The organism is Streptomonospora alba (assembly GCF_000826685.1).
In the GTDB taxonomy this organism is placed as follows: domain Bacteria; phylum Actinomycetota; class Actinomycetes; order Streptosporangiales; family Streptosporangiaceae; genus Streptomonospora; species Streptomonospora alba.
Genome location: NZ_JROO01000003.1, coordinates 115344 through 167296 on the forward strand (window position 1 = coordinate 115344; position 51953 = coordinate 167296).

Here is a 51953-nt window from a genome sequence, read left to right on the forward strand (position 1 = left end):
GGTGGGGCGCCGCCCGTCGAGGACGGCGCCGGTGCGCAGCCACCAGGCGGTGTAGGAGGGCACGTCGACGACCTGCCCGCGCTCGCCCAGCACGCGCGCCGGCGCGGTGACGGTCTCGCGCAGCCGCTGCCCCGACAGCAGCTCCAAGGCTCGGGGCCAGCGGTCCTCGCGGACGAACTCGAGGTCGGCGACCGCGGTGAACTCGGTGACGACGGGCGGCAGGTCGGGGTCGCCCATCCGCTCGGCGACCTCCTCGGCCCATTCGTCCAGGCCGTCGAGCCCTTCCAGCCGGGTTCCGCTGCGCGCCTCCTCCAGGGCGGCGCCCAGGGTGAGGTCGGTGGTACGCACCAGCGTGAACGAGTCGAGCACGCCGACCGCGGCGAGGGCGGGCTCGCCGTAGCGCTCGACGAGGTCGGCGGCGACGACTCCGAACGGGGCGTCGTCGACGAAGATCTCGCGCAGCGGGCTGGTGGGCAGGAGCAGCTCTCCGGCCACGGAGTAGCCGCCCTCGTCGTCGCGCAGCGCCAGCTCGGCCAGCCACGGCGCGTCGTCCACCGTGGTCTCCGCCAGGGTCACCAGGTCCAGGACCGGGCCCGAGACGGTCTCGGGGGCGTCGGCGTCCAGCGAGTTCTCCACCGCCGCGCGGGTCTGGGCGTCGGCCAGGACCGCAGAAGACCCTGCCTCGACGGCGCCCAGCCGCTCCAGCAGCGGGTCGGCGGCCTCGGGGTGCACGATGCGCAGTCCCAGCGGGGCCAGCTGAGCGGCCTCGGCGGCGCCGAAGCTGTCAGCGGCGGGCAGGAGCAGCCCCCGCGGGCCGCGCACCAGTCGGCCGTCGGCCAGCGGCACCGGCAGCGCGCCGAGTTCACCGAGGTCGACGCCGTTCTGCCCGGCCGCGCGCAGGGCGGCGTAGAGCCGCGTCCACCAGGCGGGCTCGCGGTCGAGATCGCCGAGCAGGTCGGCCAGCTCGGCCAGGCCCAGCCGGCGCACCCGCAGCTGGGCCAGCGCCGGGTGGTAGGGGTTCAGATCGCCCGGCAAAGCCGTGGCGACCACCTCGGAGAGCACGGAGACGACCTCGGGCCCGCCGTCGAGCACGACCGCGTCGCGCGGGCGCACCGGGTCGCCGCCGAAGGTGCGCAGGAACGGGGTGTCCGGCAGCGTCTTGGCGGTGGCGGAGCGGAAGCGGCCGTCGAACTCGCCGCTGCCCATCGGCGACTGGGGCACGAGTTCCAGTGCGGCGCGGGCGTCGAGGCGGCAGAGCAGGTCGCAGTAGGCCTCGGCGGCCTCGGCGACGAGCGCCTCGGCTGCCGGGCCGGCGGCGACGCGGCGGCGGTCGGGGCCCAGCGGAAAGGCGCCGATGAGCAGTGCCGGCAGCGCGAGGGTGTCGTCGGTGGGGGTGGGCGCGTGCACCACCGCGGCGACGTCTTCGGGCAGCCGCGCGACGCCGCCCTCGGGGGTGACGGGCACGGCCCAGGTCAGCGTCCAGTCCAGGCGGCCGCGCTCCTCGCTGGGCCGGTCGGCCAGCACGGCGGGGTCGAATCTGCCGGTGCGTGAGACGGTGCGCCAGCGCACCGTGTGGGCGTCGGAGGCGCGGTCCTCGGGGGCCTCCTGCGCGGCCTCTCCGGCCGCATGCGGCGCCCGGTGCTCGACACGGGTGAGGACGTCCCCGCCGGGGCCGGGCTCTCGGGTGAGGATCCGCTCACCGGCGTCGGTGCACACCCGGATCTCGGCGAGGTCCTCAAGCGCCAGCAGCAGGGCCGGGGTGGTGGCCTCCAGCAGCTCCCGGAGCCGGTCGGCCGCCTCGGCGTCGCGCAGCACGAGGCCGACTTCGGTGTCGTAGCCCGCCGCGGGCTCGGCGTCGGCGGCGAACGGCAACCGCAGCAGCGGCAGGTGGCCGCCGCGCCGCGCCGACTCCTCGGCGAGCCCGGGGGCGCGCCCGTCGGCGGTCGCCGCCTCAAGCTCGGAGCGGGCGAGGTCGCGGCTCCAGCGCACTGCGCCCGTCGCGGAAGCCGCGGTGATGTCGTCGCTGAAGGCGGCTACGGCGGAGAAGCCCACGCCGAAGCGGCCCGTGGATCCGGGGGCGCCCTCGTCGCGTTTGGCCGAGGCGCGCAGAGTGGACAGCGATTCCACCCCCGCGGCCGTCAGGGGCGCTCCGGTGTTGGCTGCGCTGAAGCTGCGGCCGCGCAGTTCCAGGCGCAGCCGCCCGGGTGTGCCCGCGCGCCGCGCCGCGTCGGCGGCGTTCTGCGCCAGTTCGACGACGGCGCGGTCGCGGTAGGCGCCGAGCGCGTAGTCCTCCTCGGCGTTGGCGTCCTCGCGGAACCGGGCGGGGGCGTCGGCCCAGCCGTCGAGGACACGCCGCCGCTGCTCGGCGGTGCCGAACGGGTCGGTGTGTGACAGGGCCATGGGAGCTCCTCCCGCATCGGTGCTGAACTACCGTACGCGAACCGCGGCACGATTCTCAGCCGGACAGCGCCGGGGCCGCGCCGGGCCCGGGCGGAGGCGCCGGGCCGCGGATAGCGCATGATCGCGGTCCGTCTACCCGCGGGGAAGAGGACGAAAGCCCCGGAGCGCCGATGGGGCCCCGCCGGGACGGCTCTGTGGTCGGAACTACTGGGAGGGCGCGGGCGGGGCGCCCTCGGAGGCCTGGACGAGCACGAATCCCCGGCCTTCGAATGCGAGCTGGAAGGCTTCGCCGCTGCCGCGCCCGATCAGCGCGCCGGCCTTGGCGGTGCGGCGGACGCCGGTCTTCAGGCTGGAGGCCCAGGCCACGGCGGACTGGGTGTCGACGAAGGTGGGCTGGTCGACGTTGAGCAGCACCGGCGTGCCGTGGCAGGTGACGGCGATGCGCCCGTGGCCGGTGAACACGGTGTTGAACAGGCCTCCGGCGGCCAGCCCGGCACCCTCCACGGCCTTGACATCCCAGTCCAGGCCCGATTCGAAGGCCAGCACGTTCTCGCCGTTGACGGTGAGGGAGTCGCCTTCGAGATCGACGATGTGGACGTCCCAGGCCTCGCGGGCGAAGAACACGTCGCCCCGGCCCGAGACGGTCATCAGCGGCACGCCCTCACCGGTTACGGCTTTCTTGAAGAACTTGCCGATCCCGCCCGAGCCCTTGTAGGCGAAGTCGATCTCGCCCTGGTAGGCCACCATCGACCCTTGGCGCGCGTAGACGTCGCCGTCGAGTCCGACCTTGAGCATCTTGGGATTCTGCAGCGCCATTCCGCCGTGCGGGGACTCCTGGACCTGTTCGAACAGCTGGCTGCGCATGGCGGCCCCTTTCACGTTCCGGTTCAGGCCGGGCTCTACCCGGCCCGGCTGTGCGACGCGACGATTTCGGCGCGGCGGCGGCCGTTCAGCCGCACTACTGGGACGCCGCCGCGCCGCACACGGTTCCGGCCGCGGATACCGGGTCGGCTGTCGGCGTCAGCCGTCGGCGGAGACCAACTCCAGTTCGCTGGTGTCGTCGAAGACGATGTGGTCGTACCCCAGTTCGTCGACGACGGGGCGCAGCGGGGCCTCGGCGGGGGCCGCCCGCTGAGAGGCCTCGGAGTGCGCGCCGCACCCGTGGTCGAGGGAGACGACTCGGCCGTCGTCGGGGGCGTACTCGTTCGCGCAGACACCGAACATCTGGCGGAACTCCCCGGCCAGCGGGGTCAGGAATCCGCAGGTGGCGCACGGGGCCGGCGCCGCGGAGGCGATGGCGCTGCGCGGGCCGGACTCGCCGTCGTACCAGCGCTGGGCGGCGGACTCGCGCCCGGCTTCGGAGAGCACCCGCGGGCGGCCGAGGCCGAGTTCCCAGACCATCTGCCGGTCGAGGCCCTCCTCCTCCAGCTCGTCGTCGGGAACCTGGGCGTAGCCGGGCTTGAGCCGATCGTCGTCGTCGGCGCTGGGCAGCAGGTCGCCCACGCCGAGGTCGCCGGGGCGCAGGCGCTCCTTCCAGGGCACCCACTCCGGCGCCAGCAGCGCGTCGGATCCGGGCAGTAGGACGGCCTCGTTGACCGTCACCTTCTTGGCACGCGCGGCGCGGACCACGGTGACGGCGTAGCGCCACCCCGAGTAAGCGGGGTCGAGGCATGCGAACAGGTGGGTGACGACGCGGTCACCCTCGACATAGGCGGAGAGGTGTTCACCGACCCACTCCGGGCGGCCGATCTCGACGGCCCCGGAGCGGGCGACGTCGACCGCTTCGATGCATGCCTTGTCTGGTGCGGGAGAACGGCGGCTAGGGCTCACATTTCCATTTTCGCTGATAACGGGCACCAACACGACCACGATACCGATCGATAGTCGACCGTTACGCCGGATGGGGCCCGGTCGGGCGCGCACCGCCCGCGAATGTGGCGGGGGTCACGCCGCTCCGTGCGCCCGCCACCGCGTCGGCCTAGGGGGGCAGGCGGAGACCGGCGAGGGCGGTCCGCGCTCCGCGGCGGCCGGCGGTCAGGCCTCCAGGTCGTCGGCGACCTTGCGCAGCACCTGCGCGATCTTGCCGGCCTCGCGGCGCTCGGGATGTTTGCCTCGGCGATAGGTTTCGGACACTCCGTCGAGGAGTTTGATGAGGTCCTCAACGATGACGACCATCTCGTCCGGCCTCTTGCGCTGGGCCTTCACCACCGACGGGGGCGTGTCCAGCAGCTTGACCTGGAGCGCCTGTGCACCCTTGCGCCCTTCGACGACGCCGAACTCGACGCGCTGCCCTGAACGCAGCGACTCCGTTCCGCTGGGCAGCGCCGAGGAATGCACGAAGACCTCACCGCCGTCGTCGCGGGTGAGAAAGCCGAAACCTTTTTCGCTGTCGTACCACTTGACCTTGCCGGTGGGCACGTGTGACCTCACGCTCTCGCCGTCGAAGTTCGTCGAAGGCACAGGGAGCCGCCGTCCGGCGCCTCCCGACCTTCCTCGGGGCCCTTTCAGGCTAGTGCTCTGCTTCGCCGCCCGTCGCCCTCCACCGCTCCCGCAGAGGAGAGCTTCGCATCGTCACTTTTCCCAGTAACCCGGCGGCTTACCGCACGAAAGGCCGAAACGCCCGTTTCGAGTGCAGAGCGGCCGACCGTAACCGGCCAGTACGCACCGTCGGCATGGAAGAGGGGCCCGGATGCGGCTCTCCGGGCCCCTCTGTCGGAGGCGCTCGCCGATGCCGCTGGTTGCGGAGTTGTGGGACGGGACCCGGCGGCACCGGATACACACCACCGACCTGTGACGGCGCAATGCCGCTCAGTGTCCCTCGGCCGCACGCGACCGAGTTCGGACACACCTGCATTTTCACCCGCCGCTCCGATCTCGACGCGCCGGAAAACGCAGGTCAACGCGGAAATTCCGGAGACTTGGCATGCAGCTGACCCCAGGGGGCCGCCGCTTGCCCGGGATTGGCGCGGCCGGCCGACGGGGATCACAGCCTGGTCAGTCGCAGCGCCAGGAACAGCCCGGTTCCCAGACCGGCCAAGCGCAGGCCCACCACTCCGGTGTCCGTCAGCGACTCCCAGATGATCTGGTCGACGTGGATGTGCTCGACACCGCTCTCCCACAGCGCCATGCCCACGAGCGTGGCCAGGATCGGCGCACCGAGGCCGATCGCCTTGTCCAGCCCCGTCCACACCCGGCTCAGCGCGACGACCGCCGCGCCGATCAGCCAGGCCCCGGCCAGCACGCCGAACGCGCCCGCGGCCAGGTAGAGCCCGACGCCGAGGGCCTCACCGGGGTGTCGCCGCAGCGCCGCCGGAAGGGCGGACAGCGTGTCGCCGCGCGGAGACCGCCCTGCGGCGCCGGCGGCCGGACGGCTGCGCGTGCGAGCGCCGCCGTTGGAGCCGGAGCGCCAGGGCGGAGGTTCGCGAACCGGGCGGTTGTCCGGGGTGGAGACGACGCGCTCGCGCTCTTCGGCGGCGCCCTGCGCGGTCCCGTCCTCGGTATCGCCTGACGCGAGAGGGGCGACGTCGGGGTCGGGGTCGACTCCGTCGGATCTGTCGTTGATTTCGGCTGCGAGTTCGTGAGCCACCAGGTCGGCCGGACGCCCGAAACCACGCAGGATTCGGCGCACGTCTTCGGGGGTCTCCGCGCCTCCCGTGGCGCATGCGCGCTCGACCCGCGAGCGCACGTCGGCGAGGTAGGCGGCGCGGCGCCGGGCGGGCACGGCCCCGTACGCGGCGTCGGCGACTCGCGACAGGTAGTGCAGTACCAGCTGGGCGGCCTGCTCGGTCATAACACCAATACTGCCGCAAGATCACCGGCAGCCCCACGGGATTTCAGCTGCCACCGACCGGGCGCGCTGAATTGCGGACCACAGGGAAATCCGAAAACCGCTACCGAAAGTGCCGACGTTATCACTCTTCGGCATGTATGAATGAGGGCACCCCGGTGTTCCCCGCACTACACGACCGGTGCCGAGCGACATCCGACCGGCTACCCGACCGAAATACAGGAGGCAGCATGCCCACCCGCATTCTCGCCCTGGCCGGCGCCGCCTTGGCCGCGGCCGCCCTCGCCTCGCCCGCCCCCGCCGCCGCGCAGCCGACCGCCACGGCCCCCGGCGCGGACGCCGGCCGACTGGAGGTCTACGCCGCCCCCGGCGTCGGCTACCACGAGATGCGCGTCGCCGACGGCTGCCACACCTACGAGCGCAGCCGCTCGATCACCTTCGCCGACGCCGAGCCCATCGCCACCTACCACTTCTACTCCGGTCCCGACTGCACCGGCCACGTGGTCGGCGCCGGGCGTGACGACAGCCAGTGGATGCCCGCGCTCGACGGCGTCGAGTCCGTGCGTATCGACTTCGATTGACAGCGGCCCCCGGGTCGGGGACCGCCATCGCATAGCGTTGAAAGCGATGATCGACGACGCGGATGCGGGGCGCGACACGGGCGGGCGTCCTCCCACTTTCACCGCATGGCTGCGGAACAGGACCGACGCGCAACTCGCTGCGCTCTTCGCGCTGCGGCCCGACCTGGTCACCCCCGTCCCCGCCGACATCGCCGCCCTGGCCTCGCGCGCCACAGCGCGCCCTGCGGTCCTGCGTGTGCTGGACCGGCTGGACCGGTTCGGGCTGCAGGTGCTGGAGGGCCTGGTCGCCCTGGGCGACGAGCGCCTCGGCGGTGCCGCCGGGGTCGAACGCGGCCGACTCGCCGCGGCTCTGGGGGCCGGAACCGACAGACTCGACGAAGCGGTCTCGGGCCTGCTGGCCGGCGCGCTGGTGTGGGAGGACGGCCCCCGGCTGCGGCCGGTGAGCATCCTCGGCGACATCCTGCGCACTCCGGCCGGGCTGGGGCAGCCGCTACGGGCCGTGCTGGCCGAGCGCCCCGCCGATGCCCTCGATCGCGTCGCCGGGGCGCTCGGGCTGGGCACCGGCCGCTCCGCCGGCGGCGGCCCGGCCGAGTCCATCGCCGCCGCCCTGGGGGATGCCGCAGGAGTGGACAAGGCGCTCGACCTGGCCGGTCCGGAGGCGCGGCCGGTGCTCGACCGGCTGATGTGGGGTCCGCCGCAGGGCACGGTCCAGGGCGCCTCCGACCGCGGCGGCGCCCTGAGCGCGGCCGCCTCGCCCATCGACCGGCTGCTGTCGCTGGGCCTGCTCGTGCCCACCGCCGCCGACACCGTCGTGCTGCCGCGCGAGATCGCCCTGCATCTGCGCGGCGGTGCGCTGTTCCAGCAGGTGGAGGCCGATCCGCCGCGGCTCACCGGTGCGCAGCCCAGCGCCGGGACCGTGGTCCGTACGGCCGCCGGGCAGGCCTTCACGGCCATGCGCTCGGTCGCCGAGCTGCTGGAGCGCTGGGCCGAGGAACCGCCCGGGGTGCTGCGCAGCGGCGGCCTTGGCGCACGGGACCTGCGGCGCACGGCCCGCGAACTGGACACCGACGAGACGACCGCGGCGCTGTTCGTCGAAACCGCCCGCGCCGCGGGCCTGCTGGCCGCCGACGACGAGGTCGGCGGCGAGTGGCTGCCCACCCCCGAGTTCGATCTGTGGCGGGAGGCCCCGGGCGAGCGCCGGTGGCTGCGGCTGGTCGAGGCGTGGCTGCGCTCGCCTCGCGTGGCTTCCCTCTGCGGCACCAAGGACTCGCGCGGCCGCTCCCGCCCGGTGCTGGGCGAGGGTCTCGACCGGCGCTCGGCGCCGGAGGTGCGTCTGGACGTGCTGGGGGTGCTGGCCGGCGCGCCCGAGGACCTCGCGCCAGACGAGGAGTCGGTGGCGGCCCGGCTCGCCTGGCTGCGCCCGCGCCGTCAGGGCCCGGCCTATGCCGAGCTGGTCTCCGCCGCGCTGAACGAGGCCGCGCTGCTGGGCCTGACCGGACGCGGCGCGCCTGCCCCGCACACCCGCGCCCTGGTCGAAGAGCTGGACGCCGAGGACGTCCCGCTGGCCGAGCGCGACACGACCTCCGCCGGCGAGCGGCTCGCGGCCGAACTGCCCGAACCGCTGGAGACGGTCCTGGTGCAGGGCGACCTCACCGCCGTGGCACCCGGTCCGCTGGTGCCGCAGCTGGCCCGTGAGCTGGCGCTGGCCGCCGACGTGGAGTCGACCGGCGGCGCGACCGTCTACCGCTTCACCGAGTCCTCGATCCGGCGGGCCCTGGACGCCGGGCGCGGGGCCGACGACCTGATCGCGCTGCTTGAACGGCACTCCTCGACCGAGCTGCCCCAGCCGCTGCGCTACCTCGTCAACGACGTCGCGCGCCGGCACGGGCGACTGCGCATCGGCACCGCCTCCTGCTACCTGCGCTGCGACGAGCCGACCGTGCTGGACGAGCTGTCCGGCGACCGGCGCGCGGCCGACCTCCAGCTGTTCCGGCTGGCGCCCACCGTGGTCGCCAGCCGCTCCACGCGGCCGGTGCTCATGGGCCGCCTGGAGGAGCTGGGCTACCACCCGGTGGCCGAGTCCGCCGACGGCACGGTGCAGCTCACCGGCACTGCCGCACGACGCGCGGCGCCCGCCTCCGCCGCCTCGGCCAGTCGCGACCTCGACGAGCCCACGGCCCCGAACGCGCAACTGCGCCTGGCCGCGGTGCGGGCGGTGCGGGCGGGCGACGAAGCCGCCACCACCGCGCGCCGCCCCGTCGACGCCCCCGACGGCGCTCCGCCGCGCTCGCCGACCAACGCGACTCTGACCGCGCTGTCGGAGGCCGCCACCCAGGGCCGACGCGTGTGGATCGGCTACCTCGACCCCGAGGGCCGCGCCAGCAGCCGCATCGTCGAGCCCGCCAGGGTGGAGGGCGGCTTCCTGACCGCCTACGACGCCACCCGCGCCGCCGTCCACCGCTTCGCCGTGCACCGCATCACCGGTATAGCGGATCTGGACGCGTCCTGATGGGGATCGCGGCGCCCGCGGTCCGGGCCACGGACCCGCGCACCGCACTATCGTTCTGCTAGGGCGGCCGCCGCGATCGCGGACGGGCCGGCGGCGGCCCCGACAGCTGTCGGCCCGCGGACCCGGCCGGCGTCGGCCAGAGGAGGATGTCTACCCCCATGAGCAACCAGTCGCTGCCGCCCGGCGCGTCCTCACCGAGCGACGAGCCGCCCCGGAAACGCGATGCCCTCCCCCGCGAGCGCGTCCGGGAGGAGGCCGCGCCGGAGTCGGCGCCCGAACGCGACGGCATCGATCGGGCCGACGGACCGGACCGCGGCGGGCCTGCTCCGCCCCCGGGAGCCAGCAGCCCCACGATGGCGCTGATCCTGCACGCCATGACGTTCGTGTGCTGCTTCAACTGGATCTTCGGGGTGATCGGCATCGTCTTCGCCGTGCGCGCCGGCCACAAGCGCGACCAGGGCAGGTACGTCGAAGCCGAGACACTGACCCGCTACTCGTGGTACTGCCTGGGCGCGGCCGCGGTGATGTTCCTCGTCATGCTCGTGTCGACGCTGTGGCTGTTCACCCAGGCGGGATCGCTGGTCGAAGGCGTGGTTCCCCAGTACTAGGTCGGCGGCCCCGGCGAGGGCGCGGGCCGCGGCCGTCCACAGGGGGCCGCTGGTCCTTGGCGCGGGGCCGACTACCCGCATTAGGCTGGTGAGCAGGAGCGGGCCGCGCCCCGACCGCCCCGCGGGAACCGGCCGGCCGACGGGTAGGGGCGTCCTCGCCGGGCCGAGCACGAAAGGCGCAAGCCGATGAGCGACTTCTGGGCCGACCGGACCGACTCCTTCTGGGACGCCGAGCCGGCCGCTCTCGGCCCCGCCGACCCGCACCGCACACGCCAGGGCGGCCACGCCGCACAGGACCCGTTCGCACCGGCTCCGCCGCCCGTCTCGTGGCACCACGACGGCGGCACGGGCCGGGCGGGTCCCGACGGCCAGGCACCGTCGGGCCCCGGCGCCCAAGCCGCCCCCGGGCCGCGCTTCCCGCCGCCCTCGGAGCCGCCCGCCCGCGTCGGCAGCGCCGTCGCCGCTCTGGTGTGCGCGCTGCTCACGCTGCTGTGCCCGCTGCTGTTCTTCGTCCTGGGCTTTCCGGTCCTGACCCTGCTGATCAACGTGCCCGCCATCGCCTTCGGCATCGTGGCCCTCACCCGCCTGCACGAACCCATGGAGGTCGAGCGCTACATCCGCTACACCTGGGCGTGCATCCTCGTCTACCTGGCGCTGATGGTGGTGATCCTGACCGCGGCGATCATGGTCGTCCTCTCCTTCTACTAGCGCTCCGCCGACCCGCCTCGACCGCCGCGCTCCGGGATCGGGAATGCCGTCCGCGGGCTCCGACGGGCCCGCCGACCCCGTTCCTCCGCAGCTCGGCCGATCCGCACCACCCCTCTTGCGCTGCGCGTAGTGTTGGTCGGTGGCGCCTACGGGCATATCGCCGACCGAACCGGCGTTGCACGCCGTGGCGCGCCCCGGGGCGACCGCCGCCGAGACTCCTGCTGCGAGGTACGTGTGTCCTGCCTGATCGTCCAGTCCGACAAGACTCTGCTGCTCGAGGTCGACCACGAGCTGGCCGACGAGTGCCGCCGCACCATCGCACCGTTCGCCGAGCTGGAGCGCGCGCCCGAGCATGTGCACACCTACCGCGTCACGCCGCTGGCGCTGTGGAACGCGCGCGCGGCCGGCCACGACGCCGAGCAGGTCGTCGACGCGTTCATCACCTACTCGCGCTTTCCCGTCCCGCACTCGCTGCTGGTCGACATCGCCGAGACGATGGACCGCTACGGTCGGCTGCGCCTGCACTCCGACCCCACCCACGGGCTGGTGCTGCACGCGCTGGACACGGCCGTGCTGGAGGAGGTCGTCCGCGCCAAGAAGATCAAGGGCATGCTCGGCGAGCGGATCGACGAGGAGTCCGTCGCCGTCCACCCCAGCGAGCGCGGCAACCTCAAGCAGGCGCTGCTGAAGCTGGGCTGGCCGGCCGAGGACTACGCGGGCTACGTCGACGGCGAGGCGCACGCCATCGAGCTGGCCGAGGAGGACTGGGAGCTGCGCGGCTACCAGCGCGACGCGGCCGAGAACTTCTACTCCGGCGGCTCGGGAGTGGTGGTGCTGCCCTGCGGCGCAGGCAAGACCATCGTCGGCGCGGCGGCGATGTCGATGGCCCGGTCGACCACGCTGATCCTGGTCACCAACACGGTCGCGGTGCACCAGTGGCGGACCGAGCTTCTGCACCGCACCAATCTCACCGAGGACGAGATCGGCGAGTACTCGGGCACCCGCAAGGACATCCGCCCCGTCACCATCGCCACCTACCAGGTCATGGCGGCGCGCAAGAAGGGCGTGCACAGCCATCTGGAGCTGTTCGAGGCCCGCGACTGGGGCCTGATCATCTACGACGAGGTGCACCTGCTGCCCGCCCCGATCTTCCGCATGACCGCCGACCTGCAGGCGCGGCGCCGACTGGGGCTGACCGCCACCCTGGTGCGCGAGGACGGCCGCGAGGGCGACGTGTTCTCCCTGATCGGCCCCAAGCGCTACGACGCACCGTGGAAGCAGATGGAGAACCAGGGCTGGATCGCCCCGGCCGACTGCGTGGAGGTGCGGGTCAACCTCACCGAGTCCGAGCGGCTGGCCTACGCCACGGCCGATCCCGAGGACCGCTACCGCTTCTGCGCCTCCTCGGCGTCCAAGACGGAGGTGGTGCGTGAGCTGGTGCGCCGCCACGAGGGCGAGCAGACGCTGATCATCGGCACCTACATCGACCAGCTCGACGAGCTGGGCGAGTCGCTGGGGGCGCCGGTGATCAAGGGCGACACCCGGGTCAAGGAGCGCGAGCGCCTGTTCGAGGAGTTCCGCTCCGGCGAGCTGCACACACTGGTGGTCTCCAAGGTCGCCAACTTCTCCATCGACCTGCCCGAGGCGGGTGTGGCCATCCAGGTCTCGGGCTCGTTCGGCTCCCGCCAGGAGGAGGCCCAGCGGCTCGGCCGACTGCTGCGCCCCAAGACCGACTCCCGCAGCGCCCGGTTCTACGCGGTGACCGCCCGCGACACCGTCGACCAGGACTTCGCCGCCCACCGGCAGCGCTTCCTCGCCGAGCAGGGCTACGCCTACCGCATCGCCGACGCCGGCGACGTGCTCGCGGGCGACGAGCTCTAGCCGGGACGCGCGTGGCCCTCGGCCGCCCCGTGCTACAAGGGCGGCAGGGCGCCCAGCACGATGGTGAACCCGGCCAGGCACCAGGCGATCAAGGAGTAGCCGAGGGTCTGAGTGCGCAAGGAGGGGTTCCGGCGCAGCGCGGGCGTGGCGAACGCGGCGACCATGAGCACCAGCGCCAGCATGGCCGGAAGCAGCGACGCGATCGCGAACAGCCCTTCCTGTTCGGCGCAGGACGCGTAGCCGGCACTGCCCGGTTCGCCGCAGAACACGTTGTCTCCCGGTACCAAGATGTACGGATGAACATGCGGAGCGCCCGCCGCGCCCCCGAAAACGGCCCCCACCGCCGCTGCGGGCGATCGAGGCGCTGCCGCCGGACGCACTGTACGACCGTATCGCGGTCCGCGGCGGCCGCGCGCCGCGGCAGGGCCGCCGGCGGCGAACCGCTGAGACAGCCCCGCGCGCCCGCGGAGTCGTAACGGCGGGCGACACCTCCTTTACACGGCCGCACTCAGCGTCCAATGATGGGGCAACACTACTCGGAGGTGCCCCCATGACCGATCTCGCCGACTCCGCCGCGCTCGCCTCGCCCCCCGAACAGCGCCAGGGCTTCCACTCGCTGCGCGCCCGCGGCCTCAACTGGGACTCCTTCCCGCTTCGGCTGTTCGCCAAGGGCAACGCCAAGTTCTGGAATCCGGCCGACATCGACATGAGCCGCGACGCCGAGGACTGGGCCGGGCTGCCGGACGAGGCGAAGGCGCGCATCAAGCGGCTGTGCGCGCTGTTCGTCGCCGGCGAGGAGGCGGTCACCGAGGACATCCAGCCGTTCATCCGCGCCATGGCCGCCGAGGGCCGACTGGGCGACGAGATGTACCTGACGCAGTTCGCCTTCGAGGAGGCCAAGCACGTCCAGGTGTTCCGGATGTGGCTGGACGCCGTCGGCATCACCGACGATCTGCACTCCTACGTCGAGAACAATCCCGGCTACCGCGCCCTGTTCTACTCCGAGCTGCCCGCCGCTCTGAACGCGCTCGCCGACGACCCCAGTCCGAGCAACCAGGTGCGCGCCTCGGTCACCTACAACCACGTCGTCGAGGGATCGCTGGCCCTGACCGGTTACCACTCCTGGAACCACCTCTGCACCGCGCGCGGGATCTTCCCCGGAATGCGGGAGATCATCAAGCGCATCGGCGACGACGAGCGCCGGCACATGGCCTGGGGAACCTTCACCTGCCGCCGCCACGTGGCCGCCGACGCCCGCAACTGGGACGTGGTCTCCGAGCGGCTCAACGAACTCCTTCCCCACGTGACCTCGGTCGTCCAGAGCGGCAACGAGCCCGAGCCCAGCGAGGAGGAGAAGCAGTACGCGCTCTCCCAGAAGGAGCTCACCGAATACGCGACCGATCGCGCCCTGCGCCGCCTCGGCGCCATCGAGACCGCCCGCGGCATGCCGGTGGAGCGCATCGACGTCGACGCATCTCCCGAGGAGCTCGAAGAACGCTTCGGCGCCGAAGACCGCGCCCACATGGACAGGATCGCCTAGCTCCGCATACGCCGGCGTTCGCGCCCGCACGGAGGCCCTTGTGCCGCACGGTGGGGGCGCGTTCTCCTACGGGACCGCCACCACCGCCGGCGCGTCCCCTGGCTGCGCTTAGCGCTTGCCTTCCATCAGGACCAGGTCGATGGTGATGCCCGAGGCGATGACCAGGGTCTTGAGGGGGTCGGGGAGGGCGGGATAGCGCGGCCAGACGACGTAGGTGTCGGCGGCGGTGAAGAACTCGCCGACGTCGGGCACGCGCCGGTCGACCCGGGCGATCTCGTGCTCGTAGGCGTCGGTGATCTGGAACTCGAACCCCAGGAGGTTTCCGGAGATCGTGCCCAGGTGCCGCTTCCACGGGTCCAGCAGCCGGAAGCCTGCCTTGAAGAACGTGAAGTCCTGGTCGATGTAGCCGATCGGTCGGCCGTCGGGGTAGGCGACGGTGGTCGTGGCCGTGAACATCGCCCACGACTTCTCGATGTACAGCTGCGGCCGCCGCCAGGCGTCGTTGATCATCACCTTGCGGGCGAACCCGGCGGTGTTGCCCGCGAACAGCCGCAGCGCCTGCATGCCGCCGTCGAGTCCCACCTCGTGCACGTGGGCGATGTGGCGGCCGTGGCCGTCGTAGCAGTGGTATTCGGACTCGTCGACGAAGAAGCGCTTGGGCTGCTTCACGACGATCGGCGCGGTGTTGAACAGATCCTGCACGAACGTTTCAGACGTCCGCGGACACTCGGAGGTTCCCGCCGCTTCGCCCGGTACCGCCGGCCCGCACCCGCGCTGCCGCCGGGGCGCCGGTAAGCCTCGGTCTAGTCGGCGAATGCGTCGCCGACCCTGGATTCGGGGCCGGATACGCCGAGCGCCTTCGGGCCGTAGGAGCCGGTGCCGGCCACGCCCTCGCCGGTGAACCGCAGCGTCCACACGGCACCCTGCCCCTCGTTCTCCCCGGGAGCGCCGACGGCGAGGTCGGCCCGGTCGCAGGATCCCCGATTCAGGCGATTTCAGACGTGACCGCAGGGAGGCTACACCCGGCCCGGGCAAACCGCAGGGTGGAGCGGTGCCGGTCCCTCGCTCGCTGCGGGCGCCCTAGAGTCGGGGCATGGCATCACCACGGACGGAGGCCGCCGACGAACCCGTCGTCGACGCGCTCGCCTGGGTGCACGTCAGCGGCCGGCGGCTGCTGTGCGTGCGCACGCGCGGCCGCAGCCTCTACTACCTGCCCGGCGGCAAACGCGAACCCGGCGAAAGCGACGAGGCCGCCGTGGCCCGGGAGGCCCGCGAGGAGGTGGGTGTGGCCCTGCGGCCGGGCACCTTCGCGCCGTTCACCGTGGTGGACGAGGTCGCCGACGGCTACAGGGAAGGCACGCGCGTGCGCCTGGCCTGCTATACCGCCCAGCACACGGGAGAGCCCGCCGCGGCGGCGGAGATCGCGGATCTGGCCTGGCTCGGCAGCGCCGACCGGGACCGCTGCGCGCCCGCTGTGCGCCGCGTCCTCGACGAGCTGCGCCGGCGCGGCTCGATCGACTGAACGCGGCCGTCGGGTCAGAGCGCCCGTGCCAGGCGGGCATAGGAGTCCAGCATCTCCGCGCGGTCGTAGGTGCTCAGCGTCACGAGGACCTCGTCGGCTCCGGTCCGGTCGACCAGTGCGCCCAGGTCGCCGGCCACCCGGTCCCCGGTGCCGTAGACGTGGCCGCTCAACGCCTCCTCGAACCGGGACCGCTCGCGGTCGCTCATGGTACGGGCGAGGATCTCCTCAGCCGGCCGCAGCGGCGGGAAGACGGCGTGGGTGCGTGCGTAGGCGTACGACCACGCCTCAGGGACGAGCAGCCGGTGCGCGTCCTCGGCCGTACCGGCCACCGCGACGGTCGTCGAGACGACGACGTAGGGGCGCTGGGCCCACGGGGAGGGGCGGAACGCGTCGCGGTAGCGGCGGATCAGCTCTGCCATGCGGTCCTCACCGGCGACCGGGGCGATCACCAGCGGCAGCCCGAGGTCGGCGGCGATCGCGGCTCCTTCGCCGGTGGCCAGCAGGAACGGCGCCGCCGCGCTCCGCTCCCCCGGGACGGCGCGGACACCGGGGTGATCGGACTGCTCGCCGCTGACGAACCCGAGCAGCCGCGCCAACCGGCCGGGGAAGTCGTCGGCGGCCTCCTTGCCGCGGCCCAGGGCCCGCCGGATACCGGAGGTGAAGGCGACGGAGCGCCCCAGCCCCATGTCGATGCGCCCCGGATACAGCGCGTCGAGCACACCGAACTGCTCGGCGACGACCAGCGGCTGGTGGTTGGGCAGCATCACCCCGCCGGTACCGACCCTGATGCGGGAGGTCGCCGCGGCGACGCCCGCGGCCAGCACCGCGGGGGCCGACCCCGCGACGCCGGGCACGCTGTGGTGCTCTGCCACCCAGAAGCGGTGGTAACCCAGTTCCTCGATCCGGCGGGCGAAGTCCACGGTGTCGCGCAGCGCCTCGGCCGGGCTCTGCTCCCCGCGGACGCTGGAGCGGTCCAGGACGGACAGTCGCAACGATGAAGGGCTCACCCCCATGCCAACACCACACGATGTGCGGCATTCCGGGGCCCTTTTCGGCCCGGCACCGGGTGCGGTGCCGGGCCTGCCGCGGATGCGTGGAGGCGCCGGTCAGCGCCCGCACCGGTGTGGACACCCGCCGACGGCGCGGGCGCCGGTGCGCTACCGGTCGGCGGCCGCGCGGTGGTCGGCGGCCGCGCCGTCGTCGGCGGCGCCGCCCGTGCGCACGGCGCGCTCGGCGTCGCCGCCGCCGAGGAGTCCGGCGAGCGCGGCGTCGAGGCTGAACCGTCCCGGGCCGTGCGCCAGGATCAGCAGGCTGACGGCGGCCAGGACCATCACGTACTCGAAGCCGCCGTTCTGCTGCATGAGCCCGCTGCCGGTGTGCACGAACACCCAGGCGCCGATCATGATCACGGTCAGCGCCGCAGCGCCCGCCCGGGTGGCGACGCCCAGGACGAGCAGCGCGCCGCCGACGAGCTCGCCATAGGCCAAGAAGGGACCGCTCAGCTCCGGCAGCGGGATGCCCAGCTCGCGGTTGCTCGACACGACGGCGGCGACGCCCTCGCCGGAGACCTTGTCCCAGCCGTGGGCGATGAACACGGCGCCGACGCAGAGCCGCACCAGCAGGACCACCGCGTCGGTCAGGACGGCGTCCGAGCGGACCAGGTATTTCATCGGTTCTCCTTTGTTGGGGGACTGCCGTCCATTTGAACAGGGCGGCCCGCTCCACGGGAAATACCGATTGCGATGGCCCGGCTACCCTAAAGGTATGCAGGAGTTCGACTTACGGGAATTGCGCTACTTCCTGGCGGCGGCCGAGGAGCTGAATCTCTCCCGCGCGGCCGAGCGCCTGGGTATCTCCCAGCCGCCCCTTTCGCGGGCCATCCGGCGGATGGAGCGGCGCCTGGGTGCGCCGCTGTTCCATCGCCGCCACAACACCATTCGGCTGACTCCCGCGGGCGACACGCTGCGCAGCGAGGCGCACAAGGTGCTGGAGGCCGCCGCCGCGGCTTCGCGGCGCACCCGCAGGGCGGGCGCGGCGGCGCCGGCGCTCACCGTCACCGCGGCGCCGGGCCGCAGCACCGAGTGCTTGCGGCGGATCGCCGAGGCCTACGCGGCCCTGCCGGGGGCGGCGCGCACCGACATCGCGGTCACCGGATACCGCACCCAGGCCGCGGCGCTGCGCAGCGGAGAAGCCGACCTCGCGATGCTCAGCACACCTTTCGACCCGGCAGAGCTGTGCGTTCAACCGCTGTGCGCGGAGGAGCGGGTCGCCGCGGTGCCCGTCGGCCACCGGCTGGCCGGGCGCAGCGGGCTGCGCTGCGCCGACCTCGTCGGAGAGCCCTTCCCGTCCTGGCCCGGCGACACCGAGGCGAGTCGGCGGTACTGGTCGGGCCAAGACCGGTCGGGCTCCGCCGGCGGCACCGGCGCTGCGGTCCAGGGGCCGCTCGTCCACGACCTTTCCCAGCTCATCGAGGTGGTCGGCCTGGGACAGGCGCTCGCCCTGGTGCCGCGCCACGTCGCCCGGGCCAACCCCCGCCCCGATGTCGTGTACATACCGGTGGCCGACGCCAGCCCCTACCGCACGGTCCTCGCCTGGCCGGAAGGCCCGGCCGAGCCGACCGTGGAGCTGTTCGTGCGTACGGCGGCGGACCTCTTCGCCGCCGACCCGCCGCCCACCGCTGTGACCGGAGCGACCTAGCCGCAAGCGGGTTCCGGCGCGACGGGAATGCGACTCCTGTATTCGGACCGGGCGGCCGACGAATGGAGAGGCGCACTCCGAAAGTTGCGGAAACCGCGAACACTGATTACCCGACTCCGAACCGAACCGCATTCCACCACTCGACACTGAACCGGTTCATAACCTGACCTGGGATTTCGAGGCACCGAGCCGATCGCCTACCCCGCTTGCCGAAGCCGGGAATTCACCGGCGCCGCGCCCGTGCCCGGCGCGAGCGGTGATCGTCTACTCGGCGCAGATACCGATCACGGATACACGGGCACCGGAGCGCGTGCCGGATCTCCGCTGCGGCTCAGCCCGGCACCCCCCGCAGGGCACCGGGGCGGCGGCCGGTGAGACTGCTCAGCGCCGCGGAGGCGGCCTCGTCCGCGGGCAGGTAGGCGATCAGGCGCAGGACGTCGGTGTCGGAGAGATCCAGCGTCTCGTAGGACAGCCGCAACTCCCCCGCCTCGGGGTGGGCGAACCGGCGCAGCCCGGTGCGCACCGGAAGTGTCGAGGGCGCCTCCCAGCGCCGGGCGAACTCGGCCCCGCCGGTGATCGACAACTCCTCGGCGAAGTGTGCCACGACGGGGTCGGCGGGCATCGTCGCGAGCCGGAGGTCGGCGACCAGTTCGTCCGCGACCTGTTCCCACTCGGGGAAGGCGGCCGCCGCGCGGGGATCGGTGAACACGAAGCGGACCAGGTTCGGCGGATCGCCGTCGAGCAGGCCGAGCGGAGCGGCTACGCGGTCGAATCCGCCGGTGGTGGCGAGTACATCGCCCACGCGGTCGACCAGCACCGCGGGAGCGGGATCGAGCCGGTCGAGCAGCGCGTGCACCGTGGCCCGCACCGACGGCGCGGACGGCCGCGAGCCGGGACACAGGGAGCCGCCGCCCTCCTTGGTGAGGCGGTGCAGGTGCAGCCGTTCCGCAGCGGACAGGTGCAGAGCGTCGGCGAGTGCGCCGAGCACCTGGGCCGAGGGGCGGCGATCGCGTCCCTGCTCCAACCGGGTCACGTACTCGACGCTGACGCCGGCCAGCGTGGCGACCTCGGAGCGGCGGAGTCCGGGGGTGCGGCGCCTGCCGCCGGCCGGAAGCCCGGCCTGGGCGGGGGCGACCGCCTCACGGCGCGTCCGCAGGAACTCCCCCAGATCATTGTCGCCCATGGCCGCAGTCTATGCCGCCCAGCATGGCCCTGCCGCTACCAGTCTGACTGCGGCCTCCCTCCGGCACCGGGCGGGCGGCCACAGTGGATGGCGCCGCACCGCATCCCCGGCGGCATCGCCGATGGCAGAATCCGGAGCGAAGCCCACGATGAGCCCGTTCACCGATACCGAGATCGACTACCTGACCAGTCAGCCCCTGGGCCGGTTGGCCACGGTGGACACCCGCGGCCGACCACAGGTCAAACCGGTCGGCGTCTTCTACGACCCCGAGAACGCGGGACTGGTCGTGGGAGGAGTCGACATGGCGGCGAGCAAGAAGTTCCGCGACGCCGCGGCCGACCCCGCGGTCGCCGTCGTCGTCGACGACCTGGCCTCCCTGGACCCGTGGAGCCCGCGCGGCATCGAGATCCGCGGGCGCGCCGAGACCCGTACCGAAGGCGGCGAGGAGACGGGGAGGCGCCTGGGCGCCGGCTTCCCGTTCAGCCCCGCGTGGATCCTCATCCGCCCTCGCCGGATCGTCTCCTGGGGCATCGGCGCCGACTCCTTCGAGTCGAGCGCCCGCACCGTCGCATGACCGCACCGCGTTCCACGGCACGACCACCCGGCGGGCGCCGCCGACCGAAAGGACCCCATGCGCTACCGACTGCTCGGCCGGACCGGGCTGCGCGTCTCCGAGCTCTACCTGGGCGCGATGAGCTTCACCGCTGAGGACGGCGGCGAAGGCACCACTCCCGGCGAGGCCCGGAAGATGCTCGACGCCTACTCCGAGGCCGGAGGCAACGTCGTCGACACCGCATCGGCCTACGGTGAGAGCGAGGAGGTCCTCGGCGGCCTGCTGGAGGGCCGCCGCGACCGGTACGTCCTGGCGTCCAAGTACACGATCTCCCGCGACGGCACCGACCCCAACGCCGCCGGCGGCCACCGCAAGAACCTCGTCCTGTCGCTGGAACGCAGCCTGCGGCGGCTGCGCACCGACTACATCGACCTGTACTGGGTGCACGTGCGCGATCGGCACACTCCGGTGGAGGAGACGATGCGGGCCCTCGACGACGCCGTCCGCGCCGGCAAGATCCTGTACGTGGGGATCTCCAACACGCCCGCGTGGGTCGTCAGCCGCGCCAACACACTCGCCGAGTGGCGCGGCTGGACTCCGTTCGCGGGCATCCAGGTGCCCTACAGCCTGCTGCAGCGCGACGTCGAGCGGGAGCTGCTGCCCATGGCCGAGGAGACGGGGCTGAGCGTGGCCGCCTACCAGCCGCTGGCAGGCGGCGTGCTCTCCGGCAAGTACACCCGCCCCGGCGACGCCCCGCCGGGGAGCCGGATCGCCCCGGACTCTGTGACCCCGCGCGACCACGCGACCGCGCAGGCCGTCGTCGAGGTCGCCGCCGAGCTGGGCGCCGCACCCTCGCAGGTGGCCCTCGCCTGGCTCCGTCAGCGTTCCCCCGCGGTCCACCCCGTCGTCGGCGCGCGCGACACCGCCCAGCTTCGACAGAACCTGGGCGCGGTCGACGTGGTACTGCCCGGAGAAGCGCTGGGGCGCCTTTCCGCGGCGGCGGAGTTCTCGCCCGGCTATCCGAACGAGACGATCGAGCAGTCCGAGGCGAGCACCTGGGTGTTCGGAAGCGCCTTCACCGGGGTGGACGGCCGCGGCTGATCCGGGGCAGATGATCCGGCGCGGTCCGCCGGTCAGAGCATGGGTGGCAGTGCGGGCAGGACGGCCGCAGGCTCGTCGACAGGAGTGCCGCCGCGGTGGACGGTGAGGCGGGAACCGTCGGCGCGGCCGGAGAGCCAGGCCAGGAGATCGCTCGCCGACCCCTGCGCGGTCACCGCCGGACCGGCGGCGGCGCCGATGCGGGACTCCTCGCCACTCGCGGTGTCGCGCAGCAGGACGGGCGGCAGCTCCTCGTCGGCGGCGAAGCGTGCGGCCAGCTTCTCCACTTCTTCGGCGACGAAGGGCTGCGGCCACTCGGCCGGCGTGTAGGCGAGACCGAGGTCGACGTGGTGGTACTCCACCTCGGCCAGCCGCATCCACGGGATCCGCGCGGCAGGGAAGACGCGGCCGCTGGGGTGCTTGATCTCGAACGACCACGCCTTTTTGGACATGCCGCGCACAGCCTCGGCCAGACGCTCGGCGCTCGCCTCCACGTCGGCCGCCTGCTCCTCGGGCGGACGGCCGGAACCGGCCTCGATGTCGCGCTCACGGGCCTCGGCGCCGGGGTACATGTCGGCCTGGCGCCCCTCCCGCGCTCCCTCCAGCAGCCGCACGAGCGCGTCGGCGTTGCGGGCGACGTGGGCCAACACGTGGCCGCGCGTCCATCCCGGCAGCAGCGAGGGCTCGCCGATCTGATCGGGACGCATGTTCGAGACGGTGCGCAGCAGGCGGCCGGTGGCATCCTCGGCTGCGCCGAACACCACCGAGTGATCGTCGGGCCGGATACGGGGAACAGTCATCGTGGGCCTCCTGTGCTTGTCCGCGCCGGTCTGCGCACCGTCTCCGCGGCTCGGCCGCTCCCGGCCGCGCCGGGGGACCGCATCAGCGCACCGCGGAGGCGCAAGCGACGCTACCACCGCGGACCCGACCGCAGCGGCGTATCAGGCGCGGTGCGGACATCCGGGCGCCCTGGAGCCCTGCGCACGTCCCCGGACATGCGAATCGGGCGGCCCCCGGCGTGGGGACCGCCCGATCGTCGCAGGTGGGCTGAGTTCGCGTACCGGACTCGCCGACCTCTCAGCGAGAGGTCTTAGAAGTCCATGCCGCCCATGCCGCCGGCGTCGGCACCGGCGCCCTGTGCGTTCTTCTCCGGCTTCTCGGCGATGACCGCCTCGGTGGTCAGGAAGAGGCCGGCGATGGAGCCCGCGTTCTGCAGCGCGGAGCGGGTCACCTTGGTCGGGTCGATGACGCCGTCCTTGAACAGGTCGGTGTACTCGCCCGTGGCGGCGTTCAGGCCGAAGCCCGGCTCCAGGTTGCGCACCTTCTCCGCGACGACCCCGCCCTCAAGGCCGGCGTTGATCGCGATCTGCTTCAGCGGCTCGCCGATGGCGCGGCGGACGATGTCGGCGCCGATGGCCTCGTCGCCCTGCAGGTCCAGCTTCTCGAAGACCGGGACGCCGGCCTGCAGCAGGGCCACACCACCGCCGGGCAGGATGCCCTCCTCGACGGCGGCCTTGGCGTTGCGCACCGCGTCCTCGATGCGGTGCTTGCGCTCCTTGAGCTCCACCTCGGTGGCGGCACCGGCCTTGATGACCGCGACGCCGCCGGCCAGGCGCGCCAGGCGCTCCTGCAGCTTCTCACGGTCGTAGTCGGAGTCGCTGCGCTCCATCTCGTTGCGGATCTCGCTGACCCGGCCGGAGATGGAGGTGGCGTCGCCGGCGCCGTCGACGATGGTGGTCTCGTCCTTGGTGACGACCACCTTGCGGGCACGGCCGAGCATGTCCAGCTCGGTGTTCTCCAGCTTCAGGCCCACCTCTTCGGTGATGACCTGGCCGCCGGTCAGGACGGCGATGTCCTCCAGCTGGGCCTTGCGGCGGTCGCCGAAGCCCGGGGCCTTGACGGCGACGGACTTGAAGTTGCCGCGGATCTTGTTGACGACGAGCGTCTGCAGCGCGCCGCCCTCGAGGTCCTCGGCGATGACCATCAGCGGACGGCCGGCCTGCAGGACCTTCTCGACGACCGGAAGGAACTCGTTGTTGTTGGAGATCTTCTGGTTGGCGATGAGGATGTAGGGGTCCTCAAGCTCCGTCTCCATGCGCTCCAGGTCGGTAGCGAAGTAGGGCGAGACGTAGCCCTTGTCGAAGCGCATGCCCTCGGCGAGCTCCAGCTCCAGCCCGAAGGTCTGCCCCTCCTCGACGGTGATGACGCCTTCCTTGCCGACCTTGTCCATGGCCTCGGCGATGGTGTCGCCGATCTGGGCGTCGCCGGCGGAGATCGAGGCGGTAGAGCCGATCTGCTCCTTGGTCTCGACCTCCTTGGACAGGTTGGCCAGCTCCTCGCTCAGGCGAGTGACGGCGCTGTCGATGCCGCGCTTGAGGCCGATCGGGTTGGCGCCGGCCGCGACGTTGCGCAGGCCCTCGCGCACCATGGCCTGCGCGAGCACGGTGGCGGTGGTCGTGCCGTCACCGGCGACGTCGTCGGTCTTCTTGGCGACCTCCTTGACGAGCTCGGCGCCGATCTTCTCCCAGCTGTCCTCGAGCTCGATCTCCTTGGCGATGGAGACGCCGTCGTTGGTGATCGTGGGGGCGCCCCACTTCTTCTCCAGTACGACGTTGCGGCCCTTCGGACCGAGCGTCACCTTCACCGCGTCTGCGAGCTGGTTCATACCGCGCTCAAGACCGCGGCGGGCCTCTTCATCGAACGCGATCAGTTTGGCTGCCATAGACTTCTTGTCCTCCCGAGACCGGGCTGATACGCGAAGGTACGAGCCGACGCCCGCGACGGACGGCCGCGGCGGTTCCGACAACCCCTCTGCCGGAGGCCGCGACCTCATCAACTCGAACCAGGAGTTAGCACTCCGACTATCAGAGTGCCAGCTGGACCTATTATTAGCACTCCGCCTATGCGAGTGCAAACGCCCTCGCCAAAGTTCGTCGCAGGGCTACCCGCAGGTCAACGACGCCTTACCGGTGGGGATCGGAGCCGTGAAAAAGCGACGCCCGCGTCCGCCGGAGGCACCGGCGGGCGCGGGCGGAGCGTGCGGATGCGAAGGCGCGGTCTGCGCTCAGCAGCCCCCGGCGACGGCGGGGATGATCGAGACCTGCGTGCCCGACGCGGTCGGGGTGTCCAGACCCTGCGCGAAGCGCACGTCCTCGTCACCGACGTAGACGTTGACGAAGCGGCGGATCTTGCCGGAGTCGTCGACGATGCGCGCCCGGATGCCCGGGTACTTGGCTTCCAGGTCGGACAGGACGGCCTGCACGGTGTCGCCTTCGGCGGTGACGTCGGCCTCGTCCTTCGTGTAGGTGCGCAGGATGGTCGGGACTCGGACGCTGACGCTCATGATCTGCGGATACTCCTTGACTCGCTCGCTGGCCGGCGGTTGGCGGGAACGGGGGGCAGGGTCGTGTGCGGGGCCTAGAGCAGCCCCGCCTCCTTGAACACGTCCAGGGAGGGCTTGATGGTCGCGGTGACTCCCGACTCGACGGCGTTGAGGGTCTTCAGTCCGTCGCCGGTGTTGAGGACCACGGTCTCGGCCTCGGGGTCGAGCGTCCCCTCGTCCAGCAGCTTGCGCAGCACGCCGGTGGTCACGCCGCCGGCGGTCTCGGCGAAGACCCCCTCGGTGCGGGCCAGCAGACCGATGGAGTCGACCACCGCGGCGTCGTCGACGTGGGCGACGGCGCCGCCGGTGCGGCGGCAGACGTCGATGACGTAGGGCCCGTCGGCGGGGTTGCCGATGGCAAGCGACTTGGCGATGGTGTCGGGCTTGACGGGCTGGACGACGTCGTGGCCCTGCTCATAGGCGGCGGCGACCGGCGAGCAGCCCGTGGCCTGGGCGCCGAACACCTTGTAGGGGCGGTCCTCGACCAGGCCGAGCCGGATCAGCTCGCGGAAGCCCTTGTCGATCTTGGTGAGCTGGGAGCCCGAGGCGATGGGAACGATGATCTGCTCGGGCAGGCGCCAGCCCAGCTGCTCGGCGATCTCATAGGCCAGCGTCTTGGAGCCCTCGGCGTAGTAGGGGCGCAGGTTGACGTTGACGAAACCCCAGTCCTCGCCGGCGGGGTCCCCGATCAGCTCCGAGCAGAAGCGGTTCACGTCGTCGTAGTTGCCGTCGATGGCCACCACCTGGCCGCCGTAGACGGCCGCCATGACGATCTTGCCCTCTTCCAGGCCAGCCGGGATGAACACGCACGAGCGGAACCCGGCGCGGGCCGAGGCGGCGCCCACCGCGCCGGCCAGGTTGCCGGTGGAGGAGCAGGAGAGCGTGCGGAATCCGAAGGTGCGCGCGGCCTCGACGGCCATGGCCACCACCCGGTCCTTGAAGGAGTGGGTGGGGTTGGCGGAGTCGTCCTTGACGTGCAGCGAGCGCATCCCCAGCTCGGCGGCCAGCCGGTCGGCACCCACCAGCGGCGTCAGACCGGGGTCCATGTTGGGCAGCTCGGCGACGTTGTCGGGCACCGGCAGCAGGCCGGCGTAGCGCCAGATGTTGTTCGGGCCGCGCTCGATCTCCTCGCGGGTGACGGCGCCGAACTCGTAGGCGACCTCGAGCGGGCCGAAACAGAACTCGCAAGCGAAGCGGGGCGCGAGGTCGTAGCGCTCGCCGCATTCCCTGCAGGACAGCGCGGCGGCGGGGCCGAAGGCGCGGGTGGAGGTCGTTTCCGTTTCCGTGGCGGCTATCGCCATGCGAGGCGTCTCCCCTCATCTTCCCTGGCGAACCGATCTGGTTCCAGGCCGGAGTTGGCACCTGCCTCGGCCGCCTCGCAGGATCGCGAGTCGCGCAAACCGAGATGGTTGCCGGGGCTTCGTAGGGCCGGTCCCTCCACCCCTCTGGATGAGCAATATGAAGTTGTGGCGGATCCGCACAAGGGCCCGGGGGGCGCAGCGGATTCCGAACGCAACTCTAACTCACCCTTCGCCGGTTTATCCATGGAGGGTGACGCGGGTAACACGCCTAGGGCCGCCGTACGGGGGTAGCGGTGCCCTTACCTGCGGCACCGCACGGCCGCACCCGCCGGCCCCGCCGCGCCCGCCGACCGGGCCGGGAACCGGCTGGTTTGCGCGCACCGCCCGCAGGCGAGACCTATGACACCTTCACGCAGCGGGCCCTGTTGTCAGCGGCATCGGTGTAGTGCAATGAAACGTCGGCGCAATCCGCGGTTACAGGTGAGAGGTGGGCGTTCAGGTGGACAAGGCACAGATCCTCGTCGCTTCCAACAGGGGACCGGTGTCCTTCTCGTTCGGCGAAGACGGCTCCCTGGACTACCGGCGCGGCGGGGGCGGGCTGGTCTCGGGACTGAGCTCGGTCGCGTCCTCGACCGACACGATGTGGGTGTGCGCCGCCCTCTCCGACGCCGACCGCGCGGCCGCGGCCCGCGCCCCCGAGGCGCGGCTGGACCTGGCGGGCTACGAGCTCGACATGCGCGTGCGGATGCTCGACATCCCGCCCGACACCTTCACCGACGCCTACACCCGCGTGGCCAACTCGACGCTGTGGTTCGTGCACCACATGCTCTACGACACCCCCAACAAGCCGCGGTTCGACGCCGCCTTCCGCTCCCAGTGGGAAGGCTTCCGCTCTTACAACGCCGCGTTCGCCGAGGCGCTGCTGACCGGCTCGGCCGACAACGCGCGCGTTGCCGTACAGGACTACCACCTGGCACTGGTGCCCCGCCTGCTCCGCCAGCGCCGACCCGACCTGCGCATCGCCCACTTCTCGCACACGCCGTGGGCGCCGCCGGAGTACTTCCGCATGCTGCCCGCGGACATCCGCCGGGAGCTCCTGGAGGGCATGCTCGGCGCCGACCACCTGGGCTTCCTCAGCCGCCGCTGGGCCGACGCGTTCCTGCGCTGCTGCGAGACGTTCCTGCGCGTGGACGTCGACTGGGAGCAGCGCACCGTGGAGTTCGGCGGGCGGCTGATCCACCTGGGCGTGCACTCGCTGGGGGCCGACGCCGAGAGCCTGCGGGAGCGGGCCGCGGCCGAGGACGTCGAGCAGTGGCGCACGCGGCTGCGCGAGCGGGTAGGCGAGGCCAAGCTCGTCGTGCGGGTCGACCGCACCGAGCTGTCCAAGAACATCGTGCGCGGTCTGGAGGCCTTCCGCGAACTGCTGCACGAGCACCCCGAGTGGCACGGCCGCGTCACCCACCTGGCCTTCGCCTACCCCAGCCGCGGCGACGTGCCGGAGTACCGCGAGTACACCGAGCAGGTGCAGCGGGTGGCCAAGGAGATCAACCAGGAGTTCGCCACCGCCGACTGGAGTCCGCTGATCCTGGAGGTCCAGGACGACTTCGCGCGCTCGCTGGCCGCCTACCGCATGGCCGACGTGCTGCTGATCAACCCGATCCGCGACGGCATGAACCTGGTCGCCAAGGAGGCGCCGACGCTGTCCGACGACGGGTGCGCGCTGGTGCTCTCCAGCGAGGCGGGTGCGGCCGACGAGCTCGGCGAGGACGCGATCCTGGTCAACCCCTACGACGTCAGCGAAACCGCGCGTGCGCTGCGCACCGCCCTGGAGATGCCCGACGACGAGCGTCGCGCACGCTGCGAGCGGCTGGTGGAGAGCGCCACGGCGCTACCGCCCAAGCGCTGGTTCGAGGCGCAGCTTCGTGCGCTGAAGTAGTGCGGACCGGGCGGGCCCGGTCCTCGTGTGCGGATGCGCGCGCGTCCCGGCCCGCCGGGCCGGCTCACTCCGCCGGGGCGGCCGTCGACGCGCGGGCGCGGGCCTCGCGGGCACGGGCGAGGATCTCGTCGACGGTGTCGGCTTTGGCGTCGGCGTAGGCCTGCACGCTCTCCCACCTGCGCTGCACCAGCTCCGTCTTGACCTGCGCGTAGTGCTCGCGGTCGGCCGGGTCGGCGCGCAGCCGGTCGCGGAACAGCAGCAGCCGCTCGGCCTCGGCCGCCCCGGGACCGTAAACGTGCACGTTGGTGTTGACGTCGGGGCCGCGCAGTAGGCGGTGGCCCTCGGCTTCGGGCTCGCGATGCGCCACCGCGTAGCCCGCACGCTCCAGCGGGGGCACGTAGGCCTCCTCCTCGCCCGGGTCGGGCACAGTGAGCAGCACGTCGACGCAGGGCTTGGCGCACAGGCCGGGGACCGCGGTGGAGCCCACGTGCTCCACCGAGACGGCCGTGGCGCCCAGGGCCTCGCGGATGCGGTCGGCCTCGCGCTGGAACAGATAGGGCCACTTGGGGTCGGCTTCGACGATCACGACCCTGCCGTCGATGAAATGAGGCGGCGGCGCCAACGCGCCTGAGGCCGGTGCGGCGCCGCCTCCCCGACGCGAGGGCAACGGGGCGGGCGCGTCGGTCGGGCGTGCGTCGGGCGATCGATCAGCGGATTCCTTGGGGGACATTCCGCCAGGCTTCTATGCCCACTCGCGTCCGTCAAGGCGTCTATCAGGGAAAACACCGTTCACCCTGTGCCTGCGGGCGTTCACTCGTAGCGGCTTTCCCTCCGTCGCGGGCGATCCGGAAGCGGCGGGTGCCGCCCTCAGCGCCTGCGGCGCCCGCCGCGCCGGTGCCCCGATCCCGCACGCCGCGTGGCGCCGGAGCGGGCGCCGGCCCCCACGGGATCACCGGAACGGTCCGGCTCGGGCTCGCGGGAGGGAAGGTCGTAGGGGTTGGCGCTGGCGCGGCGCCAGAGCAGCACGCCGGCGGCACAGCCCAGTGCGGCCAGCAGGACGCCGCCGGCCCACATCGCCCATCCCGGCAGCGCCGAGTCCTCCTCGGCGGCCTGGTCGGCCAGGTCTTCGTTGAACAGCGGCTTGCCCTCGGCGGCGCTCGCGGCCTCCTCCACGGCGGCGGGAACGTCGAGCATGCCCGCGCCGTACCCGGCGGCCTGCTCGCCGTCGGCGGTGGGCCGGGCCGCCGATGCGAGGATGTCGACGACCTCCTCGGGACGCAGCTGCGGATACTCGGCGCGCACCAGCGCGGCGGCGCCGGCCGCGAACGCCGCCGCCGGCGCTGTGCCGTCGACCGCGGCGTAGCCGCCGCCGGCGGCCGGGGCGCGGATCCCCGCGCCCGGCGCGACCAGGGCGACGCCGGATCCGGGCGAGTCGGCCGTGAGCGCGGTGTCCTCGTCGACGGCGCCGACGGCCAGCGCGCCGTCGTAGGCGCCCGGGTAGGCGAAGCCGTCCTCGCCGGCGGGGGCCACGACCACGGCGTTGTTCCGGATCGCGTAGCGGACCGCGTTCTGCACGCCCTCGTCGGGATCGGCGCTCGCGGCGCCCGCGGGAAGAACGAGCACCTGGGCGCCTTCGTCGGCGGCGTGGCGGATGCCGTCACCGAGAGCGTCGGCCACCGCCTGCTCCTCGGCTTCGCCCGGTTCGCCGGTGCCCGCGAGCACCCGCACCGAGAGCACGTCGGCGCCGGGCGCCACTCCGACGACACCGCCGGTGTACTCCTGGCCGTGCCCTCGCCCGGCGATGATCCCGGCCAGCGGGGTGGCGGTCCGGCCGGGGTCCGAGCCGCCGTCCTCGGTGAAGTCCTCGCCCTCGGCGACACCCCCGTCCAGGTCGGGGTGGGAGGCGTCCACGCCGCTGTCGAGCAGGGCCACGGTCACTCCGCCGCCATCGGCATCGGCGGCCTCGGCGGCGCCCACCGCCTCCATGCCCCACTGCTCGGGCCGGAGCTCCTGGCCGGGCTGCTCGTCGGCCGCCGCGGGTGCAGCGGCGCCCAGAGGGGCCAGCAGCGCGGCAGCGCATGCGGCCGCCGTGGCGGAGCGCGCAGCGGCCCGGTTACCGCGGATCATGGAAAACTCGACCCCCAACTCCTGGTGCCGTCTGTGCCCTGTCCCGGTCCGTACGGTCGGCGCCATTGTTCCACGTCTGCACGGTTCGGTCCGCCTGCGGCGGGCGGGGCGCACGTGGCCGCGCACGCCGTGCCCGTCGCAGGTCAGCACCCGGATAGGACGAGGACAGGGAACTCTAACCCCTGGGCCCCATCTGTGTGTTCGCCTCTTCAGGCCAGGCGACGAGTCGCTACCATGAGTGCGCCAATCCGGACGAGGAGGCGCCCAATGTCAGATCCAGGGCTATTCGATCAGCAACCCTCCGCTCATCCCGGCGCATCGGCCAAGTCCGCTGCATCCGGCGAGGAGCGCGAGCTGGCCGAGAGGGAGCAGCGCATCCTGGCCTTCGAACGCCAGTGGTGGAAGTTGGAGGGCTCCAAGGAGCAGGCCATCCGCGAGGAGTTCGGGTTCTCTCCCACGCGCTACTACCAGCTGCTCAACGGGCTGGTGGACCGTCCCGAGGCCCTCGCCTTCGACCCCATGACCGTCAAGCGGCTCCGGCGGCTGCGCGCCGACCGCCGCCGCCAGCGCACCGCCCGGCAATTGGGCATCCAGCTGTAGCGACGCACGGCGGCGCAGTGCCGGCGCCGCACCATCTGAGGGCATACTCCGGCTGAGGGCGTGCTGCAGCACAGCCCCTCCCCCGCCCGCAATCCATCCGAACGGGAACGAGACGACCGCACATGCCATTGCCCGAACCCGGCTCCGAAGCGGGGGCGGCCGCGCTGGACCGAATCGTCCGGCGCCCCGCCGACGCCGTCCTGTCCTTCGACTTCGACGGCACGCTGGCACCGATCGTCTCCGACCCGAGCGACGCCCGCGCCTATCCGGGCGTCACCGCCGAACTCTCCCGCCTGGCCCCGCTGGTCGGGCGCCTGGTGATCATCACCGGGCGGCCGGCCGCGGTGGCGGTGGAGTACGGCGGGCTCGCGGACGTCGCGAACATCCTGGTGCTGGGCCACTACGGCTTCGAACGCTGGGAGTACGGCGGTGTCACCGCCCCGGACCCGCCCGCCGGGGTCGGCCTGGTCCGCGAGGAGCTGCCCGAGCTGCTGCGGCGCTCGGGGGCCCATGACGGCACGCGGATCGAGGACAAGGGGCGTTCTCTGGCCGTGCACACCCGCGGCGCCGCCGATCCCGACGCGGCCCTGGAGACCCTGCGCATCCCGCTGGCCGCGCTGGCCCAGCGCGCCGGGCTCACCGTCGAGCCCGGGCGCCGCGTCATCGAACTCCGGCCGGCGGGCATGGACAAGGGGTCGGCCCTGGCGGGCGTCGTAGCCGACGCCGCCGAGGGCGCAGCGGTGCTGTACGCCGGCGACGACCTCGGCGACCTCGCCGCTTTCGAGACCGTGGAGCGCCTGCGCGACCGGGGGGTTCCCGGCGTCACCGTGTGCAGCGGATCCGACGAGGTCACCGAGCTCGCCGCCCGCGCCGACCTGGTCGTCGACGGCCCGCAAGGGGTCGCCGAACTGCTCACGTCACTGCGCGAGGCGATCGCCGCACAGGTGTAGCGGCCGCTTGCCGAAAGCGGCGGGCGGAACGAGTCGCCGACGCCGAGCGCACCGGGCCCACGGCGGCGCGTCCGCGGCCGATCGTCTTCCACGAGCCGGTCCCGCGTCTCGGCGCCGAAGGTGCGCCGGTGGTCACGCTCGGGGTGGGCGCCACCACACGCGGACGATCGGCGCTCGCCGGCGGAGCGCGGGCGGGAACGAGCCCTGCTCCCGGCCCGTGAGCCGCGGCGGGACGAGTACCGGCGGGAGGGCTGCGCGGGTCAGGCCTGCGCCGGAACGGGCGTCTGCTGGTAGAGGGCGAGCCGCCAGGCGCCGTCGCGGCGGGTGTAGACGCTGGACATGAGCGCGACGAACTCCGAGTCCGCACTGCCGCGGTGAGCGCGCGCCCTGTAGACCAGCGCCGCTTCGTCGGGGCCGACGGCGACCAGGCGTACGTCGTCGATCTCGTAACCGCTCCACGTCGGGGCCTCGTTCAGCGACGCGACCACCGTCGCGCGGTCGAACGCCTGGCCGTGGGCGAGGACCATCAGGCCGTCCGCGGTCATCAGCGAACCGTAGAAGTCCGCCCCGGTGCCATCACACAGGGAGCGCCAGCCCCGGTGTTCGAGTTCGAGCAGTTCGCCCTGCAGGTCGTCCCGGGCTTGGGCTTCCGTCGTCATGCCGTCCTCCTGATCGCCGCCGGAGTGCGTTTCGCCTCTGTCGGATCGAGGGACTCGATCGCCACACGGCTGAGTGAACCGTGGGGAGTTCCGGCACGCAAGGACGTACCCGCGGGGGCGGGCGAACCGCCGGCGGCACCGGGCACAGCCGCCGCACCTCCCCTCACCCCGCCCACGGTTCCTCGGCGGCCGACGGTTTCCCGCACGCGGACGACCGGAGACGCCGGGCGGACAATCGTCAATGAAAAGTTGACGATCACCGTTCGTCAACTTAAGGTTGACGCATGGAATCACAGAGTCCTACTCAGCCCGACTACCCGGTGCGACTCGACGACCTGATCGCGGCCATCAAGCAGACGCGCCCCGATACCCTCGACCAGCTCTCCGACGCCGTCGTCGCCGGGGAGCACCTCGGCGAGATCGCCGACCACCTGATCGGCCACTTCGTGGACCAGGCGCGCCGCTCCGGTGCGTCCTGGACCGAGATCGGCCGGAGCATGGGCGTATCCAAGCAGGCGGCGCAGAAGCGCTTCGTCACCAAGCCCGACGAGACCCCCGACCTCGATCCCAGCCAGGGATTCAGCCGGTTCACCGAGCGGGCGCGCAACACCCTGATGGCGGCGCAGAACGAGGCCCATGCCGCTCACAACGCGGAGATCGGCCCGGCGCACCTGGTGCTGGGGCTGCTCAGCGAGCCCGAAGCCATCGCGGCGAAGGCCGTACTCGCCCAGGATGTGTCCCTGGAGGCCGTTCGGCACACCGCCACCGCCGCCCTTCCTCCGGCGGCCGACGAGGTCCCCGACCTCGTCCCCTACGACGCCGGCGCACGCAAGGCGCTGGAACTGACGTTCCGCGAGGCCCTGCGCCTGGGGCACAACTACATCGGCACCGAGCACATGCTGCTCGCTCTGCTGGAGTTCGAGGACGGCACCGGCGTGCTCAGCGACCTCGGAATCGACAAGGCCGCCGCCGAGGCCATGATCACCGAAGCCGTCGCCGCTGCGGCCCGAGTCGCAGCGGAGCAGGACGGCGACGCCCGGAAGTAGCGGCGCCCGCGATTCCTCACAGCCGTGCCGCCGCCGCGTCCGGGCGCAGGTGGGTCAGCAGTTCGCGCAGCCGCGGTCGGTCCCGGGGATCGGTTCCGTCGCCGATCGGATACCACAGCGACGGCGCGAACCGCGCACCGAGCCGGACCGGCTCGACGGGGGCCGACTGCGCATGGGCCGAACCGACCGTGCGTACCGCGTCGGTGCCCATACCCACCCCGACGGGCACGAGCGGGCCGAGCGGGTGGGGTGCGCGGGTGAGGTCCTTACTGCCGCGCCGCCGGTACACGTTGACGGTCTGCAGATTCCCGCCGGCGGCCAGCTCCTCGACCAGGCCTGTGACACCCTCCAGGTCGGGGGCGGTGCCCATCGGGTGCGCCACTGTGAGCGAGACCGACTCCGCCACGCCCTCCTCGACCCGGTTCACGCTCAGCGTGCCGGAGAACGGGCGCGCGGCGCCGGGCGGTGCGGCGAACAGGAACCGCGAGCCGTTCGGAGCACGGCGCCGGGCCAGAGCCGTGACGTCGTCGCGGTTCCAGACCATCGTGAGGGGCTCGGCGGTTCCCCACAGAGCGGGGGCGGTTCCGCAGAAGGTGTCGGTGAGCAGCTCGGCCTCGGCACCCAGGCGCAGGTCGGCGTCGGCGGTGTGCAGAATCCTGAGGTCCAGGAGCAGGTGGTCGACCGCGTCCTCGGCGTCCTCCACCGGACGGGGGTAGTGCGGGTGCGGCCCTGCCGGGTCGGCCCGGGAGTCGGCGCGGACGAAGCCCGCCTGCTCGTGCCAGACCAGCGGCAGGCCGATGTGGCCGTCGTAGTGGCCGCCGTCGGGAGCGCGCACCACCCAGCGGGCCATGGGGCTCTCCAGCAGCGCCGACAGCTCGCACGTCAGGCGGGTATCGGCGGGTGTGACCAGCTGGAGGCCGCGGCCCGCCCGGCCGTGCCTGGCGACGGCGTCGGCGAGCCAGGTGGACAGGCCGACGACAGGGCGGTCCTGGACGGCGATCGCGACGTGGTCGGTGGCGCGGGTGATCGCGGGGTGGTCGGTCGCACCGATTAGCAGCGGGTCGTCGCGCTGCAACCGCGGCTCGGGCTCCCAGACGCGCCCGCCGAACTCGGCGGCGAGGGAATCGGCGAACCGGCGGACCGTCCCGGCGGTGTCGGAACCTGCGGGCCCGGTCTCGGCGCCGCGCGCCTCCACCCACCACGGCTGGGCGGGCAGGGATTCACCGATGTCCGGACCGAGTAGCCGCTCGGCCTCCCGGGACGCGGCCAACCGCTGGCCGGCCTGCGCGGCCGCCACAAGCTGCCCCGAATCGTCACGCAGTTCGACCACGGCACCCTCGGCCGCAGTCCGCACCCGCAGCCCCCGCCCGGCCGCAACAAGCGCGCGGCTCATCCCACGCATAGTCGGCCGACGTTCCAACAGGGCGACCACGTCACGAGTCATGGGAATACTCTCTCCAGCGAAGCGGCGGGCGCGGGGTCGGAGATGGGCGCTGGCGCCGACACCGGGTCCGTGCTCAGTTGTATGCCCCCGCAGGCTGTAGTGGTAGGGCGTGCCGAAGTATGCGGGCCGTCGACTTTCCCGCATACGGACGACCAGTCCGTCGGCGTCACTGCGGACCGCCTCCTACCCTTCGGCTGTTGGTCACGTCTCAGCTTGCCCCGCCCTATCAATCGCCTCAAGCGCCTCGGGTTCGAGCGAGGTGTACTGTGGACTCCGTTTCCGCGTTCGTACATCAGAAGCAGCGGCTCGAAAGGATCGGGAAGATCCGGAAGCGGCGTACCGGACTCCCGCAGCGCTTGGAAATGAAGTGCATTCAGGCAGGTGTCGACAACATCCTGCGACTGATCGAGGGGAATGCACTCTTCGACCCGGCGCACCAACCGATCGTCGGCACGCACTGACGAGTCCACAGCCGCAGCAAAATCCCCGAAGGGCCATCCGAATCCGGGCTCAGCGCGGAACCAAAGCGCAGCCCGACGCAGGCATTCCTCGAACAGGGCGATCTGCGACCATTGCCTTTCAGGATACTCCGCAAAGGTAAACGCGGAAATGCGTTCAGCAAGGTCTCGTACGGAGCCACTCATGATCAATCTCTCCCAGCACGTGGTCGATGAGCCGGTCCAGGTTCGACAGATCCTGTTCCACCTCGGCGCCGGATTCCGATTCTATCCGTAACCGCCCACACCTTCCTCGTTTTCGATCACCAAAATCCAGGTGGCCGCCGGTTTTAGAGAGCTCACCTACAACGACATATCCGCTAACCCCGTTCCCCACACCCGGAAAAACTCCGCGTCGGGGTGGTATACGGCGCCCGCCCTCTGAGCGTTCTTTTGACAATGGTCAATGAGCTTCAGGGGCGGGCGATACCGCCGCTCCAAGGCAGCTCATCTTCGAAGTCGCAGGCCGCGACCGCCCGGACACCATTCCCCCAGAGGGAATTAAGGATCCGAGTCACAACCTCCACCGCCACACCCTCCGGGCGGTCATCCTCACCAAAGAACTCGATAAAAACGGGCCATTGAACAAAATCTTCACTCCCCTCCTCAGTGACAGTCGTATTCTTCTCAATATCAATTGAATATCCATCGAACTGCATCGTTCGGATATTGAAGTCCCCACCAAACGCATCGACCATAAGGGACTGCAACTCATCAAACGAAGCATTTTTTACGAATATCTTGCAGTAATCGTAATCTTTGTCAGGCATTCCCGTCAACCTTAATAAAAGGCGGCCTATCGAACTGACCGCTCTTTTGGATCACTGAAATATCGACTTTCATGCCGAGTTTATCTTCCAGCTGCTTCCTCAGCGGGCGCAACCCTGCCTCACCGGACTGAATTTTACCCGTATCGATCGCATGGAGCATCCTGGCCTCTTTTGAGCTTCCCGGATTCGGCGACTTGAACCGCTCAGAAATGACATTGCTGAACGTATCCTGATCCACGCGGATTCCGATATCGATGTCGGCGGTATCGATCGGTTCGCCGTTTGGTCTCACTCCGGTGACCCGGCTTCCCTGGACGACTACCTCGCCGTCGAGATTCCGCTGCTCTAGCCCTTCGGCTATCATGTCGCCCATTTCCTGCGCCAGCTCAGGAGTTAGCCCTACCGGAACCTCCCGGTCTGAATACATCGGCCCGTCCGCGGCAGGTGAGGCTTCCTCATCCGATTCAGGCAAGGCCTCGGGATTCCCAGGATCCCGACTTTCCATAGGCTGCTGCCAGTCCCCGCTCTCAGCCGATTCACCGACCGGTTCGTCCGGGCCAAGGCTCCCTCCGCCCCGCCCTCCCCCGGGGGCGCCGCCGCCGTCACCGCCCGACGTCTGGCCGCCCTCGGGCGGGCGGTCGTCGGTGACTTCTACCCTGCCTGCGTCCGTATCGGTTTCGGGAGCCGGAGAGCCGTCGGGGGTGGGATCGCCCTCGCCCGGCATGTGGCTCAGTTCCATGCCGTCGGGGGCGACCGGCACGCGGTCCCCGTCGTCCGGGCCTCCGGGGCCGCCGCGGCCGGTGTCGCCCTCGGCGTCCTCCAGGGCCTCGATGGTCCACGGGTCCTCGCCGTCCAGTTCGGCCATGCGGCCGCCGTCCGCATCGTCCATGGCGTCGCCGAGGCCCTCGTTGCGCCGCGCGATCTCCGCGAAGCTCTCGTCGACCTCCTCCGTCGTGGGATCGCGGCGTGAAGGATCGTGCTGGACGGGCTCGTCCACGCCGCCGGGGTGTTCAGGCGCGTTCTGTCGATCCGGTGTGTCCGCTTCTGCGGGACGCCCCGACTCCGGCGGCGCCTGACCGGCCTCCGGTGCGTCAGGCCGCGGCGACGCGTCGGGAGCCGGTCCGGCGTCCGGCGCAGGATCCGGCTCGGGCTGCGGTGTCCAGCGCGGTGTCGAAGGGCGCTGCGCGTCGGCCAGATTGTCCAGCGACTCGTTCATATCGCCGATGCCGGAGAGGTCGAAGCCCTCGCCCGGATCGATGCCCGACGGCGGACCCTCCTTGTCGCCGGAGTTCCCGTCCGGGCCGGCCCCCGGCCGACGGCTGCCGCCGCCATCCTGTCCCGAACCGCCGCCGTCGGAGTCCGCGTTCGTGCCGCCATCGACGCTGAAGTGCCCCTCGCCCCGGCCCGCACCCCCGAGGGCCTTCGCCACACGGGAGGCCGCGAGCGGCGCGCCGACCACGGCCCCGACGCCGGTCGCACTCAGCGCTATCCCGGCCACCGTAAAGCCGACGTTGGTACCGGCCGTACCGAAGACGTAGCCGGGCCGCTCCTCCAACTCCGTCCACGGAAAAAACTCGTGCGCGGCGTTCTTCCAGGCGGTCTGGGCCACGTCCAGCTTCCGACCGTCCTGGGTCCAGGTACCGGTCTCCGGATTCCAGGCACCGATCATGGCACCCGTCCCGGCTACGGAGTCGGCCCAGTCGGTCCACACGTTCCCGGCCCATTCGGACATCGAGTCCACACCCCAGCCGTCCTCGGTGTAGAAGCCCGTCTGGGCACCGGCGTCCTGGAGCATGCCGAGCTTGGTTCCGTACTCTCCGACCCCCCAGTCCACCCACCACGGGAAGTCGGACCCCTGCGGCTTTCCCCACGGGTTCGGGCCACCGGTGAGCGGCTCCTCGGTTCCGTAGAGCTTTTCGCCCTTCCCCGGTTCCGTGCCGCCCTGCGGATCGGCGCCGACGAAGGTCGGGCCGCCGTCGAACAGGGAGGTGATCTTGTTGGCGCACTCGCGCTCGGCCTCCTGGTACCGGTGCACGAGGGTCGCGACGCGGTCGAGCAACGCGTTGTGCTCCTCGACCTTGTCGCTGGTCTCGCCGAAGAGGCCGCTGGCGTCGTCCCAGGAGTCGTCGCCTTTGACGGAGTCGACGAAGTTCTGCGCGTCCTGCTTGGCCACGTCGATCTTGGCCTTCAGGTCGCGCGCGGTCTCGGCGAAGGTCTCCAGAGCCGTGGCGGCCTCGTCGAGGTCGCTTTCGACGTCGTCGCCCTTCGCGACGACCGGGTCCATCGCGCTGAGCAGGGTTTCGGCTTCCGGGGCGCTGTAGCAGGAGTCCAGTTCGGACCACGCGCTCTTGATGTCCTGGCCGCTCCCGGCAATCCTGCCGCCCTGCTTGCGGATGTCCGCGGCGGCCGCCTCCAGCGCGCTGGCGTCGACCTCGGGAACGACGATGCTGGAGGGATCGATCAGGTCGTCATCGCTCAATGCGTTGTCCTCGCGGGGGATCGGGGACGGGGGGAGTCGCGCGGGCGTCCGGGGCGGGGCCGCCGACCCGCGGTGGAAGGGCTGCGGGAATGCCGGGGTGCGGCTAGCCTTCTGCGACCGTGCCCGCGTTGGACTGGGCCTCGGCGGCCATCTCCAGATTCCCGTTCACGTAGTGCGCGGTGGCGTCCCCCGCGCCCGTCACGGCGCTGGATCCGCGGTCGACCATGTCGCCGATCAGCCCGAAGCAGTGCTCGGAGAAGGACTGCAGGGCCATGCCGATGGGGCCGCTGCTCGCCGCTGTGTTGGCTTCGTCGAGCGCGTCCTCCAGGGTCTTCGAATGCAGGCTCAGGCCTTCGGTGCGCTCCTCGTCACCGATGTGGCCCGACACCGTGGTCAGCACACCGGAGATCTGCTCGGGTTTCAGGTCCCATACCGACACCTCTGCGCCACTCCCTTCGCGTCGCACCCGTCACACGGCCGACCCGGCCGCCGCTGGTGCTCCGCGCGGCGGCCGGGTCGGCGCTATGGACGTGGTGAGGCGGCCGCGTCCGGGACGCTCGGGACGCAGGGGGCACTGCGGTATGCCCGAGTCACCGCCGGTTCGCGACTTTTCTCCGTAGTCGAATCATGCCGCACCGTCAGCGGCGGCGGCGAGCCGGCTTCACCGGACGCGTGAAGGCGGGGGTCGCCGAACGACCAGCTCAACAGACACCCGTGAACCGCCGGTATGCCCTGTCACGTGATGACCGCCACTGTCCGCAATCGGACAGACCTGTTTCGAGTGATCGCCAGGAGGTCCCGCAGGGCGGGTGGCGGCATCGCAGGCTGTGCCGACCGGGTACGCGCGGTTCCGCGTGACCCCCGCTGCTGCGGCTTCACGCGGTGGCGCTGGGAATCCCTCAGTCCGCGAAGGCGGCCCGGATCGCCGCTCTCAGGTCGAACAGGCCCGTCCTCCTGCGCCCGTGGTGCACCGCGTTGGTGAGCAGGCCCACGTAGCGGCCCGTGGCGGGATGCAGGAACAGGCTGACCCCCGTGTAGCCGTGGTGGTACACCAGCCCGTCGTCGGTGACCAGCCAGGCCAGACCGCGGGAGAAGCGCTCGTCGACCGGGACCTGGGCCCGCCAGCTCTGGCGCACGTAGTCGGCGAAAGGGCCGTCGATCCCGTCGGAGTCCGCGTGCACCCGCAGCAGGTCGCGGGCGAACACGCCGAGGTCGATGGCGGTGGTGAACACGCCGGCGTGCCCGGCGATCCCGCCCATCAGGCCCGCCGCCTCGTCGTGGACCACGCCCCAGGTCGGTGCCGCGCCGGGGATACGGCGCTCGGTGGGCGCGACCGAGGACGAGCGCGGCAGCGGTCCGTAGGTGGTCGAAGGCATGCCCGCCATCGACCACAGCTCCCCCGCAAGCCGGTCCAGCGGGTCGCCCAGCAGCCGCTCCATCAGCAGCCCGAGCAGGATGAACCCGCGGTCGATGTAGTGGTAGCCCGGCTCGTCCAGCGGCTCGGACAGGATCGCCTCGGCGAGGTCCTGCTCGGTGCCGACGTAGCGCTCCAGCCACGTCACCGGATTGAGGCGCGAGGTGTGGGTGAGGATCTGGCGCGCCGTGACCTGCCCGCCCGGGTACGGGCCGCCGGAGAAGTAGGACCCCAGCGGGTCGTCGAGCCCCACGAGGTCCTCGGCCACCGCCCGTCCCACCAGCGGCCAGGTGGCCATGACCTTGGTCAGGCTCGCGACGTCGTAGCGCACGTCCGGCGCCACCGGGTGGTCGCCGGTGGCCTCGCCGATCCCGCCGACGGAGACGAACTCCCACATGCTGTCGGTGCCGACCACGGCGGTTCCCCCCGGAAGCCACCCCGCGTCGACCATGACCTTCAGGACGCCGCGGATCTCCGTCCCGGTCTCCGCAAGCCAGTCGCCGTCCAGCACGCGCTCTCCCCTCGGATCCCCGCCCCGGTCCCCTCGCCCGGCCGGATACCCCCAGGAGAGCCGATCTTCCCGGTGCGGGTCCAGTGTTCCAATCCGAATGGCGATGCATGTCATGACCGAAACCCGTGACAGTCGGCATGCGCGGCAGGCCTTCGGACGCGGAACGTGCGTGCGGCGCCCGATCCGCTCATCCCGACCCCCTGGTCGGGGTCTGATTGCGGTGCGGCGAACCCGCCGCGCGCTGCAGGCCGATATTGGCGCCGCGCGGGCGGACCCGCCGAAGCGGCCGAGCCGCCCCCTACACCCTGCGCCCGCGGCCGGATGCGGCCACGCTCACGCCGCCGGTTCGGCGTCCGCCGCCGCGCCGCCGCACTACGGCCGTGCGGGCCCGCGGCGGTGCGGCGGCCCCGCCTCGCGCAGAACCGCCTTGAGACGCGCGCGGGCCTTGCGCGGCCGCGCGTCCAGGACCTCCAGCTCACCGTCGCGCCACAGGTACACATGCTCCGAGCAGGGCTCCTGCGCCTTCCTGTGCAGCGCGGCGGCCTCGGCGGCGAACGCGGGCAGGGCCTTCAGCGCCTCCCGCGAGGCGAGGGGATACACCAGCAGGGTGTCGTAGCTCGGCGCCGCGACCAGCGCTGGGGCGTTCTCCTCCTCGGCGGTCAACTCCTCCAGCTCGCTGAGCAGCACGGTCACATACCGGCTGCCCGGCTTGGTGATCACCCGTACCTCGCCTCCGGCCGCCAGCGGCCGCGTGTAGTCGACGACGTCGGCCAGCTCGCGCTCACGGGTCTGGCGCAGGGCGTAGCCCAGCCGCCGCAGTTGCAGCAGCCCTGCGCGATGCCGTGTCAGCGGCGCACCGTACTGGGGGTGCTCGACCACCACCAGGGCGTCGAAGTGGTCCCCCGCCGAGGTCCACACCAGCTCGCGGCGGCGCGACTCGGGCATGGTCGGCACCAGGCGGATACGCAGCAGCTCGCGCACGTCGCCCAGCAGCTCGATCTCGGCGATGGCCATGGCGGCCCGGTCGGCGGTCTCGCGCAGCCACGCGTCGACGACTCCCGGCCACTCCGACCGCTGCGCGGCCGCGCAGCGCTCCAGCAGCACCCACGTCGACGCGCTCAGCTCGGTCCAGCCGAACCCGATCACCACCGAGGAGGTGGCGCGGTCGAAGGAGGCGTCGGGAAGCGAGACCGGCAGCAGGCCTTCGACGAGCGCGTGTACGTCTCCGGCGATCTCCAACTCGTGCACACCCAGTCCTCCCTCCAGCTGTGGCGCGGTCGCGGCCCCCGCGGATCCCCTCCGATCCGGCTCCGCGAACGCGCCCGCGCCGCCGCGCGAGCCCGCGATTACCGTATGGGAGTACTCCGCCGCGCCCGAATAGGATCGTCCCCGTCCACGGGGAAAGGAGAGCTGGTGACCACCCGCGTAGTGCATCGGCCGGCCCGCACCGTCCATCCTCCGCCGCAGCACGGGCCCTACGACGTCGAGGCACCGCCGACGCTGCCCGACGGCAACGCGCAGGGCAACCAGCTCATGTCCATTCTGCCCATGATCGCCATGATGGGCTCGCTGACCGTCATGATGGTCCTGCGCAATCCGGCGTTCATGGCCCTTGGCGCGCTGGTGCTGGTGCTGGCGCTGTGCGCCGCGCTGGGCATGCTGCTCTCCCGGCGCGGCCAGGCCGCGCGCCAGCGCCGCAACCAGCGCGAACTGTACCTGGAGTACCTGGAGGAGCTGCGCGAGGACCTCAGCGGGCGCGAGCGCGAGGCCCGCGAGTACGCACAGCTGCTCGACCCGCCGCCGGCGGCGCTCTACGACGTCGTGCGCGACCCCACCCGGCTGTGGGAGCGCCGCCGCAAGGACCGCGACTTCCTGCGGGTGCGGTTGGGCACGGGGTCTATGCCGGGACAGCCGCTGCGGCTGGGCGAGCGCGGGTCGGCGCTGACGCCCACGGACCCCTTCATGCTCTCGGAGGCGCAGGCGGCGATCCGGCGATTCGAGCACGTCCCGGAGATGCCGCTGACGGTTCCGCTCGACATGACCGGCAACATCAGCGTCATCGGCGAGCGCGCCGACGTGATGCGGGTGATGCGCTCCCTGCTCGCCCAGTTCGCGGTCTTCCACGCGCCCGAGGACGCCGCCCTGGCCGTGGCCCACCCCGCCTCGGCGGCCTCCGACTGGGAATGGCTCAAGTGGCTGCCGCAGGCCCAGGACCAGCAGCGCCGCGAGCAGGGCGCCTACACGCGGCTGATCTCGCCCACCCCGGCCAAGCTCGGCGCGCTGCTGTCGGACGACCTGCGCGCCCGCACCGACTTCGCGGCCGAGGTGCGGCGCGGCATGGGCAAGCGCGAGGCCTACCGGATGATGCGCCGGCTCGTGATCGTGCACGACACCCACGGAGCCGTGGCCGAGGAGCTGGTGCGCCCCGACGACGCGATCCCGCCCTCGGCGCTGGGCACCACCGTCCTGCACTTGGCCGCCACCCAGATCGACGAGCCCGGCGACGTGAGCCTGCGCATCACGGTCGAGGGCGACAAGGTGCGGATGGAGGACCTGCGCACCGCCGACCCCGCGGGAGAGGCCGCCGCCGGCACCGTCGACGACGTCGGCGCGGGCGACATCACCGGGCTGGCGCGGATGCTGGCGCCGCTGCGGCTCTCGCGCGAATCCGTCGAGGAGACCGCGGCCGAGGGCGGCAGCACCGACTTCCCCACCATGCTGGGCGTGGACGACCCCGGCGACATGGACGTGCTCCGGCTGTGGCAGCCCCGAAGCGAGCGCGCGTTCCTGCGCGTGCCCATCGGCGCCGACGACCTGGGCCAACCGGTCATCCTGGACCTCAAGGAGTCGGCGCAACTGGGCATGGGCCCGCACGGGCTGTGCGTCGGCGCCACCGGGTCGGGCAAGAGCGAGATGCTGCGCACCCTGGTGATCGCACTGGCGGCCACCCACCCGCCCGAGCGGGTCAGCATGGTGCTCGTCGACTACAAGGGCGGCGCGACCTTCGCCCCGTTCGAGGAGATGCCGCACGTCGCCGGGGTGATCACCAACCTGGAGGACGACGCGGCGCTGATCGAGCGCGCCTACTCCAGCCTCTCCGGCGAGGTGCAGCGCCGCCAGCAGGTACTGCGCGACGCCGGCAACGTCGCCAACATCGGCGACTACCACTACAAGCGCACGCACGAGCCCAGCCTGCCGCCGCTTCCGCATCTGCTGGTCATCATCGACGAGTTCGGCGAACTGCTGACCGCACGGCCCGACTTCATCCAGCTGTTCCTGTCGATCGGGCGCATCGGGCGCAGCATCGGAGTGCACCTGCTGCTGTCCAGCCAGCGCATCGAGGGCGGCAAGCTGCGCGGCCTGGAGACCTACCTGTCCTACCGGCTGGGGCTGCGCACGTTCTCCGAGGAGGAGAGCCGCACGGTCCTGGACACCCCCGACGCGTTCCACCTGCCCGCGCTTCCCGGATTCGGCTACCTCAAGGTCGACACCAGCGTCTATCAGCAGTTCAAGGCCGGCTACGTCTCCGGGGCCTACCGCGGCAGGGTGGCCGCCGAGGAGGCCGAAGAGCGCGAAGGGCCGCCGCCGGTCCACCCCTATCCGGCGTTCAACGGCGCGGGCGGCGCCCAGCGGGGGGAGGCCGCTCCGGCCGAGGACCCCGAGCAGGCGCTGCCCGACCGCACCGTGGGACCGACCCTGCTGGACGTGATGGTGGGGCAGCTGACCCGGGCCGGCGAGCCCACCCGCAGCGTCTGGCTGCCGCCGCTGCCCGCGTCGACCACCCTGGACTCGGTCACCGGGCCGGTTCGCGTCGCCGACGAGGGCATGCGGCTGCCCGAGCCGCCCAGCGCGATGCAGGTGCCGATCGGGCTGCTCGACGACGCCGCGCGGCAGTGGCAGGGAACGTGGAACCTCGACCTGTCGGCCTCGGGCGGGCACGTCGCCGTCATCGGAGGTCCGCAGACCGGCAAGACCACGCTGCTGCGCACCATGCTGCTGTCGCTGGCGCTGACCCACACGCCCGACCAGGTCGCCTGCTACGGGCTCGACCTGGTGGGCGGCGGGCTGCAGGCCGTCGACGACCTGCCGCACGTGGGCGGGGTGGCGGTGCGCACCGACACCGAGCGGGTGCGGCGCACCGTCGAGGAGGTCAGCGGCATGCTGGAGCAGCGCCAGGAGGTCTTCCGCGACAGGGGCATCGACTCCATCCATCAGTTGCGGCGCATGCACGCGCGCGGCGAGGTCCCGGAGCTGGCCAGTGCCGACGTCGTGCTGTGCATCGACGGCTTCGGCGCGATCCGCAGCGACTTCGAGGAGATCGACGACATCGTCAGGGACCTGCTGCAGCGCGGCGGCGGCTACGGCATCCACATCGTCGCGGCCATGCTGCGGTGGAACGACGTGCGCATCGCGATGCAGTCCAACTTCGGGCAGAAGGTGGAACTGCACCTCAACGACGCCTCCGACTCCTCGATCGACCGCAAGCTGGCCGAGACGGTCGGCGCCGGGACCCCGGGCCGGGCGCTCACCGACCAGAAGCTGTTCGGGCAGGTCGCACTGCCGCGGGTGGACACGCTGGCCGAGGACGGCAACCTCGGCGAGGTGGTGGAGAAGACCTGCCGCGCCATCGGCACCGCGTGGAAGGGCACGACGGCGCCGCCGGTGCGGGTGCTGCCGCACGTGCTGCCCGCGGCCACGCTGCCCGGGCCGCAGACCGAGCGCACCCGGGTCCCCATCGGCGTGGACGAGCAGAGGCTGGATCCCGTCCTGCTGGACCTGTTCGACCGCGACCAGAACCTGCTGGTGCTGGGCGACGGCGAGTGCGGCAAGACGAACCTCCTGCGAACGGTGGCCGAAGGGCTCGTGGCCCGCTACAGCTCCTCGGAGGTCGTGTTCGCGGTGATGGACCCGCGGCGCACGCTGCGCGGCGTCATCCCCGAGGAGTACCTGGGCGGCTACGCAAGCAACGCGCGAGTGTGCCAGGGGCTCGCCGGCGGCGTGGCCAAGGAGCTGGAGGGGCGCATCCCCGACGACGCCGACGCCGACTCGGCCGAGCCCGGGGCGATCGGCGGGCCGCGCATCGTGGTTCTCGTCGACGACTACGACATGCTCACCACCGCCGGGCAGAAGCCGCTGACCCCGTTCGTGCCGTTCGTGCCCAACGGGCGCGACATCGGCCTGCACTTCGTGCTCAGCCGGCGCGTGGCCGGGGCCGGGCGCGGCCTGTACGACCCGCTGGTGCAGGCGATGCGGGAGGTCGGCACCAGTGCGCTGCTGATGTCGGGCGACCGCACCGAGGGCCAACTGTTCCCCAAGGTCTACGCCAGTCCGCAGCCGCCCGGACGGGGCAAGTGGATCCGCAGGGGCCGCTCCCCGCGTCTGATGCAGACGGCGGTTCTGGACACGGCCCCCGAAGCGGAGGAGGAGAAGCGGTGACCTACGACGTGGTCGCGCTGGTGCGCCAGGCGCCCGATGTGCGGGCCCTGGTGGACTCGATGGCCGAGGCCGGCCCGGACCTCACGATCGAAGGGGCGGGCGAGGGGGCCGTCATCCGGCTCCGCGACGGCTCCGGACGGCCGGTGCTGGCCATCGAGGCCGCCCAGAAGGTGGACGTGCCCGGCGAGGTCGAACGACTGCTCGGCGATCAGGCGGCGGCGGACATGCCCGACCCGTGCTGGTGGGTGGAGGCCCGCGCGGCGGGCGCGGGGCCCGACCCCGCCGGGCTCGCCCACCGCTTCGCCGACGCCTTGACCGGGCGGCTGGGCGGCGCGGTGTGGCCGCCGCGCCCGGTCGGCCGCGGCAGCGCGGCAGCCCCCGAGCAGGACGGGAGGAAGTGAGCGTGGTCGCCGACCACCCCGCCGTCGACACCGCGACCCCGCAGGCGGCCGTCGTCGTCCAGGACCGCGCCGTCGTGCCGCTGTCGTCGTGGCTCACCGACGTGCTCGCCCAGTGCGGCCGCTCCGACCGGTCGTTGCAGGTGCTCTCCTCCCCCGCCGCGCGCATCACCCTGCCGCTGCGCACCGTGCTGCAGAATCCGAAGGCGCGCTGGGTGATCGAGGAGCCCGACGGAAGCGGACATTTCGACGGGTTCTCCGGGGTGCCGCTGCGATGGGACCGCCGCGCCGGCTTCGTCGTCGACAAGAGCGCCGGCGCCGATACGCAGCCCGCCCCCGCGTTCCTGCCGACGGGCGAGGAGACCGGCAGCCAGCTCTGGATCGATCTGCGGCTGCGGCACAAGGCGCGCGAAGGACTGGTGCTGGGCAGGGCCGTCGAGCGGCTGGCGGACCTGTTCGGCGGGGCCGACCCGGCCGGGTGGGGCACCAGCGAGCCGGCCCTGTCGCAGTGGGACACCGCGCGGCTTACGGCCCTGTGCCGGCGGCGGGCGCCGGGAGCGACGTGGACGGTGTTCGCCGGACCGGGATTCGCCGAGCACCCCTTCATCGGCATGCACCGCGCGGCGGCTGTGGCCGAAGGGGTCAAGGAGACCGTCACCTTCGCGGCGGGCTACCCGCCGGGGGTGGAGCCGCCCGTGGAACGCCTGCGCGAGGTGGTCCGGGAGTTCGCCGAACAGCGGGTTCTCACCACCATGACGGCACAGCGGCTCCCCGGGCGCGCGGACCTGACGTACGCGCCGGTGTGGTCGGGGGCGCCGGCCCCGGTGGGGGTCGCTATCGGTGCCGAGGCGGTCTCGGAGATCGGGACCGCCCATGCCGAAGACGCCCCCGCACCGGGGGAGCGCGTGGGACCCTCACGCGCTCCAGCGATGTGGTACCCGCTCGGCGCGGGCACCGATCCCGAAACCTGGCGCGAATTCCGCGCACTGATGGATCACCTGCAACCGGAGGGCACTCGGCGGCGGGCCTGAGGAGGCCGTCTGCGCGGGCCGGCGATGCCGCCGCACCGAGTGCTCCCGACAAGGAAGGGCCCACCGTGAACGACACCCCCCGCCAGGCACAGGGCGACACCCGCCGGGAGTACACGCCGCCGCTGGAGCCGCAGCGCCTGGACCGGGCGGCCGGCGTGCTGCTCGGCGCGGCCTGCGGTGACGCGCTGGGCGTCCCCTACGAGTTCGCGCCGCGGCTGCACGGCGACCAGCGCCCGGAGATGATCGGCGGCGGGCTGGGGCCCTACCGTCCGGGTGAGTACAGCGACGACACGCAGATGGCCGCTTGCATCGCCCGCGCGCTCGCGGAGGCCGACGCAGATCCGGGCGGCGAGGCGAGCGGCTCGGAGGCGGGCGGTGCGGTACTGAGCGGGTCCGTACTCGACGCCGCCGCCGAGAACTTCCTGACGTGGCGGTTCGAAGGCGCCAGCGACATCGGCAACCAGACGCGCGCCGTGCTGGGCGCAGCCGCCCCGGCGCGCGGTGCGCCGGGGGTGGCCGAGGCGATGCTGGCGGCGGCGCATGAGCGCTACGACTCGGGGGTGCCCAGCGCCGGCAACGGGTCCCTGATGCGCACCGGGCCCGTGGGACTGTGCTTCCTCGACGACCCGCAGCCCACCGCCGACGCCGCCCGCCTGGTCAGCCGCCTCACCCACGCCGACCCGCTCGCCGAGGAGGCGTGCGTGCTGTGGTGCGAAGGCGTCCGCCACGCGGTGGCCGAGGGCGGCTTCGAGGGCGTGCGCGCGGGTGTGGACCTGCTCCCGGTGAACCGGCGCGACCACTGGGCGGCACGGCTGGCCGAGGCCGAGGAGGCGCCGCCGCAGGCGTTCAACCCGAACGGCTTCGTGGTGACGGCGCTGCAGGCGGCATGGTCGGCGATCACCACGACCTCCGGGGAGGGCGCGGAGCACTTCGTCGCCGCGTTGGAGAACGCCGTCCGAGCCGGGGACGACACCGACACCGTCGCGGCGATAGCCGGCGCCCTGGTCGGCGCGCGCTGGGGAGCGTCGGCGGTCCCGGCCCGATGGCGCTCCTCGGTCCACGGCTGGCCCGGCCTGGCAGCCGGTGACCTGGAGGATCTGGGCCGGAGCGTGGCCCGGCAGCCGGCTTCGGCGCTGCGCGGGTAGCGGGCCGCCGCGCGGTCCGGCTCCGATCCGGCACGCCGCTGTTGCGACGTGCCGTGCTCATCAGGGCGGGAACCCGCGCGGGTTTGGTTCGCGGCGGGACAACCGAAGAAGGCGACCGGCGCGCCTTCGCCGGTCAATCGCGCGCGTGGACGTTCAGTTCCGGCAAGCCGGGCGCACGCCGCTCTTCGACGCCGACCGGGATACGGCCCGCCGTGGGGTCCTCCTCGGCGCCGATCCAGCTGCGCATCATCGCCAGCGGGCTCAGGCCCTCGCTCTCGCACCGCTGCATTCTGGTGGTCCACCTGCTCTCGGCGATGTGTCCGTCGAGGCGCGCCTTGACTCGGGGAACGAAACCCGCCGCGTCGTCGGTCTCGGCCGCCCAGAGGTAGCCGAGCAGGAAGTCGCCGCGATAAGCGGGCACATACCGCACCGCTGAATCCGTGGCCGACTTGTAGCCCGGGCCGTCGGTCGTGAGGGGCCCGAGCGGCCCCCAGCCCTTCGACCGGTCGAAGGGTGTGCCGTCCGGAAAGTACCCGGGCTCCGGCGGAGGGCCGGGTAACGGCGGCTCGACGTGGCCCGGGTTGGCCAACTGCCGCAACTCCTCGTAGTCGCCCAGCTCGGTGAATTTCGCACCGGGCGGGATCGCACCTGCCGTGGGGTGCTCCTCGGCACCGATCCAACCCCGAAGCGCCTCTTGGGCGGGCAGCCCCGCCTGATAGGCGTCGGAAAGGCGTTGAGACCAGACCACGGCGCCGTCGAAGCCGGGCTCGGTGTCCTGAGCAGCCAGTCTGCGTAGGTAGGACGCCGAGTTGCCGCGGACCGCCGTGTACAGATACCCGATGACCACACCACCCAGTTCCACAGGGAGGTGGCGGACCGGCCCCGCTGTCCGGGTTTTGTAGGTCGCCCCTCTCGGCATCCCTCCTCCGGAACGGGACCGCTTCGCAGGCGAGGAGCCTGGTGACTGCTCTTCACCGGTACTCACAGGTGCCCTCCTGGCCGCCGCGTCCCCGTTTCCGCGTCTCACCCTGTCGCCGGAGCGGCATAGTGCCGTCGGGCCGCACGCCCGCCGACAAGCGCAGCCGGAGGAGGCTCGGTGCCTCGGCCTCGGAGCCGGGGACGATCCACCCCGAGCCGCCGCTGCCGACGCCGTGTTCCTCGAACTCGGCGACCGCCTCCGAGGGCGCCAGCCCTCGATCACCGGCCGCGGCGAGGCGCCCGTACCAGAAGGTCCCCGCGTTGAAGGCGTCGTCACCGGTCGCCGCATGGGGCACATGGCCGGCGGCGCCCTCCGCATCGCTATACCAGAGGTAGCCCAGGACCGCGCCGCCGCTGCCCCGAGCCACGGTTCTGTAGCGCACCGGCCCCGAGCTCTCCGATGGGTAGCCGCGCTTCCTGCCGACGGGGTGGAAATGCACGTCCTCGGTCAGCCGAGGGCTGACCCACGGGTCGGTGTCCATTCACGCCCTCCACACCGATCGAAGCGTCGCCGGTTCACTCGCGCACCGAACTCCGGGGCGTTCGGGCTGAGCGCGCACCGCTGCACTACCGCCAGGTGTAGGTCTCCACCTCCGCGGAATCCGAGGCCCTGCCCTCCGGCGCATCGGCCGGCACGCGGCCCGCGACCGGGTCCTCGGCAGCGCCCTTCCACCGGCGCAAGCCCTGCAAAGGGGTGAGACCTTCGCTCTTGCACTGCCCGAAGCGGCGGATCCAGGCCGTCAGGGCGCGGGCACCCCTGCCGCCGGGCAGTGTGCGCTCGGCGAAGCCTGCCGCGTCGTCGGACTCCGCGGCCCACACGTAGCCCAGCAGGGTGTCCCCCTCATACACCGGCAGGTATCGCACCGGAGTGTCGCTCACCAAGCGGTAGCCCTCGGGGTACTCGGTGCGCATCGGTCCCATCGGCTCCCATTCACCGGGCGCTCTGCGTTCCGTCTGCATGCCGCCGGATCCGGGTTCCCTCATCCATGGAGGAAGCAGGTCCTCGGCGCGGCCGGGATTGGCGAGTTGCCGGAGCTCTTCCGTACTGGAGGCTTCGGCGAACTGCGCGCCCGCCGGAACGGCGCCGGCCTGCGGGCGTTCTTCCGCGCCGATCCACCGCCGCAGCGCGTCCTCGGGAGACAGGCCGTCCTTGCGGGCTTCGAGCAGGCGCTGCGACCACACGGTAGCCCCGGCGAAGCCGACCCGGTTCTCCTGCGTCCCGAGCCTGCGGATGTAGGAGGCCCCCTTCTCCTTCACGCCCGCGTACAGGTACCCGATAACCTCGCCGCCCGACTCGACGGGCAGGTACCGCACCGGCCCCCGCTCCACGGAGCCGTAGGGGGTCTCGACGTGCTCGGCGAACGTCTCAGGGTCAGCCATGGTCTCAGCGCTCCCTTCCGCCGACCCGCTCCGGGCCTTCGCTAGGCGCCGCGTTCCCGCCTTCTTGGCGCATCCGGCTGCTGGAGCGGCCGGTTCCCACTCGAGGACATTCCAGCGGAGTTCCTGAGTTGCTGAACACTCGACGCTTCATCTTCAGAACCGGGCACGATCCAGCCTGCCGGCTCGCCGCCGACTACCCGCTTCTCGAGCTCTTCGACGGCCGCAGACGGCGCGAGGCCGCGTTGTTCCGCCTCGGTCAACCGGTCGTTCCAGTAACTTCCTGCGTTGAACGCCGCGTCGCCACCCGCTGGCTGCGGCACGTAACCGGCGGCATGTTCGTCGTCGTTGTGCCAGAGATACCCCAGGACGTCTGCCCCGCGGTTCCGCGCCACAGTCCTGTACCTCACAGGGCCTGAGCAATCCGACGTATAGCCCAGCTCCTCGCCCACAGGAACGAAATGCACGTCCTCAGTGGCTCTGCGGAAGTCCCGATCATCGACACCCATGGGCACGCCCTTCTTCGCTAGTCCTTCGGCAGGATCTCACCATAGATGTGCCACTGCCCGCCGGAACGAACGGAGTCGAACACGCGGTATGTCGATCCGCGGCCCAGCATCAACTCCCGCTCCGCGCCGCCGAACGCGGACGCCTTCTCCATCCACAGAGCGGGCGTACCGGCGGGAACACGCAGGTGCAAAACCGCCTCCATCGAACCGAAGCCGGCAGCAGGGCCGCCGAGCGACGTCGACATGTATCCCTCGTCCGTGAATCCTTCAGGACGCTTCTTCATGTCTGCGGGGTTCATATCGATGTGCCCGAGCCCGGTTCCCCGGGTCACGACGACGTCTTCGGGGACCGGGCGTCCTTCCATAGCCCTGTCGATGTTGTCGACGTCGTGTTGGACAGCCGGGTCAAGAGTCTCGCCCCGGCGCAGCTGCCCGTTCATCTCCACATACGTGGGGTGGCTCTGAGGCGGCTCCTGCGTGTAGTTGTACAACGATTCCCGCTGTTCGGCAGGAAGGTTCTCCACATAGTCGTTCCAGTGGTCCTGCCCGTACTTCGTGGCCTCTGCGTCGTTGTCGAACGTCCGCGCACGGTCGGAGATCATCTCCTCGCCGTGCGCCATTCGCTGCTCGGCGGAGACCGGCGCCGTAGGCCCCTGGGATTCGGGCGGCTCACCCGCATCGGAGCCGTCGCCGGGGGTGCTGTCGCCCGCGGGAACATCGCCGTCGGCGTCGCCGTGCGGGGCACCGTCCGGACCGTCGCCCGTAGGCGCGTCCACATCCCCGTTCGGCGTGGCGTCCGCATCCCCGTGCGGGGCGCCGAACCCGTTGCCGTTGTGGCCGCCCGAGTCTCCGCCGTCTCCGTGGCCGCCGGAACCGCCGCCGGTGTGGTGCGGCTG

General features: G+C 72.1%; 48 protein-coding genes and 1 riboswitch (1 of these 49 only partly in view). Of the genes, 19 read left to right on the forward strand and 29 right to left on the reverse strand.

Translation table 11 applies throughout. From position 1 onward, the window contains the following. From LP52_RS01250 to LP52_RS01270, 5 genes are all read right to left on the reverse strand, one after another. Positions 1-2400 carry the 5' portion of a sacsin N-terminal ATP-binding-like domain-containing protein gene (locus tag LP52_RS01250; RefSeq protein ID WP_040269957.1) on the reverse strand. It extends 717 nt beyond the left edge of the window, so the window shows 2400 of its 3117 coding nt (coding positions 1-2400); it begins with the start codon at positions 2398-2400; its stop codon lies beyond the left edge, outside the window. A gap of 204 nt (positions 2401-2604) precedes the next feature. Beyond that, positions 2605-3264 carry an AIM24 family protein gene (locus LP52_RS01255; RefSeq protein WP_040269959.1) on the reverse strand — a complete coding sequence of 220 codons (660 nt, stop codon included), beginning with the start codon at positions 3262-3264 and terminating at the stop codon, positions 2605-2607. A gap of 156 nt (positions 3265-3420) precedes the next feature. Further along, entirely contained in the window at positions 3421-4230 is an 810-nt protein-coding gene (locus LP52_RS01260; protein ID WP_193789926.1) for a DUF3027 domain-containing protein, read from the reverse strand. Between the two features lie 204 nt (positions 4231-4434). Further along, positions 4435-4818, reverse strand: coding sequence for a cold-shock protein (locus tag LP52_RS28645; RefSeq protein ID WP_040270062.1), 384 nt, complete (start codon positions 4816-4818; stop codon positions 4435-4437). A 565-nt stretch (positions 4819-5383) separates the two neighbouring features. Next, positions 5384-6190 (reverse strand): hypothetical protein, encoded by an 807-nt coding sequence (locus LP52_RS01270; RefSeq protein ID WP_040269961.1) that lies wholly within the window; start codon positions 6188-6190, stop codon positions 5384-5386. Positions 6191-6417: 227 nt separating this feature from the next. Between LP52_RS01270 and LP52_RS01275 the strand changes: the two genes are divergently transcribed. The 5 genes from LP52_RS01275 (at position 6418) to LP52_RS01295 (ending at position 12474) form a co-directional block, all read left to right on the forward strand. Further along, positions 6418-6768: a hypothetical protein gene (locus LP52_RS01275; protein WP_040269962.1), complete on the forward strand. Its 351-nt coding sequence runs from the start codon at positions 6418-6420 to the stop codon at positions 6766-6768. A gap of 46 nt (positions 6769-6814) precedes the next feature. Further along, entirely contained in the window at positions 6815-9277 is a 2463-nt protein-coding gene (locus LP52_RS01280; protein ID WP_052809285.1) for a helicase-associated domain-containing protein, read from the forward strand. 158 nt (positions 9278-9435) lie between these two features. Beyond that, positions 9436-9885, forward strand: coding sequence for a CD225/dispanin family protein (locus tag LP52_RS01285; RefSeq protein ID WP_040269964.1), 450 nt, complete (start codon positions 9436-9438; stop codon positions 9883-9885). Positions 9886-10071: 186 nt separating this feature from the next. Next, positions 10072-10593: a hypothetical protein gene (locus LP52_RS28140; protein WP_238580678.1), complete on the forward strand. Its 522-nt coding sequence runs from the start codon at positions 10072-10074 to the stop codon at positions 10591-10593. 234 nt (positions 10594-10827) lie between these two features. Further along, on the forward strand, positions 10828-12474 hold the full coding sequence (locus tag LP52_RS01295; protein ID WP_040269966.1) for a DNA repair helicase XPB: 1647 nt from the start codon (positions 10828-10830) through the stop codon (positions 12472-12474). Between the two features lie 32 nt (positions 12475-12506). Here LP52_RS01295 and LP52_RS01300 read toward each other — a convergent pair whose 3' ends face one another. Then, positions 12507-12743 carry a hypothetical protein gene (locus LP52_RS01300; protein ID WP_040269968.1) on the reverse strand — a complete coding sequence of 79 codons (237 nt, stop codon included), beginning with the start codon at positions 12741-12743 and terminating at the stop codon, positions 12507-12509. 281 nt (positions 12744-13024) lie between these two features. On the opposite strand from LP52_RS01300, the gene LP52_RS01305 reads away from it, so the two are divergent. Then, entirely contained in the window at positions 13025-14014 is a 990-nt protein-coding gene (locus tag LP52_RS01305) for a R2-like ligand-binding oxidase (RefSeq protein ID WP_040269970.1), read from the forward strand. A gap of 108 nt (positions 14015-14122) precedes the next feature. Here the strand turns inward: LP52_RS01305 and LP52_RS01310 are convergent, their stop codons facing one another. Then, positions 14123-14716, reverse strand: a complete 594-nt coding sequence (locus LP52_RS01310; RefSeq protein WP_040269972.1) for a phospholipid scramblase-related protein — start codon at positions 14714-14716, stop codon at positions 14123-14125. A 101-nt stretch (positions 14717-14817) separates the two neighbouring features. Next, positions 14818-15003, reverse strand: a complete 186-nt coding sequence (locus LP52_RS28830; RefSeq protein ID WP_338011607.1) for a hypothetical protein — start codon at positions 15001-15003, stop codon at positions 14818-14820. Positions 15004-15107: 104 nt separating this feature from the next. Here LP52_RS28830 and LP52_RS01315 point away from each other — a divergent pair, with 104 nt between their 5' ends. Further along, positions 15108-15536, forward strand: a complete 429-nt coding sequence (locus LP52_RS01315) for an NUDIX hydrolase (protein ID WP_040269974.1) — start codon at positions 15108-15110, stop codon at positions 15534-15536. A 14-nt stretch (positions 15537-15550) separates the two neighbouring features. Here LP52_RS01315 and LP52_RS01320 read toward each other — a convergent pair whose 3' ends face one another. Both LP52_RS01320 and LP52_RS01325 read right to left on the reverse strand, forming a co-directional pair. Continuing rightward, on the reverse strand, positions 15551-16528 hold the full coding sequence (locus LP52_RS01320) for an MsnO8 family LLM class oxidoreductase (RefSeq protein ID WP_238580679.1): 978 nt from the start codon (positions 16526-16528) through the stop codon (positions 15551-15553). A gap of 165 nt (positions 16529-16693) precedes the next feature. Then, the gene (locus LP52_RS01325) at positions 16694-17206 is read right to left on the reverse strand and encodes a DoxX family protein (protein ID WP_084722780.1); all 513 of its coding nucleotides are present in this window, start codon (positions 17204-17206) and stop codon (positions 16694-16696) included. A gap of 94 nt (positions 17207-17300) precedes the next feature. On the opposite strand from LP52_RS01325, the gene LP52_RS01330 reads away from it, so the two are divergent. Next, on the forward strand, positions 17301-18233 hold the full coding sequence (locus LP52_RS01330; protein ID WP_040269978.1) for a LysR family transcriptional regulator: 933 nt from the start codon (positions 17301-17303) through the stop codon (positions 18231-18233). Positions 18234-18564: 331 nt separating this feature from the next. On the opposite strand, the gene LP52_RS01335 is transcribed toward LP52_RS01330, so the two are convergent. Next, positions 18565-19416, reverse strand: a complete 852-nt coding sequence (locus LP52_RS01335) for a helix-turn-helix domain-containing protein (protein WP_040269980.1) — start codon at positions 19414-19416, stop codon at positions 18565-18567. A 121-nt stretch (positions 19417-19537) separates the two neighbouring features. Here LP52_RS01335 and LP52_RS01340 point away from each other — a divergent pair, with 121 nt between their 5' ends. Together LP52_RS01340 and LP52_RS01345 are read left to right on the forward strand one after the other, a co-directional pair. Continuing rightward, positions 19538-19990: a PPOX class F420-dependent oxidoreductase gene (locus LP52_RS01340; protein ID WP_202966029.1), complete on the forward strand. Its 453-nt coding sequence runs from the start codon at positions 19538-19540 to the stop codon at positions 19988-19990. Positions 19991-20047: 57 nt separating this feature from the next. Continuing rightward, positions 20048-21070, forward strand: coding sequence for an aldo/keto reductase (locus LP52_RS01345; protein WP_040269984.1), 1023 nt, complete (start codon positions 20048-20050; stop codon positions 21068-21070). Between the two features lie 32 nt (positions 21071-21102). On the opposite strand, the gene LP52_RS01350 is transcribed toward LP52_RS01345, so the two are convergent. From LP52_RS01350 to thrC, 4 genes are all read right to left on the reverse strand, one after another. Further along, positions 21103-21867, reverse strand: coding sequence for a maleylpyruvate isomerase family mycothiol-dependent enzyme (locus LP52_RS01350; RefSeq protein WP_040269987.1), 765 nt, complete (start codon positions 21865-21867; stop codon positions 21103-21105). 290 nt (positions 21868-22157) lie between these two features. After that, positions 22158-23789, reverse strand: a complete 1632-nt coding sequence (gene groL / locus LP52_RS01355) for a chaperonin GroEL (protein ID WP_040269989.1) — start codon at positions 23787-23789, stop codon at positions 22158-22160. 342 nt (positions 23790-24131) lie between these two features. Further along, positions 24132-24410 carry a ubiquitin-like small modifier protein 1 gene (locus tag LP52_RS01360; protein ID WP_040269990.1) on the reverse strand — a complete coding sequence of 93 codons (279 nt, stop codon included), beginning with the start codon at positions 24408-24410 and terminating at the stop codon, positions 24132-24134. Positions 24411-24484: 74 nt separating this feature from the next. Beyond that, the gene (thrC, locus tag LP52_RS01365; protein WP_040269991.1) at positions 24485-25750 is read right to left on the reverse strand and encodes a threonine synthase; all 1266 of its coding nucleotides are present in this window, start codon (positions 25748-25750) and stop codon (positions 24485-24487) included. 12 nt (positions 25751-25762) lie between these two features. After that, a riboswitch (SAM riboswitch) is annotated at positions 25763-25905 on the reverse strand. Between the two features lie 344 nt (positions 25906-26249). On the opposite strand from thrC, the gene LP52_RS01370 reads away from it, so the two are divergent. Next, complete coding sequence (locus LP52_RS01370; RefSeq protein ID WP_040270069.1) at positions 26250-27686, forward strand: alpha,alpha-trehalose-phosphate synthase (UDP-forming); 1437 nt, start codon at positions 26250-26252, stop codon at positions 27684-27686. Positions 27687-27750: 64 nt separating this feature from the next. Here the strand turns inward: LP52_RS01370 and LP52_RS01375 are convergent, their stop codons facing one another. Both LP52_RS01375 and LP52_RS01380 read right to left on the reverse strand, forming a co-directional pair. Further along, positions 27751-28272 carry a GrpB family protein gene (locus tag LP52_RS01375; protein WP_238580680.1) on the reverse strand — a complete coding sequence of 174 codons (522 nt, stop codon included), beginning with the start codon at positions 28270-28272 and terminating at the stop codon, positions 27751-27753. A gap of 281 nt (positions 28273-28553) precedes the next feature. Next, positions 28554-29813 carry a S8 family serine peptidase gene (locus LP52_RS01380; RefSeq protein WP_040269994.1) on the reverse strand — a complete coding sequence of 420 codons (1260 nt, stop codon included), beginning with the start codon at positions 29811-29813 and terminating at the stop codon, positions 28554-28556. 267 nt (positions 29814-30080) lie between these two features. On the opposite strand from LP52_RS01380, the gene LP52_RS01385 reads away from it, so the two are divergent. Both LP52_RS01385 and otsB read left to right on the forward strand, forming a co-directional pair. After that, positions 30081-30413 carry a DUF3263 domain-containing protein gene (locus LP52_RS01385; protein ID WP_040269996.1) on the forward strand — a complete coding sequence of 111 codons (333 nt, stop codon included), beginning with the start codon at positions 30081-30083 and terminating at the stop codon, positions 30411-30413. 122 nt (positions 30414-30535) lie between these two features. After that, a complete protein-coding gene (gene otsB, locus LP52_RS01390) occupies positions 30536-31363 on the forward strand; it encodes a trehalose-phosphatase (protein ID WP_040269998.1) in 828 nt (275 codons plus the stop codon). A gap of 260 nt (positions 31364-31623) precedes the next feature. On the opposite strand, the gene LP52_RS01395 is transcribed toward otsB, so the two are convergent. Next, positions 31624-32022 carry a nuclear transport factor 2 family protein gene (locus LP52_RS01395; protein WP_040270000.1) on the reverse strand — a complete coding sequence of 133 codons (399 nt, stop codon included), beginning with the start codon at positions 32020-32022 and terminating at the stop codon, positions 31624-31626. A 284-nt stretch (positions 32023-32306) separates the two neighbouring features. On the opposite strand from LP52_RS01395, the gene LP52_RS01400 reads away from it, so the two are divergent. Next, positions 32307-33068 carry a Clp protease N-terminal domain-containing protein gene (locus LP52_RS01400; RefSeq protein WP_040270002.1) on the forward strand — a complete coding sequence of 254 codons (762 nt, stop codon included), beginning with the start codon at positions 32307-32309 and terminating at the stop codon, positions 33066-33068. A gap of 16 nt (positions 33069-33084) precedes the next feature. On the opposite strand, the gene LP52_RS01405 is transcribed toward LP52_RS01400, so the two are convergent. Further along, positions 33085-34461: a DUF6177 family protein gene (locus tag LP52_RS01405; RefSeq protein ID WP_238580681.1), complete on the reverse strand. Its 1377-nt coding sequence runs from the start codon at positions 34459-34461 to the stop codon at positions 33085-33087. Between the two features lie 317 nt (positions 34462-34778). Here LP52_RS01405 and LP52_RS26950 point away from each other — a divergent pair, with 317 nt between their 5' ends. Next, complete coding sequence (locus tag LP52_RS26950; protein WP_157036149.1) at positions 34779-34973, forward strand: hypothetical protein; 195 nt, start codon at positions 34779-34781, stop codon at positions 34971-34973. 449 nt (positions 34974-35422) lie between these two features. Here the strand turns inward: LP52_RS26950 and LP52_RS01410 are convergent, their stop codons facing one another. From LP52_RS01410 to LP52_RS01430, 5 genes are all read right to left on the reverse strand, one after another. Beyond that, positions 35423-35779 (reverse strand): hypothetical protein, encoded by a 357-nt coding sequence (locus tag LP52_RS01410; RefSeq protein ID WP_040270005.1) that lies wholly within the window; start codon positions 35777-35779, stop codon positions 35423-35425. Further along, on the reverse strand, positions 35772-38258 hold the full coding sequence (locus LP52_RS01415; RefSeq protein WP_040270007.1) for a hypothetical protein: 2487 nt from the start codon (positions 38256-38258) through the stop codon (positions 35772-35774). The genes LP52_RS01410 and LP52_RS01415 overlap by 8 nt, the downstream gene beginning before the upstream one ends. 103 nt (positions 38259-38361) lie before the next feature. Next, a complete protein-coding gene (locus tag LP52_RS01420; protein ID WP_040270009.1) occupies positions 38362-38697 on the reverse strand; it encodes a DUF6507 family protein in 336 nt (111 codons plus the stop codon). A gap of 460 nt (positions 38698-39157) precedes the next feature. Beyond that, positions 39158-40183 carry a serine hydrolase domain-containing protein gene (locus LP52_RS01425; RefSeq protein WP_040270011.1) on the reverse strand — a complete coding sequence of 342 codons (1026 nt, stop codon included), beginning with the start codon at positions 40181-40183 and terminating at the stop codon, positions 39158-39160. 372 nt (positions 40184-40555) lie between these two features. Beyond that, positions 40556-41431 carry a hypothetical protein gene (locus LP52_RS01430; protein WP_052809286.1) on the reverse strand — a complete coding sequence of 292 codons (876 nt, stop codon included), beginning with the start codon at positions 41429-41431 and terminating at the stop codon, positions 40556-40558. Positions 41432-41596: 165 nt separating this feature from the next. Between LP52_RS01430 and LP52_RS01435 the strand changes: the two genes are divergently transcribed. From LP52_RS01435 to LP52_RS01445, 4 genes are all read left to right on the forward strand, one after another. Further along, positions 41597-45619, forward strand: a complete 4023-nt coding sequence (locus tag LP52_RS01435) for a type VII secretion protein EccC (protein WP_040270013.1) — start codon at positions 41597-41599, stop codon at positions 45617-45619. Further along, positions 45616-46020 (forward strand): hypothetical protein, encoded by a 405-nt coding sequence (locus LP52_RS25515; RefSeq protein WP_052809287.1) that lies wholly within the window; start codon positions 45616-45618, stop codon positions 46018-46020. Before LP52_RS01435 ends, LP52_RS25515 begins: the two co-directional genes overlap by 4 nt. A gap of 2 nt (positions 46021-46022) precedes the next feature. Beyond that, positions 46023-47048, forward strand: a complete 1026-nt coding sequence (locus LP52_RS01440; RefSeq protein ID WP_157036150.1) for a DUF6177 family protein — start codon at positions 46023-46025, stop codon at positions 47046-47048. A 65-nt stretch (positions 47049-47113) separates the two neighbouring features. Continuing rightward, entirely contained in the window at positions 47114-48193 is a 1080-nt protein-coding gene (locus LP52_RS01445) for an ADP-ribosylglycohydrolase family protein (protein ID WP_394298170.1), read from the forward strand. Between the two features lie 133 nt (positions 48194-48326). Here the strand turns inward: LP52_RS01445 and LP52_RS25520 are convergent, their stop codons facing one another. The 5 genes from LP52_RS25520 to LP52_RS01470 all read right to left on the reverse strand — a co-directional run. Then, positions 48327-49040: a hypothetical protein gene (locus tag LP52_RS25520; RefSeq protein WP_052809289.1), complete on the reverse strand. Its 714-nt coding sequence runs from the start codon at positions 49038-49040 to the stop codon at positions 48327-48329. Between the two features lie 124 nt (positions 49041-49164). Continuing rightward, entirely contained in the window at positions 49165-49653 is a 489-nt protein-coding gene (locus LP52_RS25525; RefSeq protein ID WP_052809290.1) for a hypothetical protein, read from the reverse strand. Positions 49654-49738: 85 nt separating this feature from the next. Further along, complete coding sequence (locus LP52_RS25530; protein WP_052809291.1) at positions 49739-50551, reverse strand: hypothetical protein; 813 nt, start codon at positions 50549-50551, stop codon at positions 49739-49741. 41 nt (positions 50552-50592) lie between these two features. Further along, positions 50593-51057 carry a hypothetical protein gene (locus tag LP52_RS26955; protein WP_157036151.1) on the reverse strand — a complete coding sequence of 155 codons (465 nt, stop codon included), beginning with the start codon at positions 51055-51057 and terminating at the stop codon, positions 50593-50595. Between the two features lie 17 nt (positions 51058-51074). Then, a partial coding sequence (locus LP52_RS01470; protein ID WP_157036152.1) for an ADP-ribosyltransferase occupies positions 51075-51953 on the reverse strand: 879 nt, incomplete at its 5' end.

Excerpts from the sequence above, each read along its gene's own strand:
- LP52_RS01335 (WP_040269980.1), bottom strand. The coding sequence starts at position 19,416 with ATGGGCGACAATGATCTGGGGGAGTTCCTGCGGACGCGCCGTGAGGCG.
- LP52_RS01285 (WP_040269964.1), top strand. The coding sequence starts at position 9,436 with ATGAGCAACCAGTCGCTGCCGCCCGGCGCGTCCTCACCGAGCGACGAG.
- LP52_RS01280 (WP_052809285.1), top strand. The coding sequence starts at position 6,815 with ATGATCGACGACGCGGATGCGGGGCGCGACACGGGCGGGCGTCCTCCC.
- LP52_RS01350 (WP_040269987.1), bottom strand. The coding sequence starts at position 21,867 with ATGACTGTTCCCCGTATCCGGCCCGACGATCACTCGGTGGTGTTCGGC.
- LP52_RS26955 (WP_157036151.1), bottom strand. The coding sequence starts at position 51,057 with ATGGGTGTCGATGATCGGGACTTCCGCAGAGCCACTGAGGACGTGCAT.
- thrC (WP_040269991.1), bottom strand. The coding sequence starts at position 25,750 with ATGGCGATAGCCGCCACGGAAACGGAAACGACCTCCACCCGCGCCTTC.
- LP52_RS25530 (WP_052809291.1), bottom strand. The coding sequence starts at position 50,551 with ATGGCTGACCCTGAGACGTTCGCCGAGCACGTCGAGACCCCCTACGGC.
- LP52_RS01275 (WP_040269962.1), top strand. The coding sequence starts at position 6,418 with ATGCCCACCCGCATTCTCGCCCTGGCCGGCGCCGCCTTGGCCGCGGCC.
- LP52_RS01410 (WP_040270005.1), bottom strand. The coding sequence starts at position 35,779 with ATGCCTGACAAAGATTACGATTACTGCAAGATATTCGTAAAAAATGCT.
- LP52_RS01345 (WP_040269984.1), top strand. The coding sequence starts at position 20,048 with ATGCGCTACCGACTGCTCGGCCGGACCGGGCTGCGCGTCTCCGAGCTC.
- LP52_RS01395 (WP_040270000.1), bottom strand. The coding sequence starts at position 32,022 with ATGACGACGGAAGCCCAAGCCCGGGACGACCTGCAGGGCGAACTGCTC.
- LP52_RS01340 (WP_202966029.1), top strand. The coding sequence starts at position 19,538 with ATGGCAGAATCCGGAGCGAAGCCCACGATGAGCCCGTTCACCGATACC.
- LP52_RS28140 (WP_238580678.1), top strand. The coding sequence starts at position 10,072 with ATGAGCGACTTCTGGGCCGACCGGACCGACTCCTTCTGGGACGCCGAG.
- LP52_RS01270 (WP_040269961.1), bottom strand. The coding sequence starts at position 6,190 with ATGACCGAGCAGGCCGCCCAGCTGGTACTGCACTACCTGTCGCGAGTC.
- LP52_RS01360 (WP_040269990.1), bottom strand. The coding sequence starts at position 24,410 with ATGAGCGTCAGCGTCCGAGTCCCGACCATCCTGCGCACCTACACGAAG.
- LP52_RS01305 (WP_040269970.1), top strand. The coding sequence starts at position 13,025 with ATGACCGATCTCGCCGACTCCGCCGCGCTCGCCTCGCCCCCCGAACAG.
- LP52_RS01315 (WP_040269974.1), top strand. The coding sequence starts at position 15,108 with ATGGCATCACCACGGACGGAGGCCGCCGACGAACCCGTCGTCGACGCG.
- LP52_RS01400 (WP_040270002.1), top strand. The coding sequence starts at position 32,307 with ATGGAATCACAGAGTCCTACTCAGCCCGACTACCCGGTGCGACTCGAC.
- LP52_RS01255 (WP_040269959.1), bottom strand. The coding sequence starts at position 3,264 with ATGCGCAGCCAGCTGTTCGAACAGGTCCAGGAGTCCCCGCACGGCGGA.
- LP52_RS01405 (WP_238580681.1), bottom strand. The coding sequence starts at position 34,461 with ATGAGCCGCGCGCTTGTTGCGGCCGGGCGGGGGCTGCGGGTGCGGACT.
- LP52_RS25525 (WP_052809290.1), bottom strand. The coding sequence starts at position 49,653 with ATGGACACCGACCCGTGGGTCAGCCCTCGGCTGACCGAGGACGTGCAT.
- LP52_RS01380 (WP_040269994.1), bottom strand. The coding sequence starts at position 29,813 with ATGATCCGCGGTAACCGGGCCGCTGCGCGCTCCGCCACGGCGGCCGCA.
- LP52_RS01330 (WP_040269978.1), top strand. The coding sequence starts at position 17,301 with ATGCAGGAGTTCGACTTACGGGAATTGCGCTACTTCCTGGCGGCGGCC.
- otsB (WP_040269998.1), top strand. The coding sequence starts at position 30,536 with ATGCCATTGCCCGAACCCGGCTCCGAAGCGGGGGCGGCCGCGCTGGAC.
- LP52_RS01385 (WP_040269996.1), top strand. The coding sequence starts at position 30,081 with ATGTCAGATCCAGGGCTATTCGATCAGCAACCCTCCGCTCATCCCGGC.
- LP52_RS01325 (WP_084722780.1), bottom strand. The coding sequence starts at position 17,206 with ATGAAATACCTGGTCCGCTCGGACGCCGTCCTGACCGACGCGGTGGTC.
- groL (WP_040269989.1), bottom strand. The coding sequence starts at position 23,789 with ATGGCAGCCAAACTGATCGCGTTCGATGAAGAGGCCCGCCGCGGTCTT.